This window comes from Luteibacter pinisoli (assembly GCF_006385595.1).
Taxonomy (GTDB): Bacteria; Pseudomonadota; Gammaproteobacteria; order Xanthomonadales; family Rhodanobacteraceae; genus Luteibacter; species Luteibacter pinisoli.
The window spans coordinates 1,257,191-1,311,602 of the sequence record NZ_CP041046.1 but is presented as its reverse complement, the minus strand read 5'-3'; the positions used below and the strand labels follow the sequence as shown (position 1 = coordinate 1,311,602).

Genomic DNA, 54,412 nt, shown 5'->3' with positions numbered 1-54,412 from the left:
GTGGATGCCGGCATCACGGTCTATGAGGCCGTCGGCTGCGACAGCTGCAACGAGGGCTACAAGGGGCGCCTAGGTATCTACCAGGTCATGCCTATGCTCGAAGACATCCAGAAGATCGTCCTGGAGGGGGGCAACGCCATGCAGATCGCGGAAGTGGCGAAGAAGGCGGGGGTCAACGACCTTCGCGCGTCGGCCCTGCTCAAGGTCAGGAACGGGGTCACCAGCCTCGCCGAAATCAACCGAGTCACCAAGGACTGACGCCGCCTGGCGGCCTTCGGCGCACGAATCCTGTGCGCCATCCGGCAGAAAGGCGCTCACCGAAGCTTCACACTAGAATAAGAGACAGGGGGCCCGCGGGGCGGGGCTCCTCAGCAATTTACCCGGGGGGAACACCGCGTCATGGCTACCGCCACCGCTACGAAGAACGCGCGCGCCGTCGGCGCCGCTCGTGCTGCCGTCAACCAGTTGACGATGTACGACTGGACCGCGCTGGACAAGCGCGGCAAGCGCATGAAGGGCGAGATGCAGGCAAAGAATGCCTCGCTCGTCAAGGCCGAACTGCGCCGCCAGGGGATGAACCCGCAGCAGGTGCGTGAACGCGCGAAGCCGCTTTTCGGCGCGGCGGGCAGCACGGTCAAACCGCGTGACGTCGCCATCTTCAGCCGCCAGATCGCCACCATGATGGCCTCGGGTGTGCCCATGGTGCAGGCGTTTGACATCATCGCCCAGGGCCAGAAGAACGTCCGGTTCAAGAACATCCTCGTCGATGTGAGAACCAGCATCGAGGGTGGCGCCGCACTCCACGAGGCGCTGGCCCAGTATCCGGTCCAGTTCGACGAGCTCTACCGTAACCTCGTCCATGCGGGCGAGTCCGCCGGTGTGCTCGATACGGTGCTCGATACTGTCGCGACCTATAAAGAGCGCATGGAGAGCATCAAGTCCAAGATCAAGAAGGCCTTGTTCTACCCAATCATGGTGCTCGTCGTTGCCCTGCTCGTCTCGATGATCCTGCTGCTGTTCGTGGTCCCGGTGTTCCAGCAGACCTTCGCCGAAGCCAAGGCCGAGCTGCCGGCGCCCACCCAGGTTGTCGTGGCCGCGTCGCAGTTCATGCAGTCGTACTGGTGGCTGGTCATTGGCATTATTGTCGGCTCGGTATTCGCCCTGATCTTCTTCAAGAAACGCTCGCAGAAGTTCGCCCACTTCCTCGATCGTTTCTCGCTGAAAATCCCGGTGATCGGTGACCTCCTGCACAAGTCGGCCATCGCCCGCTTCGCCCGTACCCTCGGTGTCACCTTCCACGCGGGCGTGCCCCTCGTCGAAGCGCTGGATGCGGTCGCGGGCGCCACCGGCAGCATCGTCTACGGCGAAGCCGTGAAGCAGATGCGCGACGATATCTCCGTCGGCCACCAGCTCCAGCTCTCCATGCGCCAGGTGAACCTGTTCCCCAACATGGTGGTGCAGATGACCGCCATCGGCGAGGAATCCGGCTCGCTCGACCACATGCTGTTCAAGGTGGCCGAGTTCTACGAGGAAGAGGTCAACACCGCGGTGGACACGCTGAGCAGCCTGCTCGAGCCGTTCATCATGGTAATCCTCGGCGTCCTCGTCGGCGGCATGGTGATCTCGCTGTACCTGCCGATCTTCAAGCTGGCCGGCACGGTCTGACCGTACCGCCCTGCCCCAAGGCACAATAGGAACCCTTCGCCTTCGCAGGCGAAGGGTTTTTTCTTGGAATCACGGATTTTCCATGTCTGATTTGCCCCTCGCCCTCTGGGTGGCCGTCGCCGGCGTCCTCGGCCTCCTCGTCGGCAGCTTCCTCAACGTGGTGATCCTGCGCGTGCCCGCACGCATGCAGGCCGACTGGCGCCGCCAGGCGCGCGAGGTGCTGGACCTGCCGGAGGTCGACGAAGTCCGGCCGCCGGGCGTGGTGGTCGAAGGCTCGCATTGCCCGAAGTGCAAGCATCCGCTGGCGGCGCACGACAACATCCCGGTGCTGGGCTGGCTGCTGCTGCGCGGCCGCTGCCGCTATTGTCGCGAACCCATTTCGAAGCAGTATCCGCTGGTGGAACTGCTCTCGGGGTTGGCCAGCGCGGCGGTGGTGTGGCGCTTCGGCCCCACCGCGGGCGCCCTCGCGGCGCTGGTGTTCACCTGGTTCCTTATCGCCCTCTCCGGTATCGATGCACGCACGCAGCTGCTCCCGGATGAACTGAACTACCCGCTGCTGTGGATCGGCCTCGGCCTGACCCTGATCCCGGGCTGGCAGCCGCTCCCCGTGTCGCCACCGGCCGCCATCCTCGCCGCACTCATCGGCTACCTCAGCCTCTGGTCGGTGTACCAGGCCTTCCGCCTGCTCACGGGCAAGGAGGGCATGGGCTTTGGCGACTTCAAGCTGCTGGCGGCCCTCGGCGCGTGGATGGGCCCAGTCGCCCTGCTGCCGATCATCATGCTGTCGTCGTTTATCGGCGCCATCGTGGGCGGCTCGATGATGCTGTTCTTCAAGCACCAGCGTGATGTCCCCATCCCGTTCGGCCCGTATATCGCGGCGGCAGGCTGGGTCTGGCTGATGGCGGGTGACCGGATCCTCGGGGCTTACCTGCAGATGACGGGCCTGCGATGAGCCGCTTCGTCGTCGCGCTCACCGGTGGCGTCGCCGCGGGCAAGAGCGCGGTGGAGCGGCAGTTCGAGGGGCTGGGCGTGCGGGCTTACGACGCCGACGTCGCGGCCCGCGCGGTGGTTGAGCCGGGTTCCGATGCGCTGACGGAAGTGGCGCGCGCGTTTGGTGCGGACGCGCTGGATGCCAAGGGCCGCCTGGATCGCGCCGCCATGCGCCAGCGGGTGTTCGCCGACCCGGGGGCACGCACGCGCCTGGAAGGCATCCTCCACCCGCGCATCCGCGCCTGGCTGCGCGATGCCGCGGCGGCCGACACCGGGCCGTATTGCATCCTGTCGATCCCGCTGCTGGTGGAAAACCACGCGCATTACCGCTGGGTGGATCGCGTGCTGGTGGTGGATGCGCCGGAAGAGCTACGTATCGCGCGACTGACGCAGCGTGATGGTATCGACGAGGCGCTGGCGCGAACGATGATCGCGGCGCAGGCCTCGCGCGAGGCGCGCCTGGCGATCGCGGATGACGTGATCGAGAACGCGGGGGATGAGGCGGCGCTGGCGGTGCAGGTGCAACGCATGCACCACCGTTACCTGGCACTCAGCCGCTAACGGCGAGCGAGCGTCAGACCATCGAGGCGGCGGCGAGGCGCTCGGCGACGAATGCTTCGGCCGGCATCGGATGGCCGATGTGGTAGCCCTGGACGATATCGCAGTCCATCTCCACCAGCCGGCGCAGGGTCTCTTCGTTCTCCACGCCTTCGGCCACGGCTTCCAGACCCAGCCGGTGGGCCACTTCCACCATGGCGCGCACCACCTGCTCGGTGCGACGGTCACTGACGATGGCGTCGACGAAGCTGCGGTCGATCTTCAGCTCGGTGGCCGGGAAATGCCGCAGGTACGCGAACGAAGCGTAGCCGGTGCCGAAATCGTCGATGGCCACGCGCACGCCGCAATCACGCAGGCGGCGAAGCACGCGCACGCTCATGTCCATGTCGGTGAGCAGCGCGGTCTCGGTGATCTCGACGATGGTGGCTTCCGGCGGCACGCCCCAGATTTCCAGCGCGCCGAGCAGCTGCTCGGCAAAGCCCTGCTCCGCGAACACGCGCGGTGAAAGGTTGATCGCGACATCGAGGGGGCAGCCGCCGCGATGCAACGCCGCGGCGTGCCGCAGCGAGGCGTTGAGGCTCCAGCGGGTCAGCGGGACGATGAGGTCACTGCGTTCGGCGAAGGGCACGAAATCGGACGGCGGCACCACGCCAAACGCGCTGGTCGTCCAGCGCGCCAGCGATTCCACGCTGACGATCTCGCCGCGGCGGAGGTCGTACAGGGGCTGGAACACCACGTCGAGCTTGTTGGCGGCGATATCGTCGCGCAGCTCGCCGTAGAGGATTTCCACCGGGGTCACTTCCGGCTGGTAGATGGCGAACGGTTCGCCGACGCGCAGGGCCTCATCGTGGGCCAGTTCCGCCCGGCGAAACAGCAGCTCGGCGGCGGTGCCGTGGTCGGGGCACAGGGCGACGCCGACGATGGCGCGGCCGTGCCAGTTACGGTCACCGTGGATCAGTGGCGTGTCGTCGAACGAGCCGACGATGCGGGTGGCGGCCAGCAGTGCGTGCGTGCGGTTACGGATGCTCGGAAGCACCACCACGAAGCTGTCGTCGCCCGCCAGATAGACGGTATCGAAATGGCGCAGCACCGAGGCGATGCGTTCGCGCGCCGCCAGCATGATGTCGTCACCGAAGGCGTAGCCGTAGCGCAGCTGCGCCTCGCGCATCCCGCGCAGGCGCACCACCAACAACGCGCACAGGCCGGATTCGTTCCGGGCGCGGTCGAGGCTGCCCTGCAACGCAGGCAGGATGTGGGCGCGCTCACTCATGCCAGGAAGTACTCGGAAGGGTCGATGTCGTAGCTGCCCGCGGGGAGCGTGCGCTGGATCTCGCGATGCACGCCCTCGGCCTGGCGCATCAGGTCGATGATGCGGAAGTCGTCGAGATGGCTCTTCTCGGCGTTGGTCATGATCGCCACGCGCGGCTGCAGGCGCCGCGACTGGTTCTGCACCATGACCACGGCCACCTCGCCGGTGTTCAGCTCCACCAGGGTACCGGTGGGGTAAACGCCGAGGCAGGCCTGGAACTGTTCAACCAGCTCGCCCTGGAACTCACGGTCGCGGCCCTGGTACAGCTGGCGCAGGGCGAGGTGTTGGGAGACCGCCGGCCGGTACGGGCGCGGCGTGCACATCGCGTGGTAGGTGTCGATGATGGCGGCCATGCGTCCCGCCAGCGGAATGGCGGTGCCGGCCAGCCCGGAGGGGTAGCCCGTGCCGTCGTAGCGCTCGTGATGGGTGAGCACCATGTCGCGCACTTCCTGGTCCGTCACCCCGGCGGTATCGAGGATGGCGCCGCCCTCCTCCACATGGTGCCGGGCGAGATCCCATTCGGCGTCATTCAATGGGCCCTGGCGCTCAAGCATCTCCTTGGGCAGCTGGGCCTTGCCCACGTCCATCAGCAGGCCGCCGGCCGCCAGGCTGACGATGGCCTCACCGTTGAAGCCCATGTGCCGGCCGAACGAGGCCGCCAGGGTGCTGCAGCCAACGGCATGCCGGAAGCTGTAACTGTCGTGGCGGCGCAGGCTTTCAATCCAGAAAAACGCATCGCCGCTGCGCAGGACGCTGGCGACCATCGGCCGCACGGCCGCTTCGAGCGCCTGCGGATCAATCGTCTTGCCCGCTTCGATGTCGGCCACCATCTGCTCGGCGAAGTGCGACACGGTGTCGAAGGCTTCGCGCGCACGGGGCATTTCGTCGTCGAACGAGGCGGTATCGGTGTAGGCGTGCTGGGTGACCAGGCGGGTGTTCACGGCGGGACGCGCGGGTGCCGGGCGCGCGCTGCCGCCCGTGACCACGGACGCCGGCGCCAGCCGCGACGCCGCCACCTGGCGCTGCGTGTCCACGAACACGTGCTTGCAGAATTTGGCGAGGTTGTCGATGTCCTCGCGCGACGTGACCGGCACTCCCTGCAACGGGAACGGCGTATCGGACCACTCGCAATCCAGGCGACTGACGAACATGCCGATCTGCAGATCGATCACGGCCACACGTCGCTCTACCAGGTCGTACGCCACCTTCCCGTGCCTCCTCTCGCTGGGAACCCCACCGTCGTTCGGAATGTATCGGCCGCGGGGCGGCGTACTGTAGGGCGGGCGCTGTAATAAAACCATGCCGCCCCCGGTCTACTGGCACGTACCCTTCGGAGAACCGCCATGCGCCGCCCGATCCTGTTCCCGCTTGTGTTCACCGCCCTTGCCGCCTGCTCGTCCGCCTCCGCCCGCGACGAAGGCCTGAAGCTGCCAGCCCCCGCCGTGGACGCCACCCGGGCGCCCGGCGAAGCCACCGCCGTGTTCGCGGGCGGATGCTTCTGGGGCGTGGAGGGTGTCTTCCAGCATGTGAAGGGCGTGAAAAGCGTGCGCGCCGGCTATACCGGCGGCGACGCGGCCCATGCCAACTACGATGACGTCAGCGATGGCGACACCGGCCACGCCGAGTCCGTGCGGGTCACGTACGACCCAGGCCAGGTGAGCTACGGCCAGCTGCTGCAGGTGTTCTTCTCGGTGGCCATGGACCCGACGACCCTGAACCGCCAGGGCCCGGACATGGGCACCCAGTACCGCTCGGCGGTGTTCTACGCCACGCCGGAGCAGGAGAAGGTCGCGAAGGCCTACGTGGCCCAGCTGAGCGCGGCCCACGCCTTCAGCAGCCCGATCGTGACCCAGGTGGTGCCGCTGAAGGGCTTCTGGCAGGCCGAGGGCGAGCACCAGGACTACATGCACCTGAACCCGGACGCCATGTACATCGTCTTCAACGACCGCCCGAAGGTGCTGGCCCTCGAGCGGATCTATCCCGACATGTACACGGCGACCTGGGCCAACGGCCGCTAAGGCCGCTTAGCGGAGCATGGGCAGGTCAAGGCCCTGCTCCTTCGCGCAGGCAATGGCGTCGTCGTAGCCGGCGTCGGCATGGCGCATGACGCCGGTGCCCGGGTCGTTCCACAGCACGCGGCCCAGGCGCTTGTCGGCTTCATCGGTGCCGTCGGCCACGATCACCACGCCGCTGTGCTGGCTGTAACCCATGCCGACGCCACCGCCGTGGTGCAGGCTGACCCACGTGGCGCCACCGGCCACGTTGAGCATGGCGTTGAGCAGCGGCCAGTCGCTGACGGCGTCGCTACCGTCGCGCATGGCTTCGGTTTCGCGATTGGGGCTAGCCACGGAGCCGGAGTCCAGGTGGTCGCGGCCGATGACGATGGGCGCCTTCAGCTCCCCGTTGCGGACCATCTCGTTGAACGCCAGCGCCAGGCGATGGCGCTGGCCGAGGCCCACCCAGCAGATGCGCGCCGGCAGGCCCTGGAAGCTGATCCGCTCGCGGGCCATGTCCAGCCAGCGGTGCAGGTGCGGGTCGTCGGGGATCAGCTCCTTCACCTTGGCGTCCGTCTTGTAGATGTCTTCGGGGTCGCCGGAGAGCGCCACCCAACGGAACGGGCCCACGCCACGGCAGAACAGCGGGCGGACGAAGGCGGGTACGAATCCGGGGAAGGCAAATGCCTCGGCCAGGCCTTCGTCCTTGGCCATCTGGCGGATGTTGTTGCCATAGTCGAAGGTCGGCACGCCCTGGGCGTGGAAGGCCAGCATGGCCTCCACGTGGCGGCGCATGGAGGCCTTGGCCGCCTTCGAGGTACCGGCCGGATCGCTCTTGCGACGCTCGAACCACTCGTCCACCGTCCAGCCGGACGGCAGGTAGCCGTTCACCGGGTCGTGGGCGCTGGTCTGGTCGGTCACCGCATCCGGGCGAACGCCGCGGCGGACCAGCTCGGGCAGGACATCGGCCGCGTTGCCGAGCAGGGCCACGGAGACGGCACGACCTTCCTTGCCGTAGCGCTCCAGGCGGGCCAGCGCGTCGTCCAGGTCAGTCGCCTGTTCGTCGACGTAGCGGGTTTTCAGGCGGAAATCGATGCGGCTCTGCTGGCACTCGATGGTCAGCGAGCTGGCCCCGGCGAGGCTGGCGGCCAGCGGCTGGGCGCCGCCCATGCCACCCAGGCCCGCGGTGAGAATCCAGCGGCCGGCCAGGCTGCCGCCGTAATGCTGACGGCCCATTTCCACGAAGGTTTCGTACGTACCCTGCACGATGCCCTGCGAGCCGATGTAAATCCACGAGCCGGCCGTCATCTGGCCGTACATCATCAGGCCCTTGCGATCGAGCTCGTTGAAGTGCTCCCAGTTGGCCCAAGCCGGGACCAGGTTGGAGTTGGCCAGCAGCACGCGCGGCGCGTCCGGGTGCGAGGGGAACACGCCCACGGGCTTGCCGGACTGGATGAGCAGGGTCTGGTCGTCGCGCAACTCGCGCAGGCTGCGCAGGATGGCGTCGAAGCACTCCCAGTTACGCGCGGCGCGGCCGATGCCGCCATAGACCACGAGCTCGGCCGGGTTTTCAGCCACTTCCGGGTCGAGGTTGTTCTGCAGCATGCGGAAGGGGGCTTCCGTCAGCCAGCTCTTGCAGGTGAGTTCGGCACCGCGCGGGGCGCGAACAAGGCGAGTGGTGTCGATGCGCGTGGCGGCCGTCATCGGAAGCTCCGTAGGGGTGTGGAAGCGAATCCCCGATTATGAGCCGCCCGGCCCTTGCGGGCCATGTGCGTCGCAACACGTTGGTACACCTTGCCCTTATCGGGTGGTGGCCGGCGCCGGCTGGACCGTCTGCTTGTCCTGGTACTGCCGGGCGGCGGCGTCCTGGCGCGCGCGGTACTGCTGTTGCTGCGACTGGTTGGCGTTATTCAGCTGTGTGCGCATGGCCGGGTCCGTCGCACTGTTCGCCTGGTTATTCAGGTTGTTCTGGCGCAGCTGCTCCTGCACCGCGTTCTGGTTCTGCCGATTGATCAGCTGCTGCTGGCTGGACTGCTGCTGCCAGCGCTGGCTGGGGCTCTGCACCGGCGTGTACACCTTGGGGCGCGGCGCGGGCTTCGGCGCGGCGGCCGGCTGCGGCGCGGCCTGCGCGAACGCAAGGACGGGTACGACGGCAAGAAGGGAGAGCATGAACTTGCGTGATGCGTTGGTCATGTGACTCGTCCATCATGGGCGGATTGCTTAGTACCAGAGCCTACGCGTCCGCCCATGAATGCCACGTTTCCCCGCCTGCCACGCCTTTTCACGGCGTTTTTCCTCCTCGTCCTTGCCGGGTGTGCCACCCACCCCGCACAGACCACCACCAAAGCGCCCGACCCGGTACTGCTGGTGTCGATTGACGCGTTCCGCGCCGACTACGTCGAGCGCCACCTGACCCCGACCCTGCAGGCGATGTCGGATGAGGGCGCGCATGCGCCGTACATGTGGCCGTCGTTCCCCTCGCTCACCTTCCCCAACCACTACACGCTGGTGACCGGCCGCGTGCCGGACCGCAACGGCATCGTGAACAACACGATGCGCGACCCGGCACTGGGCCGCTTCAGCCTGGCAACCACGCGGCGACCAGCGATGGCCGCTGGTGGGCCGAGGCCGAACCGATCTGGGTGACGGCGCAGAAGCATGGCCTGCATACGGCCACGATGTTCTGGCCGGGTACCGAGGCCGAGATCCACGGCGTGCGCCCGGATCGCTGGATCCCGTTCGACGATTCGCTGAGCTCGAAGGCACGCGTGGACAAGCTGCTGTCGTGGATCGACGAGCCGGGCCTGAAGCCGTCGTTCGAAACGCTGTACTTCGACGCGGTGGACCACGCCGGCCACGAATTCGGGCCGGATTCCCCGGAAGTGGACGCCGCCCTGCGTGAAGTGGACGACGCCCTGGCCTACCTGGTGGCACAGCTGCGCCAGCGCGGCCTGTACGAGCACATGAACATCGTGGTGGTGTCCGACCACGGCATGGCCGACGTGCCAAAGGGCAACATCGTGTTCTCCGACGAGGCCACCGACCTGGACGCCCTGGATACCGTCTCGTACGGCGTGATGGCCTCGTTCGCGCCGCGCGAGGGCCACGACGCGACCCAGGCCATCGCCCGCCTGCTCGCGCCCCACGAGCACATGCACTGCTACCGCAAGGAGCAGCTCCCGGCCCGCCTGGATTACGGCAGGAACGCGCGCGTGCCGCCTTACCTGTGCATGGCCGACGTGGGCTGGTCGATCATCAGCCACGCCGACCTGGCCAGGCGCAAGGACCCGATGTCGCGCGGCGAGCACGGCTACGACAACCAGGACCCGACCATGCGTGCCCTGTTCGTAGCCCACGGCCCGGCCTTCGCCCGCGGCGCGACGGTAGCGCCTTTCCAGAACGTGGACATCTACCCGCTGCTGGCCCACCTGCTGGGCCTGGCGCCGCTGCCCAACGACGGGCACCTGGATGATGTGAAGGCGGCGCTGATCTCGCCCTGAGCGTCACCGGCAAGGGGGGATTGACGTAGAATCGGGCCATGCGCCAGATCTATACATCCCCCCGCCAGGACAACATCGACCGGGTCGTCGCGATGCTCGCCGAGCACGCGATCGAAACGACGGTGACCAACCGGTCGACGTTCAACCGCCCGACCTACCAGCGTTTCAGCTACTCGGAGCGCAACAGCGACCGCAGTGCGTGGCCGCAGGTGTGGGTGAAGCACGCGGACGATTTCACCAAGGCCCGCACGCTGCTGAAGGACATCGGCGTCGAGCCGGTGGTGCGCTTTCAGGAAGAATTGCGCATCCACCGCACGCCAGACCGCCGCCCGCCCGCCCAGCGAACCGCCGCGCGTTACCGGCTGATGATCCTGGCGATCGTCGCCGGGGTGATGCTGATGGTGGTGCTGAAGGCCACCCAGGTGCTCTGAATGGATGGCGACGCCGCGATCGCACCGGCCCACCGCCTCCTTCGCGAACACACCCGCGACGCCCACGATGCGGCCGAAGCCACGGCCGGCATGCGTGCGCTGCTGTCAGGGGCGATGAACGAGGCGGGCTACCACGGCTTGCTGGCGGCGCAGCTGCGGCTGTTCGTTGCATGGGAACATGAGCGCGCAGGCGAGATCACCGCCGCCGCGGATGCCTGGGCGTACCAGTCGCGCATCCCCCTGCTCGAAACCGACCTGTCGCTCCACGGGAACCTCCCGGCGCGCGTTATTTCCCATGTCGACGTACCTCCCGAATTCTGGGGAGAGCTCTACGTCATCGAAGGCTCGACCCTCGGCGGGCAGGTGATCGTGCGCCAGCTGCGCACTCAATTCCCTGCCCTGCCCCACGCCTATTACGCCATGGGCGAAAGCGCCCCGGGCCAGTGGCGGCGTTTCCAGCAGGTGCTGGACCGCATGCTTCCCGATCGCACCGCGCAATCCCTTGCCATCGTCGGCGCGCAACGCATGTTCGCGCGCTTCCAACGCACGCTCCAGGATCCCGGCCACCATGTCTGACCTGCCCGACCTTACTGCCTGCGACCGCGAACCCATCCATATCCCCGGCTCCGTGCAGCCGCACGGGGTGTTGATCGTTGCCGACGCGGCGACGAAGACCATCCTGCAGGTCAGCGAGAACGCGGTGGACCTGCTCGGCGTCGACACCGACGCGCTGCTTGGCACATCGCTGCATGATGTGGTGACGCTACCGGCCAACCTGTTCACCGACGACGAACGTCCGGCGCATAGCGCCTGGGCGGCGGTTTCGCTGCCGCAGGGTCACAAGGCCGGCGAGTGGCACGCCTCCGTGCATGCCTACGACACCCGCTGGATGGTGGAGATTGAGCCGCGCGAAGCGTATTTCGAAGACGACCCCATCCGCGTCGCCTACGACCTCTCGCACAAGCTCGACCTCGACCCCAGCGTGGAGCGCGCCTCGCAGCGGCTCGCGCGCACGGTGCGCAACCTGCTCGGCTACGACCGTGTCATGGTGTATCGCTTCGACCACGACTGGCATGGCGAAGTGGTGGGCGAGGCGCGCGCCGACGAGCTCGAGGCTTACCTCGGCCTGCACTACCCCGCGACGGATATCCCGGTGCAGGCGCGTGCGCTGTACCTGCGCAACCGCGTGCGCCAGATCAGCGACTGCAAATATGTACCGGCACGCATCGTGCCCGCGATGGATCCGCTCACCGGCGACGCGACGGACCTCTCCGACGTCTCGCTGCGCAGCGTATCGCCGGTGCATCTGGAGTACCTGGGTTACATGGGCGTCACCGGCACCCTGGTCGTCTCCATCATCACCAACGGACGCCTGTGGGGCCTGATCTCCTGCCACCATTACAGCCCGTTCTTCGCCGACAACCAGATGCGCCAGGTGGCCGATGCGATGGCGCGCAGTTTCGCTTCGCGCGTGTCGGCGATCGAGGAACTGGCCAAGATCGAGGTGGAGTCCACGCTGCTCACGGTGCGCGAGAAGCTGATCACCGCCTTTAACGAAAGCGAACGCATCGACGCGGACCTGCTCGCCTCGCTGGCGCCCGAATTGCTCGAAGTCGTCGATGCCGACGGCGTCGCCGTGTTCGCGGGCGATCGCGTGATGCGCCACGGCAACCTGCCGGATGCGGAACAGTTGCTGCGCATCCGCGACGTGGTCGCCGCGCATGAAGCCATCCCGTCCGCCGAGGGCATCGCGGGCGTCGTGCAGACGGACCAGATCAGCGAGGACTTCCCGGATCTCGCCGACCCGGCGTACAGCACCCTGGCGGCGGGCGTGATCTTCATGCCGCTGCAGGCCGGGGCGCATAACGCGGTGATCTGGACGCGTGCCGAGCAGGTGCGCCACGTGCGCTGGGCGGGCAACCCGGCGCTGGCCAAGCTGGAGAACATTCCCGGCGCGCGCCTTTCGCCGCGGCAGAGCTTTGCCTCGTGGCAGGAAACCGTGCGTGGCCGCTCACGGCCGTGGTCGCGCCAGCACCTGGAATCCGCCCGCGGGCTTCGCGTGCTGATCGAAATGATGGAGCGCAAGCACTACCAGCAGGAACTGGAAAACCTGCGGGGTGCCGGGGAGCAGTCGTCGCGTCCGTGAGCTATAACATGGTTCCATGACCGACCGCGTCCGCCTGTTCCAGACCCTGCCGCATGCCTGCGGCTATTTCGCCGAGCGGACGGCGCAAAACCTCGTGGTCGATCCGGGCGCGCCCAACCTCGACAAGCTCTATGGGCCCGCGCTGGCGAAGGGCTTCCGCCGCGCCGGCGGCCACCTGTACCTGCCGCAGTGCGCGGCGTGCCAGGCCTGCGTGCCCTGCCGCATCGTCGCGGACCGCTTCGCGCCGGACCGGACGCAGCGCCGCTGCCTGGCCCGCAACGCGGACCTCACCGTCAGCGAAGCCATGCCGGGCTTCACCCATGAGCGGCACGCGCTGTACAAGCGCTACCTGCACGCCCGGCACAGCGGCGGCGGCATGGACGCCGCGGACGCCGACGACTTCCAGCGCTTCCTCGCGGCGCCCTGGAGCCCCACCCTGTTCCTGGAATTCCGCAAGGACGACCGGCTGCTCGGCGTCGCGGTCACCGATGTGGCGCTGGCCGGCGTCTCGGCCGTCTATACGTTTTACGACCCGGACGAAAAGGCACGCAGCCTGGGCACCTGGGCGATCATGCAGCAGGTGGAGCTGGCCCGTCGCCGGGGCATTCCGTACGTGTACCTGGGCTTCTGGATCGCCGGCCACGCGAAGATGGACTACAAGCGACGCTTCCACCCGCTGGAAGTGCGCCGGCACGGCCGTTGGATCGAAATGCCCTGAGCGGCGACAATCGACGGCTTCCCCGCCCTCGCTGGAAAACCCATGGGTCCGCGCCGCATCGTCTGCCTCACTGAAGAGCCCACGGAAACCCTGTACCTGCTCGGCGAAGAGGCGCGCATCGTCGGCATCAGCGGGTTCACCGTGCGCCCGCCTGCCGCGCGCCGGGACAAGCCCAAGGTCAGCGCCTTCACCAGCGCCAAGGTGGATCGCATCCTGGCGCTGGAGCCCGACATCGCCATCGGCTTCTCCGATATCCAGGCCGACATCGCCCAGGCGCTGATCAAGGCCGGCGTGGAGGTGTGGATCTCCAATCACCGCAGCGTGGAAGGCATCCTCGACTACATCCGCCGGCTCGGCGCACTGGTAGGCGTGGCCGCCAAAGCCGATGCCCTGGCCGACAGCCTCGCCCGCGGGCTGGACGAGGTACGCGACGCCTCGTCACGGCTTTCGCGCCGGCCCACGGTGTATTTCGAGGAATGGGACGAGCCGCTGATCTCGGGCATCCGCTGGGTTTCCGAGCTGATCGGCATCGCCGGCGGCAACGAGGCGCTGCCCCATCGGGCGACTCAGTCGCTGGCGAAGCACCGGATCATCGCCGACCCGGCCGAGGTGATCGCCACGGCGCCGGACATCATCATCGGTTCGTGGTGCGGCAAGCGGTTCCGCCCCGAGCACGTAGCGGCGCGCACCGGCTGGGAGGCCGTGCCGGCCATTCGCGACGGTGAACTGCACGAGGTGAAATCGCCCCTGATCCTCCAGCCTGGCCCGGCTGCGCTGACCGATGGCGTAAGCGAACTGCGCAGAATCATTCACGGATGGGCTTCCCGCCACGCGTAATCGGCAACTTGCGCGTTCACTTTTGTGAAAGTGTGATAGGAATCACACTTGTCGGCCGTGGCGAGCAGGCAGCGCACCGTATAGTCATCGCGGGATGCCGAGGGGGCAGTCCCCGGCGCGATGACAGGCCGTCGTGGCATGCGCGCTTCGGCGTCGCGGGAGGAGCGGTGGCGGACATTCCGGCGGTCTCGACACGGAGCCTCACCGTGTGGTGCGGCGGCGTGTTCGCGGGCGTCTCCCTGGCCCAGGTGCTCTCCGCGGCCTTGTGGAACCATCAGAACGGCACGCACATCGTGTGGTTTCCCGGCGCCGTGCTGCTGGGTGCCATGGTCGCCAATGCCTGGCAACGCTGGGCCGCCCTGTTCTTCAGTGCCTTCGTGGGCCTGGTCGCGACCGGCGTCGCCTTCGGGCTGCCCCTGGTCGATACCGCCCTGGTGATCATCGCGGCCCTGCTGCTCGTTCCCGTCGCGGCCGCCCTGTTGCGGCAGATGCCCGACGCCCTGACCCGCCTGGACGACTTCACCCGGCTGGGCGGACTGGTCCTGGTGGCCGTCGTCATCCTGCCTGCGGTCAGCGCCATGCTGGTCGAGCACGCCAGCCTCTACACCGCGTTCCGCGGGACGGTACTCAGCGACTGGGCGAACATCGCCATGGCCCATTCCCTGGGCTATGTGCTCTACCTGCCGGTGTGGCTCAGCCTGCGCAACCCGGAAGCCGCCGTGCGCCATGCGGGCCCGCTTTCGCCGCTGTACGTCGGCTTCATGGGAACCTGCCTCATCGTGCTGGGCCTGGTCTGGTATGCGCTGGGCGGCCGCCCTGCCCTGATGCCGGTGATGTGCCTCGCACCCGCACCCGTCGTGATCTTCGCCATCGTGCGCGCGCAGATGACCGGCAGCTCGATCACCATCTTCATCATCGCCCTGATGGCGGCCCACCTGAGCGTGCATGGGTATGGCCCGTTCCTCGCCGACACCCCGCCGAACAGCACGCTGGCGGTGCAGTTGTGGAGCCTGCTGGCGGCACTGTGCGCGATGATCCTTTCCGTGGTCGTGGAGCAGCGCTATTCGAGCCGCCGTGCCCTGGGTCGCGCGCACGAAGACCTGCGCGAACTGGCCGGGCGGCTCATCGCCACCCAGGAACAGGAACGCGCCCGCCTGGCGCGCGACCTGCACGACGATATCAACCAGCGCCTCGCGGCGTCGTCGATCGGTCTTTCCGCCTTGCGCCGGCGGGTGGATCCCACCCTGCATGCTGACGTGAACCACCTGCGTGAACTGCTCGTGTCGATCTCCGAGGACGTCCGCCAGCTATCCCGCCAGTTGCACCCGAGCGTGCTGGAGCATGCCGGCCTGCGCGATGCGCTCGAGGCCCTGTGCCACGCACCGCGGCGTGCCTGCGCGCTGGAAATCGTGCTCATCGCCGACCGCGGCGTGGATCGCCTGGCCAACGACATCGCCCTGTGTTTTTACCGCGTGACGCAGGAGGCCATCGCCAACGCGCTGCGCCACGCGGCGGCCACGCGACTTACCGTCAAGGCCTCGGTCGATGCCGACGGCGCCTCGCTGTGGATCTTCGACAACGGCCGTGGATTCGATCCGGTCGAGGGCGCACACGCGCGCCCCGGGCTGGGCTTGATCAGCATGAACGAACGCGCCAAGCTCCTCGGCGGCCGGTTCGAGCTTCGCAGCGCACCCGGCAAGGGCGTGGACTTATGGATGCATATACCGCTGGAGCCGTCGTGACGACCTCCGAAACCCTTCCCCGCGTCGTCTACGCCGACGACCACCGCATGGTGGCCGAGGGCATTGAACGCCTGCTCGACGGCATCTGCGAACTGGTCGCCATTACCCAGGACGGACCGGGCCTGCTCGATTCGATTCGCGAAAAGCGCCCCGACCTGATTCTCTCCGACGTGAACATGCCCGGCGGCAGCGGGCTGGATGTGCTGAAGACCCTGCGTGCCGAAGGCGACCGCACGCCGTTCGTTTTCCTGACCATGCACGCGGAGCCGGCACTGGCCGCCACGGCGATGCGCGCCGGGGCGAATGGCTATGTGCTGAAGGTGTCGGCGGGCGAAGAACTGCTCACGGCACTGCGCCACGTCTTTGCCGGATCCACGTATGTCACGCCGTCACTCGGCACGCATTACCTGCATGCGGATACGCTGGGCATGCAGGAGCTGACGCCCAAGCAACTGGAAGTGCTGCGCCTCGTGGGCGCCGGCATGCGCTCACGGCACATCGCGGACCGGCTCGGCCTGTCGGTGCGCACGGTGGAGGCGCACAAGTACACGATCATGCAGATTCTTGACGTGCACACCACGCTGGAACTGGTCCGCCGCGCGGAAGACCTCGGCCTGCTCTTCTAGGCGGATTAACGGCCTTGCCATCCCGTAGATGTACTGATGCGCGGCGTGCGCCATGGCGCGAGCATGGTGGCGAGCGTTTAACCCCGCCCGCCGCGCTATGGATGACCCTGGCCCACCACCACCCCCGGTGGCCACCACGGCGGGCGGGCTTCTTTTTTGACTGCGCTCAGTGACCGGTCACGGTCACGGTGATCTTCCGCTGGTGCGCTTCGTGGCGGTGTTCGTAGAGGAACACCCCTTGCCACGTGCCGAGCAACGGCCGGCCGTTATGCACGGGCACCGACAGCGACACGCCGGTGAGTACCGAGCGCACGTGCGCCGGCATGTCGTCCGGGCCTTCGTCCTGGTGCCGGAACAGCGGATCGCCGTCGGGCACGAGGCGGGCGAAGAATCGTTCGAGATCGGCCACCACGGTGGGATCGGCGTTCTCGCCAATCAGCAGCGACGCACTGGTGTGCTGCACGAACACGTTGGCCAGCCCGGTACCCACGCCGCTGGCCGTGATGGCCTCGGCGATGCGCTGGGTCACCTCGCTGAGCGAACGACCGCGCGTGTGCACGGTGAAGGTCGTCTGGGCAATGTGCTGCACAGGCTGGGCACGGCTCATGGCAACCTCACGGATAGAGCAGGCGGGTGCTCCAGCTTGTACCGTGGCCGGTGTGCACGATGCGTTCGTGCAGGCGGAAGGTGGCGCCGTACCAGAACTCGATGCGGTCCGGCGACACCAGGTAGCCGCCCCAGTGGGCCGGGCGCGGCACGTCGCGGCCCTCGAACTCCTTCTCGAAATGGGCCACGCGGTCTTCAAAGGTCTGCCGGTCCGGCAGTTCCTGGCTCTGCTTCGAGGCCCACGCGCCGATCTGGCTGCCGCGCGGGCGCGTGGCGAAGTACGCGTCCGACACTTCGGACGAGGTCTTCCGCGCACGGCCTTCGAAGCGCACCTGGATGCCTTCGCGCAGGGTCTTCCAGTGGAAGCACAGGGCAACCTGGTCATGCCCGGCGATCTGCGCGGCCTTGTCGCTTTCGTAGTTGGTGAAGAACTGCAGGCCGTGTTCGTCGACGGCCTTGAGCAGAACGATGCGCGAGTGCACGCGGCCGTTACCGTCCACCGTGGCAAGATTCATCGCCGTCGGTTCGAGTTCGCCGCCGGTCTTTGCTTCGTCGAGCAAGCCGCGGAAGGTCTGGAGGATGTCTTGGCTCAGCATGATGATGGGGTAGGCTCGTGCACCATGGAATCGACGGATGCTAGCACGCTGGCCGAGGGGGTCCTTGGACGTTTCGCCGCAGCCATCGCGCAGGCGGGGCGGCCGTTTATCCTCGGCATCTCCGGGCTCCAGGGCAGCGGCAAGAGCACGCTGGGCGCCGGGCTGATCCAGGCCGCCGCCGCGCGTGGCCTCGGTGCGGTCACCCTCTCGCTGGATGACGCCTACCTCACCCACGCCGAGCGCCAGGCCCTCGGCCGCCAGGTGCACCCGTTGCTGCGCACGCGCGGGGTCCCGGGCACCCACGATCTCGCCTTGCTCGCCTCGACACTCAGCGCGCTGGAAAAGGCCTCGCCCGAGCGCCCGGTACCGATCCCGCGCTTCGACAAGGGCGCGGACGATCGCTACGACACCCGCCTCTGGCCGGCCGAGCCCGAGGTTCCTGCGCTGGTGGTGCTGGAAGGCTGGTGCCTGGGCGTCGGTCCGCAGGACGAGGCGGCGCTGGCGGCGCCGGTGAACGCGCTGGAGCGCGACGAGGATCCCGACGGCACGTGGCGCCGGTGGGTGAATGCGCAGCTGCCGGCGTACCAGCCGTTATGGAGCGCGATCGACGCCCTGGTGCTGCTGGAAGCGCCCTCGTGGGACGTGGTGGCGCGCTGGCGGGATGAGGCGGAGCAGCCCCTGCGCGATCGCGGCGAACCCCGGGCCATGGACGCCTCGGCGCTAGCCCGCTTCCTCCAGCACTACGAGCGGCTCAGCCGCCACGCGCTCGCTACGCTGCCGGCCAAAGCCGACCTGCTCATCCGCCTCGATGCGCAGCGCGGCACCTCACGGTAAGAGGGCGGCGTAACCCTCGCGGGCATCGGGCCAGGTGCAGCGAAACCCACTCGCGCGCAGCAGCGCGTTGCTCAGTCGCTTGCTGCCTACCCCGGCGGGCGGGGGGCCGTCCGGCGGCGTCGGTGCGCCGACCAGCGAGGCCAGGTGGTCGTACAGCACATCGATCGGCAGGGGCGTGTCGTCCACGCCGAGGTAAACCGGTGCCGGCGCATCCAGCCATGCCACGTGGACCAGCGCGGCCGCCGCATCGTCGACATGGATGCGGTTGGCATACACGCCCTGCCCGCGTGGCACGGCGGCCTTGCCCTCGCGCAGGCGATCCAGCAGCTGGGTGCGGCCCGGGCCGTAGAGGCCCGCCAGGCGCACCGAGACGCCGCCCACGCCGGCGTGGGCCAGCCAGTCCTCGGCCTCGAGCAACACCCGCCCATTGAAGCCTGGCGGGGCCGGTGGCGTGGCCTCGTCCACCCAGGCGCCGCCGTGCTCGCCGTGCACGGCGCTGGACGACACGAACACGGTGCGTGCCGGCGCCACCGGCAAGGCGGCGATCAGGTGGCGCAGGCCGTCCACGAAGACCGCGCGATAGGCCGCCTCCTCCCGCGCGTCGGGCGTGGCCGCGAACACGACGATGCCCACGGTTGGCAAGGCGGCCAGCGACGACGGATCGGTGAGGTCACCGCGCACCCAGGTGACGCCCGGCGGCGCCTCCGCGGGCGGGTGCCGGCGCAGGGCGAACACGGCGTGGCCGCGCGCCGCGAACAGGCGCGCGGCGCGCATGCCGACGTCGCCGGCGCCGGCAATGAGCACGCCGGCATGCATGGGTGTCTGGCTTGTTGCTAGCATGGGAGCGATGAATCCTTCGCCCAACCTGTTCCTGGTCGGCCCCACGGGCGCCGGCAAGACCACGATCGGCCAGCGCCTCGCGGCGCACTACGGCCTGCCCTTCGTCGATCTGGACGTGGAGATCGAAAAACGCCACGGCATGTCGATCGCCAGCATGTTCGAACGCGAGGGCGAGGCCACGTTCCGCGCGCGGGAAAGCGCGCACCTGGACGAGTTTAGCCTTCGCCAGGGCATCGTGCTCGCCACCGGCGCTGGCGCGGTGATGGCTGGCGCGAACCGGGAAATCCTGATGACCCGCGGCGCGGTGCTGATGCTGGCGGTGGAAGTGGACGAACAGCTCGATCGCCTGCAGCACGATACGGCCCGCCCGATGATCGCCGGCGGTGATCGCCGCGGCCGTCTCGAGGCGCTGGCCGATGCACGCAACCACGTCTACGAAGAAGTGGCCGACCTGATCTTCCGCGGCCGCCATGAAGGCCCCGATGACGCCCTGCCCCGTGCCGTGGCACTGCTCGATCGCCACTGGAGGCGCGCCTGATGGAAACCGTCGACGTCGAACTGGCCGGCCGCGATTACCCCGTATGGATTGGCCCCGGCCTGATCGGTGACAGCGCGCGCTGGCGCGCGCGCATCCGCGGCCGCCACGTGCTGGTCGTCAGCAACACCACGGTCGCCCCGCTGTACCTCGGCGCGCTGGAAAAAGGCCTGGAAGGGCTGCACTGGTCCGTGCACCTGCTTGGCGATGGCGAAACACACAAGACCTTCGCCAACGTCGGCAAGGTGCTCGATGCCCTGGCCGCGCTGGGTGCCACCCGCGATGCCTGCGTCATCGCCCTGGGCGGCGGCGTCGTGGGCGATCTTGCCGGCTTTGCCGCGGCCTGCTGGATGCGCGGCATCGACTTCATCCAGATGCCCACCACGCTGCTGGCGATGGTGGATTCGTCGGTCGGCGGCAAAACGGGCGTGAACCTGCCGGCGGGCAAGAACCTCGTTGGCGCGTTCCACCAGCCGCGCGCGGTGGTGGCCGATATCGACGTGCTGCGCTCGCTGCCGCAGCGCGAATTCCTCGCCGGCGTCGCGGAAATCGTCAAGGGCGCCGCCATTGGTGACGAACCGTTCTTCGCCTGGCTGGAAGCAAACGCCGATGCACTCGCCGCGCGCGAGCCCGGCGTGCTGGTGGAAGCCATCGCCCGCAAGTGCCGCTACAAGGCCGGCGTGGTCGCGCGCGATGAAACCGAACAGGGCGAACGTGCCCTGCTCAACCTGGGCCACACCTTCGGCCACGCGCTGGAAACCGCAGGCAACTACAGCGAGATCCTGCACGGCGAAGGCGTCGCCATCGGCATGGTGCTGGCGGCGCGCCTCTCCGCGAACCTGGGCATGGCACCGGCGGCGGATACGGACCGGCTGGTGGCGCTGTTGCAGCGCCTTGGCCTGCCCACCGAGCCGTCGCGCCTGCATGCGGCCAGCCGCCTGCTTGACCTGATGCGGCTGGACAAGAAAAACACCGCGGGCACGCTGCGACTGATTTTGTGGCGCGGCGTCGGCCGGGCCGAGATCGTCGCGGGCGTGGCCGATGCGGACGTGCTTGGGGTGCTGGGCTAAACATCCCCTACAATGGTCGGTTCTTGCGTCATCCCAGGTCGGTGCCATGCGGATCTACATGCAAACCATGCCGGCGACGGGCGCTGAAGCGCCCCGCTACGTCCAGATCACCCTCGAGCAGGACCTGCTCGGCGGCTGGACCCTGTACCGTGAAAGCGGCACGCAGGGTGGCAAGGCGACGCTGAAGCGCGATGTCTACCTGGAGCGCGATGCCGCGCTCGCCGCGTTCGAAAAGGCGCGCGACGCCCAGATCAAAAAGGGTTTCAAAGTGATGTTCAGCCAGGGCCAGGAGTCAGCGCATGGCCGCTGACGTGCTCCGCAACGACCGTTTCCTGCGCGCACTGCGCCGCGAGGCCACCGACACCACGCCCATCTGGGTGATGCGCCAGGCCGGCCGCTACCTGCCGGAATACCGCGAAACCCGCGGCCGTGCCGGCAGCTTCATGGGCCTGGCCACGAACCCCGAATACGCCTGCGAAGTGACGTTGCAGCCACTGGCGCGCTTCGAGCTGGACGCGGCCATCCTCTTCTCTGACATCCTCACCATCCCTGACGCGATGGGCCTGGGCCTGTCGTTCGAGGCCGGTGAGGGACCGCGTTTCGCCCGTCCGCTGCGTGACGCCGCGTCGATCCACGCCCTTGCCGTGCCCGACATGGACGGCGAGCTGCGCTACGTGATGGACGCCGTGCGCCTGATTCGCAAGGAACTCGACGGCCGCGTGCCGCTGATCGGCTTCTCGGGCAGCCCATGGACGCTGGCCTGCTACATGGTGGAAGGCGAAGGCTCGCGCGATTTCGCACGGGTGAAGGCCATGGCCTGGAACGACCCGGCGCTCGCGCACAAGTTGCTCGACACCGTGGCGCAGTCCGTCGCGGCGTACCTCATCGCGCAGGCGCGCGCGGGCGCCCAGGCGCTGATGGTGTTCGACACCTGGGGTGGCCTGCTAGGCCCTGCCCCGTTCCGTGAGTTCTCGCTGCATTACATGGCCCAGGTCGTGGATGCGGTGAAGGCCGACCCGGCCTGCGACGGCATCCCCGTGATCCTGTTCTCCAAGGGCGCGGGTGGCCAGCTGGAAGCGCTGGCCGACACCGGCTGCGATGCGCTGGGCGTGGACTGGACGCTGGATATCGGCGAAGCCCGCCAGCGCGTCGGCAAGGACGTGGCCCTGCAGGGCAACCTCGACCCGGCCGTGCTGCGCGCCTCGCCCGAAGTCGTGGCCCGCGAAGCCCGTGCGGTGCTGGATGCCTTCGGCAACCACCCCGGCCACGTCTTCAACCTCGGCCACGGCATCACGCCGGAAGTGGACCCGGAAAACGTGAAGGTGCTCGTGGACACCGTCCACGCCCACGGCCGGAAGATCCGCGGGGGCTGAGCCCCCGCGATCACTCAGAAGCGGTTCGGACCGGCGATGTGGCACTTGCCCAGGTCGGTACGGGCCGCCATGGCGCCGTTCTGGTCGCCTGCCTGCATGCGCATTTCGTAAATCGTCTGCTGGTTGCGGGCGCACAGGCTGCCCGACTTCGGGCCCATCTCGAAGGACTGCTTCGCCAGCTTCTCGGCCGCCGGGTAGTCCTGCTTGCGCACGGCGATTTCCGCGCGATCCTGGATCAGTTCCGGTGCCTCGGGCGCCAGCTTCAGCGCCTGCACGAGCTTGGCGTCGGCGTCGTCGTACTTGCCGGCGCGCTCGTCGGATTGCGCGGCGTGTTCAAGGCCCTGGACGCCCGGATCGCGCAGCGGCGCCACTTCGATGGCCGACTTCTCACGCTCACCCGCGGCGCGGATCTGCGCCACGATGTCGTACGTCGGCGGGGTGGGACGGGTGGCCTGCGGCGGGGCAGGCTGGCTGCAGGCGGTGACGAGCACCGCGGCGGCCATGGCGCAATAACGAAGGTAGTGCATGGTCAATCCGTAGGATTACTGGGAACGGGCGACGGGGCCGGCGGCTGCTGGCCATCGTCACCGCCGCCGAACATACCCTTGAATCGCTGCCAGAAACAGCCCTGCTCCTGTTCCGGCACGTAGCCGCTGACAAATGGGAACTGGCGGGCGCCCTCGCAGGTGGGATCGGTGCGCTTGCCGCTCTGCGGGTTCACCCAGGCCATTTCGAGCCCGTCACCCACTTGCGTGGACAACGGCGAGGTGGGCAGCTTGCGGAACAGCTCCTGCCACACGCGCATGCTGCCCGTGGCGCCGTAGAGGCCGGTGGGCTTGTTGTCGTCGCGGCCCATCCACACCACCGCCAGGTGTTCGCCGGTGAAGCCGGCAAACCAGCTGTCGCGCTGGCTGTCGCTGGTACCGGTCTTGCCGGCGGCATGCAGCGAGCCCAGGCTGGAATTGCCGATGGCCGCCGCCGTGCCGCTGGTGACCACCTGCTGCATGGCGTAGCGGATCAGCCGCGTCGGCTGCTGGTATTCACCCTCGCCCGCCTTGACGTCATAGCGCTTGATCGCCTGGCCCTTGTTGTCCATCACGCCGCGCACGGCGACCAGCGGCAACGCGTGGCCATCCGCCGCGATGTACTCATACATCTGCGCCACCTGCAGCGGCGAGAGGTCCACCGCGCCCAGCAGTAACGACGGGCTCGGGTTCACGTCTTCCAGGCCAAACGATTCAAGGAAGCCCTTGATGCGAGGCAAGCCCACCTGCATGCCCAGGTTCACCGTGGCAAGGTTCCACGAGTGCACCAGCGCATCCATCATCGGCACCTCGCCGTGGATCTCGTGGTCGTCATTCTGTGGCGTCCACATCGTGCCATCCGGCTGGCGCATGCTGATCGGCGTGTCGCTCAGCGTGGAGGCCAGCGACCACTTCGACGGCTGCGACAGCGCCACCAGGTAAACGAACGGCTTGACCAGCGAGCCGATGGAACGACGCGCATCGAGCGCGCGGTTGAAGCCCTGCTCGCCCGGCTCACGCGAACCGACCACGGCAAGGACGCTGCCATCGGTGGTGTCGGTGACCACGGCGGCGGCCTGCGCGGCGGCGCCACGCTTACCCAATGCCTTGGTGGTGGTGATGATCGCCTGCTCGGTATACAGCTGCGCGGCCGGGTCCAGCGTGGTGAAAATGCTGAGGCTGCCGTTGCGCAGGGCGTCTTCGTCGAAGTCGGCGAGGATCTGCGAGCGCACCAGCTGCATGAACGCCGGGAAGCGGTTGTGCGGCAGCTGCGCGTTGGTGGCGATGCCCAGCGGCGTGGCCTGGGCGGCCTTCATCGCGGCCTCGTCAAGCAGGCCGGTGTCGTTGAACTGCTGCAGCACCAGGTTGCGTCGCGACAGCGCGCGGTCCGGGTAACGGCGCGGGTCGTAGTAACTCGGGCCCTTCACCAGGCCGATCAGCAGGGCGATTTCCTGCGGACGCAGTTCTTCCAGGCGCCGGCCGAAGAAGAACTCGGCGCCGGCGGCGAAGCCGTGCACGGCCTGGTTGCCCTGCTGGCCGAGGAACACCTCGTTGACATACGCCTCGAGGATCCGGTGCTTCGGGTAATGCGCTTCCATCAGCAGCGAGAGGATGGCCTCGTTCACCTTGCGCAGGTAGTTCTGGCTGCGATCGAGGAACAGGTTGCGCACGAGCTGCTGGGTAAGCGTGGAACCACCCTGCACCGTGTGGCCCGCGCGCAGGTTGGCGAACATGGCGCGCGCGATGGCGGTGAAATCCAGGCCGATGTGGTGGTTGAAGTCGCGGTCTTCGACGGCCTGCAGGCCCTGCACCAGCAGCGGCGGCACGTTCTCCAGGCGCACGATCCGGCGCTCTTCCTGGTCTGCGCCGTAGAGCGTGGCAATACGCGCGGGATCCAGGTGGATCGCCTTGATCGGCTTGCCGCTGGCATCGTCGACCACCGAGGCCACCTGCCCGTCGGACAGGCCGACGCGCAGGCGATGCGCGAGCTCGCCGCCGTCCGGGCCCGCATAGCCGCGCGAGTTGATGATGAAGCGCGAACCATTCTTCGAGTAGCTGCCCTGGACCTTGCCCGCGCCATCCGGCGTATAGCCGGCGAAGGTCAGCTCCAGCTCCAGCGCGGCCGGCGACATCGCCCGGCCCGGCTCGATCAGCAGCGGGCGCGCGTAGACGCGCGTCGGCACCGCGAACACCAGGTCACTGAAGCGCTCCTGCAACCGGGCGTTGAGGATCAACGTGTACGGCAGCAGGAAGCCGAAGAGCAGGCCCATGACAAGCCAGAAGGGAATGCGAAGCCAGGGCCAGCTGGCGCGCAGGAGGGAACCGAGACGGTGCAGGAAAGCCAACGCGGGGAGATCCTGGGGAAAGAGGTGTTCCCGGATGATAGGGGCATGTGCCCGGCGGACATCTGAACGGGAGGTGGCGGGCGAAGGGCTAGACCCGGACCGCCCAGGTGGCGGGGTCCGGCCGGAACGGCCGCGGATGGATCCCGAGAATCGCCTCCAGCTCGCTATTGTCGGCGATCAGGTCGCTATCAAGCCGCCGCAGGGGCCCGATCAGGCCCGGATAGGCAAGCCCCGCCAGCGCCAGCGCCGCCCGCGGGAGCGGCACCGGAAGGGTGAAGACACCCGCGCTACGCCGGGCGCGACGGAACATCTCGGCCGCGGAAAGACGTTCGCCACCGCCGATGGGGAACGTTTTGCCACGGGCGCGGGCCGTGACCAGGGCGGCCACGAAGGCCGCGGCGATGTCGTCGGCATGCACCGGCTGCCGCTGGCCCCGCGCCGCGGGAAGCGGGAACACGCGACGGCGCTGGGCGGCGTGGACGATCGGGCTGATGCTCTTGTCCATGCCGGCCCCGTAGACCAGCGTGGGACGGAACAGGGTCCACGGCATCCCGCGCGATGCACAGGTGGCGATGAGCTTGGTTTCGGCATCGCGCAGGCGCAGCGACAGCTCGCGCTCGGTCGGCACGTCGGAATCGCGCTTGGTTTCGGCACTCATCGATGAGGTAGCGATGATGTGCGGCGTGCCTTCGAGGCGGGTGCCGGTCAGCCAGTACGCCAGGCCGTCGAGCGGGCCCGAGGACAGGATCGCGGTGACCGGCGGCAGCGTCGGCATGGCGTCAGGCAGGTGCCCCCGAAGCCAGCGGGGATCGTCCGCCGGAGCTTGCCGGCTAAGGCCAATCCAGTCGCATTCCAGGGCATCGAGGCGGGGAAGCAGGAAGCGCCCGACCTGGCTGGACGCGCCAATCACCAATACCGTCATGCGTTCTCAGCGGCCCGTGGCAATGCGTTCGTAGGTGCTTTGCAGGCGCGGATCGTCCGGCGCATAGCGACGTGCGCGATCCAGCGCCTGGAAGGCGCCCTGGCGATCGCCCTGCGCGGCACGCTGCACGGCGTTGTCGATCCACGCGCTACCCAGCTTGTGGCGCAGGTCGCCCTGCGACGCATCGCCCGGCGCCAGGTCCGAGAGGGTGGCGTAGAGATCTTCGGCCCGCTTGACGTTGCCGTTGGCCACGGCCTGCTGCATCTGGGTCTCGACCTGCGACGGCAGCGCCTGGAGGCCTGCGCGGGCACTCGCATCGTTGCCATCAATCGACAGTGCATTGCGATAGAGGTCGTAGGCGCTGTCGCCGGGCGGATCCATGATGTCGCCACGTGCCGCCGCCTGTTGCGCACGGCGCACGAGGGCGGTGACCCGCGCCTTCTGCTCGGGGCTCACTTCCAGCGAGGCCTGGGCGGTAGCGTCGTCGCCGGCCACGGGCAGCTTGCCGGCACCGGCGGCCGACGGCGATGCCGGCTTGCCCGCACCGCCGATGCGCGCGCGGGCGGCAGCCAGTTCGGCCGACTTCGGCGCCAGCTTCGCGGCCTGGTCGAGCAGCCGCGTGGCCTGGTCGTCGTCTTCGCTGTCGATCGCGGCGTTGGCCTGCACGATCAGCGCCTGCGCCACCTGGCCGAGGCCGGCCTTCGCGTCGGCGTTGTCCGGGTCGGCGGCGAGTGCCGCGCGGAAACGGGCCAGCGCGTTGTCGTCGCCATCACCCGTGAAGCGGCCGGCGCGCATGGCGTCGTTACCCTGCTGGATCAGGGCGGATACCGCCTGGTCATCCTGCTTGCGGGTTTCTGCCAGCGCGGCGCGCAGCGACGGCAGGTCGCCGTAGCCGGGCACGAGGATGGCGATGCGGTCGACGATGGCGTTGGCCTTCGCGCGGTCGTTGTCGGCGATGGCCTGGCGTGCCTGCGCGGCCAGGCCGTCACCCACTTTGTCGAGCCCGCGCGCGGCCACGGCGTTGTTCTTGTCGGCATCGAGCACGCGGCGATACAGCGGGCCGGCACCATCGTCGCCATCGAGCTTGCCGGCGGCCAGTGCCTGCTGGGCCTGGTCAACCAGGGATTCGGTCTGCTTCTGCGGATTGCGCGCCTGCGAGAGGCGCTGCGACAACTGCTCCACGTCGTTGCCGCCACCGAGCAGTTCACGGGCGACGTTGAGCGCCGCCTCGGCTTCGTCCAGGTGGCCCGCACCCAGCGCGGCATCGGCACGGCTGATTTCAGCCTGGCCGACGCGGCGCAGGCCATCACGGGCCTGGTCGCTGTCAGGCTGCTGGTCGCGGGCCTTCTCAAAAAGCTCGCGCGCGCTGTCGCCGTTGCTGCCGTCGAGCCTGCCCGCGTCCAACGCGGCGTTGGCCTGGGACAGGGTGTCGTTGAGCTCGGTGCTGGGCACCAGGTTACGCAGGCGGTCCTGCTGCAGGTACAGCGCGGTCGCCACGCCGATCAGCAGCAACACCAGCAGCGGGATGAGCCAGCCGCGCTTGCGTGGCGGCTGCGGCCGGCGCGAGCGCGGCGGAGGCACGGCCCCGCCACGGCCACGACGCGGCTCGTCCACCACGATGTGGGGCAAGCCGTCGTCAACCGGCGGCGCGGGCTTGTCCAGGTCGTCGAGGCGACCCAGCGTGGGCTCGGTGCGTTCGTGGGGGTCTCGGCGTCCGCTCATGGCCATGCATCGTCCCTAGGAGCTGGGCAGCTTAACATTCGGGCGTGAACGGACGTTGTAGGGCTAGAGCTCCACGCGGATCCGGCTGGCCGCCCGCTTGGCCTTTTCCAGCGCTTCCCCGACGGTAGCGGCCCGGGCCAGCGTCACCGCCATGCGCCGGCGACCGCGCACTTCCGGCTTGCCGAAGATGCGAAGCATGGTGCCCGTCTCGGCCAGCGCGTCGGCGATGCCGTGGTACGTGGGCGCATGGCCCTCCCCCTCCACCAGCACCGCGCATGAGGCGGCCGGGGCGAACTGATGGATCTCCGGCACCGGCAGGCCGAGGATGGCGCGGGCGTGCAAGGCAAATTCGGACAGGTCCTGCGAGATCAGCGTGACCAGGCCGGTGTCGTGCGGGCGCGGGCTCACCTCGGAGAAGATTACCTCGTCACCGCGAACGAAGAACTCCACGCCGAAGACGCCCCAGCCACCCAGCGCCTGGGTGATCGCATCGGCCTGCTGCTCGGCGGCGGCACGCGCGGCGTCGCTCATCGGCTGCGGCTGCCACGATTCACGGTAATCGCCATCTTCCTGGCGATGGCCGATGGGCGCGCAGAACGACACGCCGTCGCGATGGCGCACCGTCAGCAGGGTGATCTCGTAGTCGAAATCGATGAAGCCTTCGACGATGACCCGGCCCTTGCCGGCGCGACCACCGGACTGTGCGTAGTCCCACGCGTCGCCCGCATCGGCGGGCGTGCGCACCACGCTCTGGCCCTTGCCCGACGAGCTCATCACCGGCTTGACGACGCAGGGCGTGCCCAGCGCGGCGATAGCCTCGTCAAAGGCTTCGCGCGTATCGCAGAAACGGTACGGCGAGGTCGGCAGGCCGAGTTCTTCCGCCGCGAGCCGGCGGATGCCTTCGCGATCCATCGTGAGCCACGCCGCCTTCGCGGTGGGGATCACCTTCAGGCCTTCCTTCTCCATCGCGATCAGCGTGGGCGTGTGGATGGCCTCGATTTCCGGCACGACCAGGTGCGGCTTTTCTTCTTCGATCACGGCGCGCAGCGCGTCGCCATCGAGCATGTCGATGACATGGCTGCGGTGCGCCACCTGCATGGCCGGCGCATTGGCGTAGCGGTCCACCGCGATCACCTCGACGGCGAAGCGCTGCAGCTCGATCGCCACTTCCTTGCCCAGCTCACCGGAGCCCAGCAGGAGCACTTTCAGGGCGGTGTGTGAGTGGGGGGTGCCAAAGGTTTTCATGGGCGCGGGGTCCAGGCGGGAAACCCCTATTCTACCGGGCGGGACCCCCAACGAATGGGGGACTTGACTCGGCCGATGAACGTGGTGTTATGCAGACGTCCCCGACAATCCGGAAGTACGCCCATGAGACGCTCACGCGCAGTTCTCGCCGTACTGTTGTGCCTGGCCCCGGCGTACGCGCTGGCGACGGAAACATGGATGACCGTGATGCTCGACGGTCGCAAGGTCGGCAAGCTCAAGATCGACCGCGAGGCCACCGACAAGCAGGTCACCACCGCCCAGGTGCTGGACTTCCGACTCACGCGGATCAAGACCCCGCTCGCCCTGCGCACGGAGCTGCGTTCGGTGGAGTCCACCCACGGCCAGCCGCTGGGCTTCTATGCGAAGTCGTCCATGTCCTCGCAGGAGAACCTGGTAGAAGGCCAGGTGCGCGACGACGGCGCCTTCCAGGTGGCCAATACGGTGGGGGGCCAGTCGCGGGTGAACCTGCTGATCTGGCCCACCGGCGCCGCCCTCGTCGAAGGCCAGCGGCTGAACATGGTGCGCATGGGCTTCCGCCCGGGCACCACCTACCAGACGCGCAACTTCGACCCGGTGAAGCAGCAGGTCGCCACCGTGGATGTACTGGTGGTTGGCGACGAGGTCGTGGACCTGCCGCAGAGCCGCGAAACGCTGCATCACATCCGCCAGACCCTGGCGGGATCGAACAACACCCAGTTCGTCGATATGTGGGTGAACGACCAGGGCGATGTCCGCCGCGGCATCGCGCCGCTGCTCGGGTTCCGCATGGAAATGGCTGCGTGCGATGCGGCCTGCGCCAATGCGCCCGACCAGGATGTCGACCTGCTACGCGCCGCCATGGTGGATGCGCCGCGGCCGATGACACCCAGCCTGCGCGCCGCCCCGGTGCGTTACATGATCAGCATCCACGGCAACCACCCCAGCCCCTTCATCGAAACCGACGAACAGCATGTGCACGTGATGGGCGACGGCCTCTACCAGGTGGACGTCGGCTGGGCCGTGCCGCGCAGCGGCGAACCGGGCCCGACCACCGACGACACGGCACCCAATCCCTGGGTGCAGTCGGAATCGCCCGAGGTCATCGCCCTGGCCAGGCGCGTCGTGGGTGATGCCCCGAACGACCTGCAGCGCATGCGCCGCCTGCGCTCGTTCCTCTCCGATTACATCAACGAAAAAGGCCTCGATGTCGGTTATGCCTCCGCGCTGGAAACCATCCACAGCCGCAAGGGCGATTGCACCGAACACGCGGTGCTGCTTACCGCGCTGGCCCGGGCCCTGGGCATCCCGGCCCGGGTGGTCACCGGCATCGTCTACGTGGACCGCTTTGGCGGCGCATCCCGCGTGTTCGTGCCGCACGCCTGGACCCAGGCATGGCTCGGCAACCGCTGGGTGAGCTTCGATTCGGCCCAGCGCCGCTTCGACGCCACCCACATCGCGCTGGGCACCGGCAGCGGCGACCCGTGGCGCTTCTTCCAGGCCATGAGCGTGCTCGGCAACATCCGCATCGAGCGGGCCACGGCGGCCTCGTCGCTCATGGATATGCCGGCGCCAAGCATGAGCGACAGCTTCGTGGGCGGTGGCGGCAGCGGCAAGGGCGCGGCGGGAGGCATTGAATAACTGATATCATTTAGATATCATCCGCCCCACATCCCCAGGGGCCTGCCACCATGAACGAACGTCCTGCCGCGTCACTGCCCGGTATTCCGTCGCTTGTCGTCCTGTTTTTCATCGGACTCATCGCTGTCGGCACCGTCCTGAAGGGCGCGGACATGCATGGCCAGCCCCTGATGCCGTTCGCCGGCGCCATCCTGCTCGGCTTCCTCGCGTTCCTGGCCAAGGGCTTCTTCCAGGTCCAGCCCAACCAGGGCCAGGTGATGCAGCTGTTCGGCCGCTATAGCGGCACGGAGCGCCGCGAAGGCCTGCGCTGGACCAACCCGTTCTACTCGCGCCGCCCGGTGAGCCTGCGCGTGCGCAACTTCGAAAGCAGCCGGCTGAAGGTCAACGACAACGACGGCAACCCTATCGAGATCGCCGCCATCGTCGTGTGGCAGGTGGTGGACACCGCCGAAGCCGTGTTCTGCGTCAACGACTACGAGAACTTCGTGCAGATCCAGAGCGAATCGGCGTTGCGCCAGATGGCGCAGAGCTACGCGTACGACACGCATGACGACGGCCGCCCTTCCCTGCGCAGCCACGGCGATGAAGTGAACAATCATCTCGGCCGCGAAATCGAAGCGCGCCTGGTGAAGGCCGGCGTGCAGGTGGTCGAGGCGCGCATCAGCCACCTCGCGTATGCGCAGGAAATCGCCCAGGCCATGCTGCAGCGCCAGCAGGCCAGCGCCATCGTCGCGGCGCGTACCCGCATCGTGGAAGGCGCGGTCGGCATGGTGGCCCTGGCGCTGGAACAGCTGCGCGAGCAGGGCGTGGTGGAACTGGACGAAGAGCGCAAGGCGGCGATGGTATCCAACCTGCTGGTCGTGCTCTGCGGCGACCGCTCCACGCAGCCGGTGGTGAACACCGGGTCGTTGTATAGCTGACGCGTGGCAGAGAAAAAAGCCTATCCGCTGCGCATCAGCGCGGCCGTTCTCGAGGCCATGCAAAAGTGGTCCGAGGACGAGCTGCGCTCGGTGAACGCGCAGATTGAATACGTCCTTCGCGATGCGCTGCGCCGCGCGGGGCGCCTGAAATCGGGCGCTCCGGATGACACGGACGACGCCTAGGGCGTGCGGCGCAGCGACAGTGCCGCGGCGATCCACCCAGCGATGAAGGCGACGCCGCCCAGGGGCGTGATCGCGCCCGTCCAGCGCGGTGCGCCCAGGGCCAGCGCGTAGAGGCTCCCGGAGAACAACACGATGCCTGCGCCGAACAGCAGCAGCGTAGCCTGCCGCGCCCGTCCCGCAGGCAGACCGAGCACCGCGGCGAACAGCGCCAGCGCATGCCAGAAGTGGTACTCCACACCCGTGTGCCACACGGAGAGGCCGGCGGCATCCAGCGTGCCGCGCAAGGCGTGGGCGCCGAACGCACCGAAGGCCACGGCACTGGCGCCTGCCAGGCCCACCGATACCGCGGCGGCGGTGCTGACAGGTTGTCGCATTCAGGTACTTCCCGGGGTGGGCCATGCCGTGAGGCGCACGGCGGTGGCGTATGCTTCGGCGGATTGTTCACGGAGTGTCGCATGAAGCCGTCCCTGTGCCGCCGGGTGTGCCTGGCCCTGCTTGCCCTCGCCATCCTGCTCCCGCTTGCCGCCTGCCAGCGCGAGGCGAAGCCGGCATGGCGGCTCAACGACGTGGCCGGCCACCTGCCCGACCTCGACTTCAAGCTCACCGACGACAACGGCAAGGCCGTGACCGCCGCGGACTATCGCGGCAAGGTCGCGATCATGTATTTCGGCTACACGCATTGTCCGGATGTCTGCCCGCTTACCCTCACCCAGCTGCACGTGGTGCTTGACCGCCTCGGCGCGCCCGCCGACCAGGTCCGCATCCTCTTCGTCAGCGTGGACCCGGCACGCGATACGCCGGCGGTGATGCACGCCTACGTCAATGCCTTCGACAAGCGCGCCGTGGGCCTCGTCGGCTCGCAGGCCGATGTCGAGGCGCTGGCCAAGCGCTACCGCTCGGCCTTCACCCGCGAACCGGACCGCGGTGACGGCAATTACGACGTCAGCCATAGCTCGGCCATCTATCTTTTCGACGGCAAGGGCAAGGCTCGCCTCCTCGCCACGCCGTCCGCGTCGCAGGACGATATCGTCCATGACCTGCACCTGCTCACCGCCCTGGAGCCCTGATCCGTGATGATGCGCTCGCTCTTCCTCGCCGCCCTGCTCGCCACCGGCGCCGCGCAGGCGGCTGACACGACCACCGTGACGGCCAGCGGTGCATGGATCCGCGTGCTGCCGGGCAGCCTGCCCGCGGGCGGCTACGTCACGCTGCAGAACACCTCGGACAAGGCCGTGGCCGTGACCGGCGCCGCCAGCCCGGATTACGGCGACGCCATGATCCACCGCAGCAGCACGGAAACCGGCATGGGCCGGATGGAAATGGTGGACAAGGTGCCGGTGCCCGCGAAGGGCAGCGTCGCCTTCGCGCCGGGTGGTTACCACGTGATGCTGATGCAGGCAAAGCACCCGGTGAACCCGGGCGACAAGGTACGGGTGACCTTTACCCTTTCGGACGGCAGCACCCTGCCGGTGACCTTCCTGGCCCGTCCGGCAAACGCGAACGGGCCCGCCGACTGAGCCAGCCTAGAGCGTGCGGAAATCGGCGGGCACGTCGTGCGCGCCGATGTCCTCGCGATAGAACTCCGTGACCTCGGCCGTGGGCGGTCCGTCGCGCAGCCACGTTTCCAGGTGATTGAGTGCCGCGGCGTCGCCATAGGCCACCACTTCAACGCTGCCATCCAGCAGGTTGCGCGCGTGCCCGGTGAGCTTCAGCTGCACCGCCTGTTCGCGGGCCGAGGCACGGAAGAACACGCCCTGCACCCTTCCCCTGACGACGAATCGCGCGGCATTCATCTCATTTCCCCTTGGCGATAGCCTCGTTGAGTTTCGCGGCATCCACCGGGCCCACGAAGCGCTTGGCCACGTGGCCGTCCGGTGCGATGAGGTACGTGGTGGGCAGGCCCTTCGGCGTATCAAAGTCCTTCGGCGGCGCCATCACATCCACCTGGGCGATGGCATACGTCACCGGGTGCTTGGCGACGAACGCGCGGATGTCGTTCGGATCCGAGTCCTCGAAGGCCAGGCCGATGGCGACCACGTCCTTGCGCGACGTCACGAACGCCGAGATATCCGGCATCTCCTTGATGCACGGCACGCACCAGGTGGCCCAGTAGTTCACGACGACCCACTTGCCGCGCTGCGCGGCGAGGTCGAACGGCTTGCCGTCGAGCGTCTTGACCTTCAGCTCGGGCGTGGTGGTGGAGGCCATGGCGGGCACGGCGACGGCGAGCGCCAGGGCGGCGATGAAGCGGGAAATCATGCGGTGGCATCCTCGTGGGGGACGGTGGGCGGAGGAAAAAGCTGGTCGAGCCGGGCACCCAGCGTGGCATCGAGCGCCACGGCGAGCTGGTCCAGCAGCACCAGCAGGTCGGCCGGCAGGCGGATGCCCAGCCGCGCGACCTGCTCGCGTGGGTGCAGCGGAAGGCGGTAATGGGTGCAACGGTACACGCGAAGCAGTTCCGTGGCGTCCAGGCTGCGGCTGAGCATCCAGCCGCCGGTTTCGCAGCGCTGGATCATGTCGGCCTTCTGCAGGTCTTCGAAATAACACGCGATGGCGTTGGACGGCAGGTACGGGTCGCTGAGCCGGACGGTGGCCGGGTCCACGCTTTCGCCCGTGCGTTGCGCGGTGACGAAATGCTGCAACACCACCAGCAGGCCGATGAACTCCGCGCCTTCGGGCAGCGCATCGTGCGGGCGGGTGTATTCAAACGCGGAAATGGACGCGGCGATGGAGGCGCCGAGGATCACGATGATCCACGACAGGTAGATCCACAGAAGGAAGATCGGGATGGCCGCCAGCGCACCGTAGATTTCTTCATACGTCGGCGCGTTGCGGATGAACTCGGTGAACCCCCAGCGGGCGATTTCGAACAGCAGCGCGCCGAGCAAGGCGCCGATGGCCGCGTGCCGCCACGATATGCGCCGGTTCGGCACCATCGTGTACATGAGCACCAGCGTCACGAAGGTGATCACGAAGGGCAACAGGTTGAGCAGGCCGCCCTGGCTGACAAGCTGGTCCGCCGCCGCATGCAGCATCGGCAGCGCGGTGAGGTACGACGACAGCACCAGGCCGCCGACGACGAGGATGGGCCCGAGCGTGAGGGCCGCCCAGTACAGAAGCAGGCGCGACGTCCAGCCCCGTGGCTTGCGTACGCGCCAGATGCGGTTGAGACGATCCTCAATGCTGACCATCATCGATACCGCACTGAACAGCATCACGAGGATGGAAATGCCAGTGAGCTGGCTGGCCTTGTCAGCGAACGCCAGCATGTATTCCTGGATCTTGATGCCGGTGGCCGGCACGAAATTCTGGAAGGCGTAGTTGGCCAGGCTGCCCCGCCACTCGGCGAATACGGGGAACGCGGAGAGGATGGCGAACACCGCGACCGTCAGCGGCACCAGCGATACCAGGGTGGTGTAGGACAGCGCGCCGGCCGTCTCGAAGCACTTGTCGTCGACAAAGCGCAGCCAGGTAAAACGGGTAAAGCTCAGGGCGCGGTCGCGGTCGAAGCGCGGCATGGGCATCCTTCGTGTGTCCCGGACCATTGGGAACGTCCTCGTAGTTCTGCGAGACTAGCGCCTTCTTAAAGGCGCCCCTCCATGTCTCACGACATCCTCGTACTCTACTACAGCCGCAGTGGCCACACGGCCCAGCTCGCCCGCTTCGTCGCCCGCGGCATCGAGGAAGTACCCGGCATGCGCGCCCGCCTGCGCCAGGTGCCGCCCGTGGCACCGGTGACCGAGGTTGCCGCCCCGCCGGAGCCCGAGGATGGCGCGCCCTACGTCACCCGCGCCGACCTGGTCGAATGCGTGGGCCTGGCGCTGGGCAGCCCTACCCGCTTTGGCAACATGGCCGCGCCGCTGAAGTATTTCCTCGACAGCACCGGTGCCGAATGGGCGTCGGGCGCCCTCGCCGGCAAGCCGGCCGCGATGTTCACCTCGACGAGCACCATGCACGGTGGCCAGGAAGCCACGCTGATTTCCATGGCCCTGCCCCTGCTTCACCACGGCATGGTGATTGTCGGCATCCCGTACACCGAGCCCCTGTTGAGCACCACGACCACCGGCGGCACGCCTTACGGAGCAAGCCACGTGGCCGGACACCGTGGCGATAACGCCATCTCGGCGGACGAGCGCGAACTGGCCCGCAGCCTGGGCAAGCGCCTGGCGGACATCGCCCGCCGCCTGGGCACGCCCGCGTGAGGGCACCGGCCACCGGCCTGCAGAAGGCCGGCCTGGGGGCGTGGGCGGGGCTGCTCGCCGTGCAGCTGCTCTGGTACACGCTGTACCCGCCGGTTTCCATGCCGGCATGGGTCGCCCTGCTGATCACCGTCCCGCCCCTGCTGCTGCCGGCGCTGGCCCTGCGCAACATCACCCGCGCGCTGCTTTGGGTGGGCACGCTGGCGCTGTTCTATTTTTGCCACGGGGTATCCGAGGCATGGAGCTCCACCGGCGATCGCTGGCTGGCGTGGATCGAGCTCGTGCTGTGCCTGGTGTTGATCGGCACGCTGGGCGCGGGTGTGCGGCGCCGCTAACCCGCGCACGCGCCAGATGGTGCACCCTATACGCGACTGCCAACGGAGAGGGATGTCTCATGGGCTTTCTGCAGGACGCGCCACGCCTGGCGCATCCGTTCCGCGACGACCGCGTGCTCGACGCGTGGCTGGGCCACACCTTGCCGGTAGACCGGCTGGCGGCCTGCGCTCCTGACCTCGACGCGCTGGGCGAATACGCGCTCGAAGCCTACGAGCGGCACCAGCTCACGCCACGCACGGAGCCTGTCCTCACCCAATGGGATGCCTGGGGCGCGCGCGTCGACCGTATCGCGCTGACGCCTGCGTGGGAGGAAGGCCCGCAGATCACCACGCGGCATGCCGTGCTCGCGGCCGGCCATGGCGAATCGCCGTGGTCACGCGTGGAAGAGTTCGCCCGCGTTTACCTCTATCACCCGGCCAGCGAGTTTTATTGCTGCCCGCTGGCGATGACCGACGGTGCCGCGACCGCCTTGAAAGCCTCGGGCAACCAGGCCCTGATCGACCGCGCGCTGCCGCACTTCCTCAGCCGCGACCCTGCCACGCTATGGCTCTCCGGGCAGTGGATGACGGAGACCCCCGGCGGCTCCGACGTCGGCCGCACCGAAACGACGGCGCGACAGGACGAGACAGGCCAGTGGCGACTGTATGGGCGCAAGTGGTTCAGCTCGGCCGTGGTGGGTGAAGCGGCGCTGGCCCTGGCACGCCCCGAAGGCGCCGGCCCGGGCACCTCGGCGCTCGCCCTGTTCTATGTCGAGACCCGGGACGACGAAGGCCGGTGGCAAGGGCTCACCATCGACCGCCTGAAGAAGAAACTCGGCACGCATGAGCTGCCCACGGCGGAAGTCCACCTCGATGGCGTGCCCGCCACGCCGGTCGGCGCGCTGGAGCATGGCGTGCGCCAGGTGGCGCCGATGCTCAATGTCACGCGCACGTGGAATGCCGTCTGTGCCGTGGCGACCATGTCCCGCGCCATCGCGCTGGCCCGTGACTACGCCACGCGGCGCAGTGCGTTCGGCGCGCGCCTGGTCGACCAGCCGCTGCACGCGCGCACCCTGGCCAACATGCAGGCCGAATTCGAAGGCGCGTTCTCGCTCGCGTTCTACGTGGCCGAACTGCTCGGCCGCACCGAGCACGGCATGGGCGATGCCCACGACGCTGCCTTGCTGCGCCTGCTGACGCCCCTGGCGAAGCTGTGGACGGCGAAAGTCTCGATCCGCGTAGCCTCCGAGGCGCTGGAGTGCTTCGGTGGTGCCGGCTACATCGAAGACACGGGCCTGCCCCAGCTCCTGCGCGATGCGCAGGTGTATGCGATCTGGGAAGGCACCACCAACGTCCTGTCGCTCGACATGCTGCGCGCCCTCGGCAGTAGCGGCCTCGCACCGATCCGTGCCGCGGTGGCATCGCTGGTGCCGGCCGACGCACCGGAGCGGGCCGGCATCGAGGCCACGCTGGATACCACCGAGGCCCTGCTCGGCGACGTGGTGGGCGACCGGACCTCGCTGGAGGCCTCGGCCCGCGGTATCGCCTTCACCCTGGCCCGCTGCATGGCCGGGGCGCTGCTCGTCCGCTCGGCGGGATGGGGCGCGGCCGCGGGCGATGCGCGCGCGGCGGCGGCCTGTCGCCGTTTCATGGCGCGCGGCCTGGACCGCCTGGCGCTGCCCGCCAACGACGACGATGCCCTGCTGGCCGCACAGCGCTAGAATGGGCGCCCCGCTTCACTCGCGCACCAGGCCAGTCCATGCAGCATCTCACCATCGTCACCACCGGCGGCACCATCGACAAGATCTACTTCGACGACAAGTCGGATTACCAGATCGGCGCGCCGCAGATCGGTGAGATCCTCGGCCAGCTGGGCGTCGCGTTCCGTTTCGACGTGATCCCCATCCTGCGCAAGGACAGCCTGCACGTCACCGACGAAGACCGCGCCCTGGTCCGCAGCACCATCGAAGCCCAGCCCCACCGCCACGTGCTGGTCACGCACGGCACGGACACGATGGTCGAGACCGCGGCCATCCTCGCAGGCATTCCGGGCAAGGTCATCGTCCTCACCGGCGCGCTGAACCCGGCGCGCTTCCAGGGTTCCGACGCCGTGTTCAACGTCGGCTGCGCCGTGGGCGCGGTGCAGACGCTGGACGATGGCGTGTATATCGCGATGAATGGCCGCGTGTGGGATCCGAAGAGCGTCCGCAAGAACCGCGACGCCAACCGCTTCGAAGCGGTCTAAAGCGCTTCACCCCCGCGCTCCTGGACGACGGCGTCGAGCGTGGCGCCGGCATCAAGCAAGCCCGCGCCGCAGCCGCGCGGGCAGCGCGCCGGGCGTGCGTTGTCCACGAGATGCCGCGTGACGTCATCCGCGCTCAGGCGCGGATCGGCCGAGCGCATCAGCGCGACGACGCCGCTGACCAGCGGCGCCGCCATCGATGTACCCGCCAGGTAGCCGAAGACACTGCGCCAGCGAATACGCGCGCCCTGGTCAACGGCAGACAACATGTCATCCGTGCGCAGGCCGGACAGCGAGCCTCCCGGTGCCGCCAGCGTCACGCCACCACCGTGGTTGCTGTACCACGCCTGCCATCCCTGCCGGTCCAGCGCCCCCACGCTGATGACGCCCGCGCAATTCGCGGGCGCCATGCCTGACGCGGCCACGCCTTCGTTACCTGCCGCCGCCACCACCACGACCCCGCGTGAACGCGCCTGCGCCACGGCATCGCCCAGCGCGGCGCCGCAGCTGCCAGCAACGCCGAGACTCAGGTTGATGACGTCGGCCCGGCGCGCGACCGGCGGCACCCCTTGCACCTCACCGCCCGAGGCCCACGCCACGGCATCGATGACGTCCGACAGATACCCACCGCACGTCGCCAACACCCGCACGGGGAGCAGTTTGGCCGCCGGCGCCGTGCCGACCACGCCCAACCGGTTTCCACGCCGCGCGGCAGCCAGCGCCATCACGTGCGTCCCATGCCACGAGGAACGCGAACCGGTACGACGACCGCAATCACCCGGATCCTCCCAGTCGCCTTCGTCGGTCGGATCCGGGTCACGGCCGTCACCATCGCGTGCACGCGACGCGTCGCTGACGAAGTCGTAGCCCGGCAGCAACTGGCCATCCAGCTCGGGATGCGGCGTGCTGCCCGAATCGAGCACCGCGATCACCGCGCCCTCGCCTTGCGTGTAGGGCCATGCCTTCTCGGCGTCGATGCCCGCCCGCGCGTCGTGCAGGTGCCACTGCCTGCCGTACAGCGGATCAGGCAGGGCAAGCGGCCGCACGAGGCGATCTTCCTCCACGCTGACGACTCCCGGGAAGCGCACGAAGTGCGCGGGATTACCGTCGTCGACGTCGAACACCGAAGCGCCGGTAGCCAGCGTGGCCACATGGCGTGGCTGGCCGGGGTCGACGTCGCGCTTGCGCCGGGATGGCGCCGGGTCGGGTTGCGTCGCCGCGTGCGCGGAGGCGGCGTCGGCGAAGCGGACGATGAAGCGGGTGGCGGCCTGCGTGGGGAGGGTGATGAGCAGGGCGAGGCAGGCGAAAACGTAGCGTCGATGCATGGTGCGCGTCCTTCCGGTAGGGAGAAGTCCACGCTAGGGGCGCATGCGAATCGGGTGTAGTGGGTCACGCCCGCTTTGGGATGTCATCGCGAACGGCGTCGCGCGCAGGGTCCGCCCTACAAAAGAAAGTCATCGCGGAATATCGGAGGCCAGGCAATAGATCATGTTCATTCGCAGGGCGAATGCGTGTCTCATGCGGCTTCGCCGCCACACGCCCGATGGGTTCAGGAAGTCGCGGGTGGTCAGGCCCTTGGGGCCGACATAAGCGGAGGGCCGCGTAACGTAATGATCTCTGCGACACGGGCACCTACGGCCCGGTCCGAAGGTCCGCGTCTGGCGGACACAAGGGTCTTCCCGCTCCCGACGCCGATGTCCCGCTCGGCGCGAAAGGCGTGCGGCGGCGCAAGTAATGCGCGAAGAACCAAAAGAAAGGGCCAGGTGTTGGCCTGGCCCTTTCTCTGGGAGTGACACGATGCAGCGAGGTTTACGGCGTCCAGGTGGCCTTGAGCGAAACGCCCGAGAACGTGGAGTAACCGCGCACCTTCACGTAGTACGTACCGGCCTGGGTCGTCGCGAAGCTGCACGACTCGGCGTTGCCGGTCTTGTACGGGCGGCAGTTGTAGCTGGAGGTGGTCGGCGCGGAACCGAACTTCACGTACAGGTCCGCATCACCGGTGCCACCGCTGGTAGCGATGACAAGGTTCTTCGCCCCAGCCGCCACCGTGACGGTGTAGCTCAGCTCCTGGCCCGAGGTGCCGGCGAGGCCGGTCTTGGCCGTGCCGTTCTGCAGCGCAGTACCACCGGTGCCGCCACCGCCGCCGGTGGAGCAGGTCACGCCCACCTGGCTAAACGCAGCCGCGACATCCGTGGCCGAGTAGCCGAGGTCCGTTGCCGCGCTGGCCACACCGCACGAACCGGTGTTGAACGTCGACGTCGCGGTCCAGTAGATGGCATCGGCGCGGGAGAACGCCTTGAACGCCTTCACCGTGTCCCATCCGCTGGTTTTCGCCAGCAGGCAGAACGCCTTGTTGTACACACCGGAGGAGTAATGCACGTCGAGGCCGTTGTAGTAGTCCGACGCGTTACCGATCGAACCACCATCCTGCGGCGGGTTGCACATGTAGCGCAGCGCGGTACCGATGCCGGCACTCGCCTTGACGATATCCGCACCCACGAGGAAATCGTTGGTGCCGCGGTCGTAGTACTCGGCCGCTTCACCGGCGATATCCGAATAGGCTTCGTTCATGCCGCCCGACTGGCCGTCGTACTCCAGGTTGGAGTGCTGTTCGGTAAAGCCGTGGCTGATTTCGTGCGAGGTGACGTCCAGTGCGACCAGCGGATAGAAGGTGCTCGCACCGTCACCGAAGGTCATCGAGGTGCCGTCCCAGAAGGCGTTCTCGTAGCTGGAACCGTAATGCACCTTCATCACCAGCACCTGGTTCAGCGGCGGCGCACCGGTGTAGGCGTTGTACATGTCATGCACGACGCCACCGAAGTGGTGCGCATCGTTGATCGGGCCAAAGCCGCCATTCACCGCATCACCGGTGGAGTTGAAGCAGGTGAACGTCCACAGCGTGCCGCTGCCGGAGGTCGCCTTCTTCATGTTGTAGGTTTTGACGTTGGCGTTCTGCATCGAACACGAGGTGCCCGACTGGGTGACGTTCAACGCCGGCAGGCCGTTGGCACCCCAGGTGTACTGGCCGGTCTTGCCGTTGCCGCCGGGGCCGGTGGCATCGACGTGGGTCAGGCCTTCCCACTGCTTGATCACTTCGCCGGTGTTGGCGTCGATGATCGCCGTCGGGCGCGTCGGCTGGTCACCGCCGTTGAAGAACGAGGTGAGGTAGACCAGGCGCGCAGGCGCACCGTCCACCGGGTACACGTAGAGATCGGCCTTGGGGTTTTCCGGCTTCACCGCCGCACTGCGCAGGGTAGTGCCCTGGCGTACGAGCAGGGCGACCGCCGCGGCCTGGTCGAGCTTCGGCGTCACCGACGCCAGGTCAACCTGGAGGTCTGATGAGACGACACCGTTGGCGACCAGCGCATTGCCCTGCGCATCCTGCTCCACGGCGAGGCTGCGGCCGTACACCGGCACGCCCTTGAAGGTCTGCTGCATGCGTACGGTTTGCGTGCCCGTGACGGTGGGCAGCGCGTTTTTCGCGACAAACGCGTTGTCGGCTGAAAGGCCCAGCTTCGTGGCCAGCTGGCTGGCCGGCGCGGCCCCCAGGTTCTGTGCGCGCAAGGCCTGCTCGGTGGCCGCCGAGGCAACCGAGGTGGCGGCGATACCGACAGCGGCCGCCAGGAGTTTCAGGTGAACATGATGTGCCATTACGTTCCTCCTCCGGGAATGGGCAACACGAAGCCATTGCGGCCGTGGTGGACCACATTCCGAACGATGATGATTTCGCGCCGTGGCGCGAATGCCCGTGTGACTCGCGGCCCCCTGAAGCCGAAAGTCCTTGTCAACCTATCGCAAGAATTCACGGTCGACTACCTAGGGGTTTCCCTAGGTCGTGAAAAAACGCGATGCTATGCACGAAACGGCAAAGGGGAACGGAATGGCCACCAGCATGCTCGACATCGACGCCGACCTGGCCCAGCGCACCCCGCTGGTAAGCGCGTCATTCCGGCTTACTTCCGAACGCCACCTGCTCGACCATTTCATCGGCGACTTCGGCATCGAGGGGGCACAGAGCTGGCAGAAGGGCGACGCCGAAGAAGGCCAGGCGCAGACCCGCCGCGCCTACGGCTGGAGCGTCACGCTGCCAGCGCAGCGGAGTTACTCGGTGGATACGGCGATCAGCGAATTGCTGCTGCGCCTGGCGCCGCAGCGCGATGCCATCATCGAGGCGATCCGCGCGCTGGAGCTCGATGCGCATGTGTGCCTGGACGTGCGCGTGGCGCCGGGCCACCTGCCGGTGCTGCACGCGGCGCCAGCCACCATCGCGGCGATGGCGTCCTACAACGCGGCGTGCAGCGTGGAACTGCGTGAGTTCTGAGCGATCAGGGCACGCCCGTTCAGAGCATGCCCGTTTCGAGCTTCGCCGCGTCCGACATCATCGACTGGTTCCAGGGCGGATCGAACACCAGGTCGACATCGGCTTCCATCACCGTGGGAATGAGCTCCAGCTTGGTGCGGACATCGTCCACCAGGATGTCGCCCATGCCGCAACCCGGCGCGGTCAGGGTCATTTTCACGTAGGCCTTGCGGCTGCCTTCGTCGCTGTGTTCCAGGCTCACGTCGTAGACGAGGCCGAGCTCCACCACGTTGATCGGGATTTCCGGATCGAAGCAGGTACGCAGCTGCTGCCACACGAGCTTTTCGACGTCGTCGTCCGACGCGTCGTCGGGCAGTTCGATCGGGCGCGGCGGCTCCTTGCCGAGCGCGTCGGCGTCGTTGCCGGCGATGCGGAACAGGTTGCCTTCCACGTAAACGGTGAAGCTGCCACCCAGGGCCTGGGTGATGTAACCGACCTGGCCGGCCGGGAGCGTCACCGTTTCGCCCTGCGGGACCATGACGGCCGCGCAGTCGCGCTCGAGGGTGAAGGGCTCGCTGCTGAGGCTGAAACCGCTCATGGGTGTCCTGTGGAGGCGGCCCGCGGGCCGCAAAGTAGTCAATTATGCGCCCGTCGGGTCCCGACGGTCAGCATCCACCCCGGAAGGTTTGGGCAACCGGGCCAACCCTCAAGAGCGCGTAGGCGCACGGCCCGCTATCATGCAGGCGTTCCCCACACCCCGGCTCCCATGCGTCTTCCGAATCCGTGCCATGGCGGCTAGCCCCTTGCGCCGCCTCACCAACCTCTTCATCGGCCTGCTTGGCGCCCTGCTGTTCGGCTTTGCCGCCGGCGCCACCTGGATGGTGCCCTCGATGATGTTTGGCCGGGCCCTGCCCGCCCTGGCCCTGCCCGTGGGCTGGGGCCTGGGCTACGTCGTCCGCCGCTGGCTGCGCTTCGAGGGCGTGCCGGGTGCCCTGCTGGCCGCGGGCGCCACCCTGCTGGCCTCCGTCTACGTCGGCTGCCTGGTGGCGGCCGCCACCATCGCCGGGATGATGGGCGTGGGCTTCGCCCAGTCGCTTGCCGACGCCGGCCCCGCCATGCTGCTGTCCCTGGCCCACCTGGCGCTGGGCCCGGCGGACCTCGCCCTGTACCTCGCCGGCGCCGTGCTGGCCGCCCTCGTGGCCTGGCCGCTGGGCCGCCGCCGTGGGTAACTTCACACCGGGTAAAGGCCCCGGCGGGAAGATACGCAACGGCAGCGAGTCAACCAGCGGTCGCCGACCGCGTTTACCGGGGTGAAACCAGGCCGTATGGAGCACGAGGATGGCAAGACCGACGACGCGGAGAAAGCCGTGAGCGGCTCGCTCGCGCTCGACAGTGCCTCCCTTGAGGACCTGCGCGACGTCCCTGCCAGCATGGATGCCTTCCTCGCGGCGATCGAGCGCCGGGCGTGGCGGATGGCCGAGATCCACCTCGGCAACCGCGACGACGCGCTGGACGCGGTGCAGGACGCGATGATGCGCCTGGTCCGGCATTACGGCGACAAACCCGCCCAGGAATGGACCCCGCTGTTCTGGGGCATCCTGCGCCGGCGCATCGTCGATCTGCAGCGCCGCCGCAAGGTGCGCTCGATCGTGGTGGGCTGGATTGGCGGTGGACACGACGACGACGGCGCGGAACTGCCGGCGTGGGAACCCGCGGACGACGCACCCGACCCGTCGGCGCGCCTGCAGGATTCCCAGGCATTCACGGACATCGTGCAGGCGGTACGCAACCTTCCCCGGCGCCAGCGTGAAGCGTTCACCTTCCGCATCATGGAAGGCCTGGACGTGGCGGAAACAGCGGCAGCGATGGGCTGCTCCGACGGTAGCGTCAAGACACATCTTTCGCGCGCGATGCATGCGCTGCGCGGGCAACTGGAGGCATGGCGATGAGCCATCACGATCATGAACTCGAACGCCGGGCGCGGGAGCTTTACCTGCGCGCCAGCCGCGACGTGGACCCGGTGACCGCCGGCCGCCTGCGTGCGGCCCGCCGTACCGCGCTGGCCGGCCCGACCCCGCATTCCGCTGCCCGCCGGATCCTGATCCCGGCCAGCGCCTTCGCCGTGGTGGCCCTGGCCTCGCTGATGGTATGGCAGCCCCTGGGCGGGCCCACCGCCGAAGCGCCGGCCACGGTGCAGACCGTCGACGTCAGCGACCCGAACGATCTTCCGCCGGATGCGGACGTCACCGATCCGTCGCTCTACCAGGACCTGCAGTTCTACAGCTGGCTCGCGTACAACGACGGCCAGGCACGGGACAACAAGTGACCTCCATGCGCCGCCTCGCTTTCCATCTTGCTACCGCACTGATCCTGGCCGCCCCGCTCGCCGCGCTGGCCCAGTCCGCGCCACCGCCGCCGTCGTCCGCCGGCCACGGCCCGGACGGCCGCGATGACCGCCCGCTGCCGCCGCCGCGTCCGTGGCGCCAGCTCACGCCAGACGAGCAGGACATCCTGTCGCCGCTGGCAAAGGACTGGGACACGTTCCCGCCGCAGCGCCAGTCGCGGATGCTGGAAAAGGCCGCGCGCTGGCAGAAACTGCCGGCTGACCGCCGCGCGGAGATCCGTGCGCGGATCATCCACTGGCAGCAGATGACGCCGGAAGAGCGCGCCGAGGCGCGCCGTAACCAGCAGAAATTCAACGACCTGACCCCGGACCAGCGGCAGAAGCTGCACGACGCCTTCGAGCGCTTCCGCCAGCTGCCGCCGGACCAGCGCCGCGCGCTGGTGGAGCAGTGGCGCAACCAGACGCCGGAGCAGCGCAAACAGGCGCTGGACCACCTGGGCCCCAACGACGCGCTGCCGCCGCCCCCGCCGCCGCACGACCGCTAACCAGCGGTCGGCTAGAATGGTGGGCATGAAGCACCCCACCCTGGATGTCCTGAACGCCCGCCGCTCCGTGCCTTCGCGCCAGCTCGGCGAACCCGGCCCCGACCCCGCCACGCTGCGCCACCTCATCGAGGCGGCCCTACGCGTGCCCGACCACGGCAAGCTCGAACCCTTCCGCATCCGCATCCTGCAGGGCAACGCCAAGCAGGCGTTTGGCCGCGAACTGGCCCGCATGGCGGTGGAAGCCAACCCCGACCTTTCCGAGGCCAAGCGCGAGAAAGAGCAGCGCCGCTACGAGCACGCGCCCCTGGTGCTGGTGGTCTCCGCCCGGATCGACGGCGACAGCAAGGTGCCCGAGCTGGAGCAGAACCTCACCGCCGGCTGCGTGGCCTACAACCTGCTGCTCGGCGCGCAGGCACTCGGCTTCGGCGCGCAGTGGCTCACCGGCTGGGCCGCGTACGACCGCGACGTGGCGAAGCTGCTGGGCATGAAGAAGCACGAACACGTCATCGGTTTCATCCACATCGGCACACCGTCGATGGACGCGCCGGAACGCGACCGTCCGTCGTACGACGACATCGTGAGTGCGTGGGCCCCGTGAGTAACGCCGATCTCGTCCACCTGGTGGACGGCAGCCTGTACGTGTTCCGCGCCTGGCATTCCATGCCTGACGAGTTCCACGACCACGACGGCGAGCCGGTGAACGCCGTGCACGGCTTCACCCGCTTCCTGTGCGAGCTGCTGGAACGCAGCCGCGCGGAGCATATCGCCGTGGCGTTCGACGCGTCGCTCACCACGTCGTTCCGCAACACGATCTACCCGGCCTACAAGGCGAATCGCGAGCTGCCCCCACCGCAGCTGGTGCGCCAGTTCGGCCTGTGCCGCGAGATTTCGGCGGCGCTGGGCCTGACGGTGCTGAACGACCACCAGTACGAAGCCGACGACCTGATCGGCAGCGCGCTGTGGGGCCTGCGTGCCCATGGCTTCCGTGGCGTCATCGTCTCGGCGGACAAGGATTTCGGCCAGCTGCTCGGCGAACACGACGAGCAGTGGGATTTTGCCAAGGGCGTGCGCTGGGGGCCGGCCGGTGTGTTCGACAAGCTCGGCGTGCATCCGCACCAGGTGGCCGACTACCTGGCGTTGTGCGGTGACGCCGTCGACAACATCCCGGGCGTGCCCGGCATCGGCGCGAAAACCGCGGCCGCCCTGCTCGCCCACTTCGGCAGCCTGGATAACCTGCTCGAGCGCGTGGACGAAGTGCCGTACCTGCGCATCCGCGGCGCGGCGGCCTGCGCGGCACGCCTGCGCGAGCACGCGGAGCTGGCCCTGCTTTACCGCCGCCTGACCCGTATCGCGCTGGACGTGGCCGTGGCCGAAACCGCCGACGCCCTCGCCCGCCGCCAGGGCGATGTCAGCGCCGTGGATGAACTGTGCGAACGCATCCGGTTCGGCCCGATGACGCGCAGCCGGCTTCGCGCCCTGCTGTAAACGTCACACGGGTGCGATGCCAATCGGCGATACTCGGCGGATCGTCCAAGGAGCCCGCCATGCAGACCAGCCCGCTGCCCCACGCCTCGCCCATCCCCGATGACGCCAGCGCGCCCGAGGAGACGCTGTTCCAGGGCAAGTGGCTGACGCTGAAGAAGCGCGGCCGCTGGGAGTACGTCGCACGCAACAACCCCGGTGGCGCGGTGATCATCCTGGCGGTGACCCCGGACGACAAGGTGATCTTCGTTGAGCAGTACCGGGTGTCGATCCTGGCCAACACCATCGAGATGCCCGCGGGCCTCGTCGGTGACCTGGAAGGCGCCGAGGACGAAGACGTCCTGCTCGCGGCCGAACGCGAGCTCGAGGAAGAAACCGGCTACGCCTGCGGCCGCATCGAATTCGTCCACGAGGGGCCGTCCTCCTCGGGCATGAGCACCGAGATGATCGCCTTCGCCCGCGCCTGGGACCTGACCAAGGTCGGCAAGGGCGGCGGCGACGAGACCGAGAACATCATCGTCCACGAAGTACCGCGCACCGAGGCCGGCAAATGGCTGTTCGACCGGGCTGCCGAAGGGTTCTCGATCGATGCCAAGCTCTTCGCCGGCCTGTGGTTCATCGACCACCCCGAAGCCCACATGCGCTAACCCGCTGCTGGCGGGGCAATTTCGCAAGTCAATTCTTGCCCCGCCACCCGCCCCCGGTTAGCCTTTCCCATGGCCTGAACCGGCACCCTCCATGTCCGTCCGTTTTACCCACCTCCACCTGCACAGCGAATACTCGCTGGTCGATTCGACGATCCGCATCAAGCAGCTGATCGCCGCGTGCGTGCGCGCCGGTATGCCGGCCGTCGCACTCACCGACGAGAACAACATGTTCGGGCTGGTGAAGTTCTACAAGCAGTGCACGGCGGCGGGCATCAAGCCCATCGGCGGCTGCGATATCTGGGTGTCCAGCCCGGATGATCCGCGCCCCTGGCGGCTCACCCTGATCTGCCAGGACCGCGACGGTTACCTGAATCTCTCGCGCCTGGTGTCGCGCGCGTGGCGCGAAGGCCAGGGCACCGGCCGTGCGCTGGTCGACGCCAGCTGGCTCACCCCGGGCACCGTCTCGGGCCTGATCGCGATTGCCGGCCGCGAGAGCGAGACGGCACGCATCGCGCTGGGCTCAGGCTTGCCGGCCGCCTCGACGAAGCTGGCCTTCCTGCGCCACCTGTTCCCGCAGCGCCTGTACCTCGAACTCACCCGCACCGGCCGTGAGAACGAAGAGGCCTGGGTGCGCGCCGCCATGGCGCTGGCCGGCGAACACGGCCTGCCGGTGATCGCGAGCAACGACGTCCGCTTCCTCGAGCGCTCCGGGTACGACGCGCACGAGGCGCGCACCTGCATCAACCAGGGCCGCGTGCTCGCCGATCCCAAGCGTCCGCGCTATTACAGCGAAGAGCAGTACTTCAAATCGGCCGACGACATGGCCGAACTGTTCGCCGATATCCCCGAGGCGCTGGAAAACACGGTTGAGCTGGCCAAGCGCTGCAACCTCGAGCTCTCCTTTGGCACGTACTACCTGCCCGACTTCCCGGTGCCCGAGGGCCACACCCTCGACACCTACATCCGCGAACAGGCCCAGAAGGGCCTGGACGAACGCCTCGCCCACCATCCGCTGGCGCCCGGCAAGACACTGGCCGACTACCAGGCGCGCCTCGATCGCGAGGTGGACGTCATCATCGGCATGGGCTTCCCCGGTTACTTCCTGATCGTGGCCGACTTCATCGGCTGGGGTAAGGACAACGGCATCCCGGTGGGTCCGGGCCGTGGTTCGGGTGCCGGCTCGCTGGTGGCGTGGGTGCTGAAGATCACCGACCTGGATCCGCTCCAGTTCGAGCTGCTGTTTGAGCGCTTCCTCAATCCCGAACGCGTGTCGATGCCCGACTTCGACATCGACTTCTGCATGGATCGCCGCGACGAAGTGATCGACTACGTCGCGCGCAAATACGGCCGCGACCACGTCAGCCAGATCATCACCTACGGCTCCATGGCCGCGAAGGCGGTGCTGCGCGATTCCGGCCGCGTGCTTGGCATGGGCTACGGCCAGGTCGACCGCCTCGCCAAGCTCATCCCGAACCGTCCGCTCGACCTCACGCTGGGCGACGCGCTCGGCCGCACCGAAAAGTCGAAGAAAGAGACGGACCGCGTCGTCAAGGAATTCTGTGACGTCTACGAGACCGAGGAAGAGCCGCGCGCGCTGATCGACCTGGCGCTGAGCCTCGAAGGCCTCACCCGTAACGCCGGCAAGCATGCCGGTGGCGTCGTCATCGCGCCCACGCCGCTCACCGATTTCGCCCCGCTCTACTGCGAACCCAGCGGCGAAGGCGTCGTCACCCAGTACGACAAGGACGACGTCGAAGCGGTAGGCCTGGTGAAGTTCGACTTCCTCGGCCTGCGCACGCTCACCATCATCGACTGGGCGGTGAAGGCGATCAATGCGCGCCGGGCGAAGGAAGGCACCGAGCCGCTGGTGATCGAATCGCTGCCGCTGGACGATCCGAAAGTCTACGAGCTGCTGAAGAAAGCGCAGACCGTCGCGGTGTTCCAGCTGGAATCGCGCGGCATGCAGGGCATGTTGAAAGACGCCCAGGCCGACCGCTTCGAAGACATCATCGCGCTGGTGGCACTGTACCGCCCCGGCCCGATGGACCTGATCCCGAGCTTCTGCGCGCGTAAGCACGGCAAGGAAGCCGTCGAGTATCCCGACCCGCGCGTCGAACCCATCCTGAAAGAGACCTACGGCATCATGGTCTACCAGGAGCAGGTGATGCAGATGGCGCAGATCGTCGGGGGTTACACCCTCGGCGGCGCCGATCTGCTTCGCCGCGCCATGGGTAAGAAAAAAGCGGAGGAGATGGTCAAGCACCGCGCGACCTTCCGCGAGGGTGCCGCGAAGGATGGCATCGAAGGCGACAAGGCCGACGCGATCTTCGACCTCATGGAGAAGTTCGCCGGCTACGGCTTCAACAAATCCCACGCGGCCGCGTATGCCCTGGTCTCGTACCAGACGGCGTGGCTGAAGGCGCATTACCCGGCGGAGTTCATGGCCGCGACGATTTCGTCGGACATGGACAACACCGAGAAGGCGGTGACCTTCCTCGACGAGACGCGGGCCATCGGCATCAAGGTGCTGCCGCCGGATGTCAACGCGTCCGCGTACATGTTCGAGGCGGTGGAGCCGCGCGTGGTCCGCTACGGCCTGGGCGCGATCAAGGGCGTGGGCCAGGGCATCTGCGAGGAAATCGCCGCCGACCGCGCCGCACGTGGCCCGTTCAAGGGCTTGGTCGACTTCTGCCAGCGCATCGGTTCGAACAAGCTCAACAAGCGGGTGATGGAAGCCCTGGTGCAGTCGGGTGCGCTCGACGGCCTGGGCGAAAACCGCGCGACGCTGGTGATGCATATCCCCGAGGCCATGCGTGCCGCCGACCAGGAAGCGAAGAACCGCGCCTCCGGGCAGGTCGACATCTTCGGCAACGCGTTCGGTAATGCCGAAGCACCCAGCATCATCGAGCTCTCCGGCTCGGTGCCCGAGTGGCCGCTGGAACAGCTGCTGCAGGGCGAGCACGACACCCTCGGCCATTATCTCTCGGGCCATCCGACGGACCCGTGGACAACCGAACTGGCGCAGCTCTCCAGCTGCCCCATCGGCGAGATTCCGCAGCGTTACCAGCCGCCGAAGCCGCGGCGCAACGACGACGAGGACAACAGTCGCTTCCGTCGTGGTCCTGAAACGCCGTGGACGGTGGCGGGCATGGTGGTCGGCATGCGCAAGCGTGGCGAGAGCGATGCCTTCGTGCAGATCGAAGACGCCACCGGCCTGCTGGAAACCAGCTTCTTCCGCGATGTGTTCACCGATGCCGCACCGCTGCTCACGCGCGGGAACATCATCGTCGTGGAAGGCGGCCTGCGCATCGACGATTTCGCCGGCGGCTACCAGTTGCGCGCGCGCAAGGCGTATTCGCTTTCCGACGCGATGGAACACTTTGGCCGCCTGCTCACGCTGAAGCTCAACGGCGTGGACGGCGATTTCCCGCGCCACCTCAAGCACGCACTGATGGGTTTTCGCGGGGGCCGCACCCCGTTGCTGCTGTCGGGCTATCGCAACGGCGTCGGCCAGGCCAGCCTCGAACTCGGCGACGACTGGCGCGTGCGCGCCCTGCCCGACCTGATGCGCACCCTGCGCACCCTGCCCGGCGTGCTCGGCACGGAACTGCGCATGGTGCGCCCGGCGGACTGACCGCCGGGCGCACCCGTCGCCTAGCGCTGGCGAATGACCTGCACGTCGTCGACGTACACGGTGGCACCTGCGTTGCTGTCCTTGCGGGTGATCCCGATGATCATCGACGTCGCCTGTCCGCGCGACGCGTCGAAACCGCCGGAAGGCCGCGACCAGGCATCGCCCGCCGCATAGACGTGCGAAAACGCCTCGTAGCTACCTTGACGACCCACCAGTTGCACGGATAGCTCGACCTCCGCGTCGCCACCTGTTGCGCGTACGAACATCGATGGAACGAAATACGGGGCACCATCAACGGCCTCCGACGACGCCGGCAGCGAGACCACCTGGCTCACCGAGCCGCCCGGGGCGAGCACGAGTTTCGCGTTGCCGTCGTCTTCGATGCGCACCGTCTTCGGCCGGAACGGATGGGGCATCCAGTTCACCAGGGAACCTTCGCCGTCGAAGCCGGCATTCTCGATGGCCAGCCGGCACTCCACCGGCTGGCTGCCCCTCACGGGACAGAGGGGTGCCTCGTCGCCATGGGCGGTAACGGCGGACACGGGCAGCGCGAGCACGGCGGCGGCAGCGGCCGCCGCGATGGCGATAGTGCGATTCATGGGTGACTCCTTGTCATGGTTGGGGGGCGGTCAGAACGCGCCGGCGTTGACGTTTTCCAGCAGGTAGACGTCGTCGACCTGCACACGGGTACCGCCGAGGCTGTCGTTGGCCAGCGTCACTTCGACGTGCGCCGGGTTGGCAAAGGGCTGGCCGGCGACGACCAGCTCACCCACCGACCATTGGCCGCGGCGCGCATGGACGGTGGTGCGGCCCAGCTCGACACGATGCTTGCCCGTGTCGTCGCGCAGGGCCAGGCGCGCGTCGATACTGCCGTCGCCGCTTTCGGCCAGCACGCGGAAGTGCAGGATGAAGGTGGAGTCGGCCGTCAGGTTGAGGGTGTTCACGGCCACGGTCTGGCGAATCGCGGAACCCGGCGGGGTCACGGCATAGGCATTGCCGTCGATGTCTCGGCCCACGCCCGGCACGGACACGGACTCCCATCCCTCCAGGGTCCCCGTGGAGAAATGGCCGTTGCGGACAGGGAGCCGGCAGACATCGTCGTTTCCGGCAGACGTACAGGCCGGGATCCCGCGCGGGTTCAGGTTGTTGCTGGCCGTGGCCGTGGCGGCCGCAGCGAGGGACAGGGCCAGGAGGCCCAGGGAGATGCATGCTTTCATGGAACGGTCCTTGTTCGGTGGAGAAGTCGGACGACTGGCCGTCGTCCGACTCTCGTTCTACAGGCTGACGCACGGCGTTTGGGCGGGGCCTACAAACGAGCCGGCGGATGCCTACAGGCTTTGCAGGGTAGCCTGACCCGAGGCAAAGGCTTTTCATTCAGCAGGTTAGACGAGGTCGCCCGACCGTACGTCAGCGCACGCCACCCACCGCGCAGCCCAGCTATAATGCTCAGTCTTGCCCGGATGCTCTGTATTCCATGAATCCCAACTTCCTCGATTTCGAACAACCCATCGCCGAACTGGAAGCGAAGATCGAAGAACTCCGCCATGCCAGCAGTGGCCAGGCGTTCAACATCGATGAAGAAGTGGCGCGCCTGCGCGAGAAGCTGAAGGTCAAGACGGCCGAGATCTTCCGCAACCTCACGCCGTGGCAGGTCAGCCAGGTGTCGCGCCACCCGGCGCGCCCGTACACGCTCGACTACATCCAGGGCATGTGCGAGGAATTCCACGAGCTGAAGGGCGACCGCATGTTCGCGGACGACCAGGCCATCGTCGGTGGCCTGGCCCGCATCAACGGCCGGTCCATCATGATCGTGGGCCACCAGAAGGGCCGCGACACCAAGACCAAGGTGAAGCGTAACTTCGGCATGCCGCGTCCTGAGGGTTATCGTAAGGCGCTGCGCCTGTTCAAGCTGGCCGAGCGCTTCAAGATCCCGGTGTTCACCTTCATCGACACCGCCGGCGCCTGGCCGGGCATCAACGCCGAAGAACGCGGCCAGTCCGAAGCCATCGCCCGCAACCTGCTGGAGATGGCCGAGCTGCGCGTGCCGATCATCTGCACCGTCACCGGCGAAGGCGGCTCGGGCGGCGCCCTGGCCATCGGCGTGGGCGACCGCACGATCATGCTGCAGTATTCGACCTATTCGGTGATCACGCCCGAGGGCTGCGCCTCCATCCTGTGGAAGAGCGCGGACAAGGCGAAGGACGCCGCGGAAGTCATGGGCCTCACCGCCCCGCGCATCCTCGAAAACGGCCTGATCGACAAGATCGTCCGCGAGCCGCTGGGCGGCGCACACCGCAATCCGCAGTCGATGGCAACGCGCCTCAAGGCCGTGCTGCTGAACGAACTCGACGCGCTGGAAAAGCTCTCGGTCGACCAGCTGCTGGAAAAACGCTACCAGCGCCTGCGCGGCTACGGCGCCTTCACCGAGTAACACCCCCGCGTTACCATGGCCGCTCGCGACTAAGGAGCCGGCCATGGCCAACGACGTCACCGACAAGCTCGCCGTGCTGATCGATGCGGACAATGCCCGCCCGGCCATCGTGGACGGGCTCCTCGCGGAAGTGGCCAAGTACGGCACGGCGCACGTCAAGCGCATCTACGGCGACTGGACCGGGCCCAACCTCAACGGCTGGAAGAGCGCCCTGCTCGATCACTCCATCCAGCCGATCCAGCAGTTCGCCTACACGTCGGGCAAGAACGCCACCGACTCGGCCATGATCATCGACGCGATGGACCTGCTGTATTCCGAGCGCTTCGACGGCTTCTGCATCGTATCCAGCGACAGCGATTTCACGCGCCTCGCCTCGCGCATCCGCGAAGCGGGACTCATCGTCTA

Annotated in this window: 58 protein-coding genes and 1 pseudogene (2 of these 59 cut by a window edge); 38 read left to right on the top strand and 21 right to left on the bottom strand. The window is 67.9% G+C overall.

Going from position 1 to position 54,412, the window contains the following annotated elements:
- The 4 genes from pilB to coaE form a co-directional block, all read left to right on the top strand.
- Positions 1-258, top strand: the 3' portion of a protein-coding gene (gene pilB, locus FIV34_RS05995; protein ID WP_139980638.1) for a type IV-A pilus assembly ATPase PilB. 1,470 nt of this gene lie to the left of the window's left edge; 258 of the gene's 1,728 nt are visible here — the last part of the coding sequence; its start codon lies beyond the left edge, outside the window; it ends in the stop codon at positions 256-258.
- Positions 259-399: 141 nt separating this feature from the next.
- The gene (locus FIV34_RS05990) at positions 400-1,665 is read left to right on the top strand and encodes a type II secretion system F family protein (protein WP_139980636.1); all 1,266 of its coding nucleotides are present in this window, start codon (positions 400-402) and stop codon (positions 1,663-1,665) included.
- A gap of 82 nt (positions 1,666-1,747) precedes the next feature.
- Positions 1,748-2,617, top strand: a complete 870-nt coding sequence (locus tag FIV34_RS05985; RefSeq protein ID WP_139980634.1) for a prepilin peptidase — start codon at positions 1,748-1,750, stop codon at positions 2,615-2,617.
- Positions 2,614-3,216 (top strand): dephospho-CoA kinase, encoded by a 603-nt coding sequence (coaE, locus tag FIV34_RS05980; RefSeq protein ID WP_139980632.1) that lies wholly within the window; start codon positions 2,614-2,616, stop codon positions 3,214-3,216. Before FIV34_RS05985 ends, coaE begins: the two co-directional genes overlap by 4 nt.
- Positions 3,217-3,229: 13 nt before the next feature.
- Here the strand turns inward: coaE and FIV34_RS05975 are convergent, their stop codons facing one another.
- Together FIV34_RS05975 and FIV34_RS05970 are read right to left on the bottom strand one after the other, a co-directional pair.
- The gene (locus tag FIV34_RS05975; RefSeq protein ID WP_139980630.1) at positions 3,230-4,483 is read right to left on the bottom strand and encodes a putative bifunctional diguanylate cyclase/phosphodiesterase; all 1,254 of its coding nucleotides are present in this window, start codon (positions 4,481-4,483) and stop codon (positions 3,230-3,232) included.
- Positions 4,480-5,727 carry a cyclic di-GMP phosphodiesterase gene (locus tag FIV34_RS05970; RefSeq protein ID WP_139980628.1) on the bottom strand — a complete coding sequence of 416 codons (1,248 nt, stop codon included), beginning with the start codon at positions 5,725-5,727 and terminating at the stop codon, positions 4,480-4,482. Before FIV34_RS05970 ends, FIV34_RS05975 begins: the two co-directional genes overlap by 4 nt.
- Positions 5,728-5,865: 138 nt before the next feature.
- Between FIV34_RS05970 and msrA the strand changes: the two genes are divergently transcribed.
- On the top strand, positions 5,866-6,540 hold the full coding sequence (gene msrA / locus FIV34_RS05965) for a peptide-methionine (S)-S-oxide reductase MsrA (RefSeq protein ID WP_139980626.1): 675 nt from the start codon (positions 5,866-5,868) through the stop codon (positions 6,538-6,540).
- 6 nt (positions 6,541-6,546) lie between these two features.
- Here the strand turns inward: msrA and hutU are convergent, their stop codons facing one another.
- Together hutU and FIV34_RS05955 are read right to left on the bottom strand one after the other, a co-directional pair.
- Entirely contained in the window at positions 6,547-8,220 is a 1,674-nt protein-coding gene (gene hutU, locus FIV34_RS05960) for a urocanate hydratase (RefSeq protein ID WP_139980624.1), read from the bottom strand.
- A 96-nt stretch (positions 8,221-8,316) separates the two neighbouring features.
- Complete coding sequence (locus FIV34_RS05955; protein WP_139980622.1) at positions 8,317-8,709, bottom strand: hypothetical protein; 393 nt, start codon at positions 8,707-8,709, stop codon at positions 8,317-8,319.
- Between the two features lie 54 nt (positions 8,710-8,763).
- On the opposite strand from FIV34_RS05955, the pseudogene FIV34_RS05950 reads away from it, so the two are divergent.
- The 8 genes and pseudogenes from FIV34_RS05950 (at position 8,764) to FIV34_RS05915 (ending at position 16,516) form a co-directional block, all read left to right on the top strand.
- Positions 8,764-10,016, top strand: a pseudogene (locus FIV34_RS05950) (alkaline phosphatase family protein).
- A 38-nt stretch (positions 10,017-10,054) separates the two neighbouring features.
- Positions 10,055-10,447, top strand: a complete 393-nt coding sequence (locus tag FIV34_RS05945; protein ID WP_139980620.1) for a hypothetical protein — start codon at positions 10,055-10,057, stop codon at positions 10,445-10,447.
- Positions 10,448-11,023, top strand: a complete 576-nt coding sequence (locus FIV34_RS05940) for a biliverdin-producing heme oxygenase (RefSeq protein WP_139980618.1) — start codon at positions 10,448-10,450, stop codon at positions 11,021-11,023.
- Positions 11,016-12,593, top strand: coding sequence for a GAF domain-containing protein (locus FIV34_RS05935; protein WP_139980616.1), 1,578 nt, complete (start codon positions 11,016-11,018; stop codon positions 12,591-12,593). The genes FIV34_RS05940 and FIV34_RS05935 overlap by 8 nt, the downstream gene beginning before the upstream one ends.
- A 16-nt stretch (positions 12,594-12,609) precedes the next feature.
- Complete coding sequence (locus FIV34_RS05930) at positions 12,610-13,311, top strand: arginyltransferase (RefSeq protein WP_139980614.1); 702 nt, start codon at positions 12,610-12,612, stop codon at positions 13,309-13,311.
- A 42-nt stretch (positions 13,312-13,353) separates the two neighbouring features.
- The gene (locus FIV34_RS05925; RefSeq protein WP_139980612.1) at positions 13,354-14,148 is read left to right on the top strand and encodes an ABC transporter substrate-binding protein; all 795 of its coding nucleotides are present in this window, start codon (positions 13,354-13,356) and stop codon (positions 14,146-14,148) included.
- A gap of 167 nt (positions 14,149-14,315) precedes the next feature.
- Positions 14,316-15,890, top strand: a complete 1,575-nt coding sequence (locus FIV34_RS05920) for a sensor histidine kinase (RefSeq protein ID WP_170207521.1) — start codon at positions 14,316-14,318, stop codon at positions 15,888-15,890.
- A complete protein-coding gene (locus tag FIV34_RS05915; RefSeq protein WP_246058762.1) occupies positions 15,887-16,516 on the top strand; it encodes a response regulator in 630 nt (209 codons plus the stop codon). The genes FIV34_RS05920 and FIV34_RS05915 overlap by 4 nt, the downstream gene beginning before the upstream one ends.
- A 166-nt stretch (positions 16,517-16,682) precedes the next feature.
- Here FIV34_RS05915 and FIV34_RS05910 read toward each other — a convergent pair whose 3' ends face one another.
- On the bottom strand, positions 16,683-17,123 hold the full coding sequence (locus FIV34_RS05910; RefSeq protein WP_139980605.1) for a secondary thiamine-phosphate synthase enzyme YjbQ: 441 nt from the start codon (positions 17,121-17,123) through the stop codon (positions 16,683-16,685).
- Positions 17,124-17,130: 7 nt separating this feature from the next.
- Positions 17,131-17,718 carry a pyridoxamine 5'-phosphate oxidase gene (gene pdxH / locus FIV34_RS05905; protein ID WP_139980603.1) on the bottom strand — a complete coding sequence of 196 codons (588 nt, stop codon included), beginning with the start codon at positions 17,716-17,718 and terminating at the stop codon, positions 17,131-17,133.
- Positions 17,719-17,742: 24 nt separating this feature from the next.
- Here pdxH and FIV34_RS05900 point away from each other — a divergent pair, with 24 nt between their 5' ends.
- A complete protein-coding gene (locus tag FIV34_RS05900) occupies positions 17,743-18,552 on the top strand; it encodes a kinase (protein WP_139980601.1) in 810 nt (269 codons plus the stop codon).
- Here the strand turns inward: FIV34_RS05900 and FIV34_RS05895 are convergent.
- Entirely contained in the window at positions 18,544-19,368 is an 825-nt protein-coding gene (locus FIV34_RS05895; protein ID WP_139985732.1) for an NAD-dependent epimerase/dehydratase family protein, read from the bottom strand. The two genes, FIV34_RS05900 and FIV34_RS05895, sit on opposite strands and share 9 nt — an antisense overlap.
- 31 nt (positions 19,369-19,399) lie before the next feature.
- On the opposite strand from FIV34_RS05895, the gene FIV34_RS05890 reads away from it, so the two are divergent.
- From FIV34_RS05890 to hemE, 4 genes are read left to right on the top strand one after another with little or no spacing between them, the layout of a single operon-like run.
- On the top strand, positions 19,400-19,930 hold the full coding sequence (locus FIV34_RS05890) for a shikimate kinase (RefSeq protein ID WP_139980599.1): 531 nt from the start codon (positions 19,400-19,402) through the stop codon (positions 19,928-19,930).
- Positions 19,930-20,997 (top strand): 3-dehydroquinate synthase, encoded by a 1,068-nt coding sequence (gene aroB, locus FIV34_RS05885; RefSeq protein ID WP_139980597.1) that lies wholly within the window; start codon positions 19,930-19,932, stop codon positions 20,995-20,997. The genes FIV34_RS05890 and aroB overlap by 1 nt, the downstream gene beginning before the upstream one ends.
- A 46-nt stretch (positions 20,998-21,043) precedes the next feature.
- Positions 21,044-21,307 (top strand): WGR domain-containing protein, encoded by a 264-nt coding sequence (locus FIV34_RS05880; RefSeq protein WP_139980595.1) that lies wholly within the window; start codon positions 21,044-21,046, stop codon positions 21,305-21,307.
- On the top strand, positions 21,297-22,370 hold the full coding sequence (gene hemE, locus FIV34_RS05875) for a uroporphyrinogen decarboxylase (protein WP_139980580.1): 1,074 nt from the start codon (positions 21,297-21,299) through the stop codon (positions 22,368-22,370). Before FIV34_RS05880 ends, hemE begins: the two co-directional genes overlap by 11 nt.
- A 14-nt stretch (positions 22,371-22,384) precedes the next feature.
- On the opposite strand, the gene FIV34_RS05870 is transcribed toward hemE, so the two are convergent.
- The 5 genes from FIV34_RS05870 to purT all read right to left on the bottom strand — a co-directional run bounded on the left by FIV34_RS05870 (position 22,385) and on the right by purT (position 29,128).
- On the bottom strand, positions 22,385-22,897 hold the full coding sequence (locus FIV34_RS05870; protein WP_139980578.1) for a tetratricopeptide repeat protein: 513 nt from the start codon (positions 22,895-22,897) through the stop codon (positions 22,385-22,387).
- A gap of 2 nt (positions 22,898-22,899) precedes the next feature.
- Positions 22,900-25,239, bottom strand: coding sequence for a penicillin-binding protein 1B (mrcB, locus tag FIV34_RS05865; RefSeq protein WP_139980576.1), 2,340 nt, complete (start codon positions 25,237-25,239; stop codon positions 22,900-22,902).
- Positions 25,240-25,327: 88 nt separating this feature from the next.
- Positions 25,328-26,161, bottom strand: coding sequence for an SDR family oxidoreductase (locus tag FIV34_RS05860; RefSeq protein ID WP_139980574.1), 834 nt, complete (start codon positions 26,159-26,161; stop codon positions 25,328-25,330).
- A gap of 6 nt (positions 26,162-26,167) precedes the next feature.
- On the bottom strand, positions 26,168-27,883 hold the full coding sequence (locus FIV34_RS05855; RefSeq protein WP_139980572.1) for a hypothetical protein: 1,716 nt from the start codon (positions 27,881-27,883) through the stop codon (positions 26,168-26,170).
- 63 nt (positions 27,884-27,946) lie between these two features.
- Positions 27,947-29,128, bottom strand: coding sequence for a formate-dependent phosphoribosylglycinamide formyltransferase (gene purT / locus FIV34_RS05850; RefSeq protein WP_139980570.1), 1,182 nt, complete (start codon positions 29,126-29,128; stop codon positions 27,947-27,949).
- Positions 29,129-29,251: 123 nt separating this feature from the next.
- On the opposite strand from purT, the gene FIV34_RS05845 reads away from it, so the two are divergent.
- The 3 genes from FIV34_RS05845 to FIV34_RS05835 are packed head-to-tail and all read left to right on the top strand — an operon-like array spanning position 29,252 to position 31,869.
- Positions 29,252-30,766 (top strand): transglutaminase-like domain-containing protein, encoded by a 1,515-nt coding sequence (locus FIV34_RS05845; RefSeq protein ID WP_139980568.1) that lies wholly within the window; start codon positions 29,252-29,254, stop codon positions 30,764-30,766.
- Positions 30,767-30,816: 50 nt separating this feature from the next.
- A complete protein-coding gene (locus tag FIV34_RS05840) occupies positions 30,817-31,686 on the top strand; it encodes an SPFH domain-containing protein (protein ID WP_139980566.1) in 870 nt (289 codons plus the stop codon).
- Between the two features lie 3 nt (positions 31,687-31,689).
- Positions 31,690-31,869 (top strand): type II toxin-antitoxin system antitoxin, encoded by a 180-nt coding sequence (locus FIV34_RS05835; protein WP_139980564.1) that lies wholly within the window; start codon positions 31,690-31,692, stop codon positions 31,867-31,869.
- Here FIV34_RS05835 and FIV34_RS05830 read toward each other — a convergent pair.
- Positions 31,866-32,243, bottom strand: coding sequence for a DUF423 domain-containing protein (locus FIV34_RS05830; RefSeq protein ID WP_139980562.1), 378 nt, complete (start codon positions 32,241-32,243; stop codon positions 31,866-31,868). The two genes, FIV34_RS05835 and FIV34_RS05830, sit on opposite strands and share 4 nt — an antisense overlap.
- An 81-nt stretch (positions 32,244-32,324) precedes the next feature.
- Here FIV34_RS05830 and FIV34_RS05825 point away from each other — a divergent pair, with 81 nt between their 5' ends.
- Both FIV34_RS05825 and FIV34_RS05820 read left to right on the top strand, forming a co-directional pair.
- Entirely contained in the window at positions 32,325-32,936 is a 612-nt protein-coding gene (locus tag FIV34_RS05825) for an SCO family protein (protein ID WP_139980560.1), read from the top strand.
- A gap of 6 nt (positions 32,937-32,942) precedes the next feature.
- Positions 32,943-33,386 (top strand): copper chaperone PCu(A)C, encoded by a 444-nt coding sequence (locus FIV34_RS05820; protein WP_139980558.1) that lies wholly within the window; start codon positions 32,943-32,945, stop codon positions 33,384-33,386.
- Positions 33,387-33,392: 6 nt separating this feature from the next.
- Here FIV34_RS05820 and FIV34_RS05815 read toward each other — a convergent pair whose 3' ends face one another.
- Genes FIV34_RS05815 through FIV34_RS05805 form a run of 3 tightly spaced genes read right to left on the bottom strand, consistent with a single transcriptional unit; the run spans position 33,393 to position 35,387 of the window.
- Complete coding sequence (locus FIV34_RS05815; protein ID WP_139980556.1) at positions 33,393-33,662, bottom strand: acylphosphatase; 270 nt, start codon at positions 33,660-33,662, stop codon at positions 33,393-33,395.
- Position 33,663: 1 nt separating this feature from the next.
- Positions 33,664-34,128, bottom strand: a complete 465-nt coding sequence (locus FIV34_RS05810) for a TlpA family protein disulfide reductase (RefSeq protein WP_246058761.1) — start codon at positions 34,126-34,128, stop codon at positions 33,664-33,666.
- Positions 34,125-35,387, bottom strand: coding sequence for a YihY family inner membrane protein (locus FIV34_RS05805; RefSeq protein WP_425462908.1), 1,263 nt, complete (start codon positions 35,385-35,387; stop codon positions 34,125-34,127). Before FIV34_RS05805 ends, FIV34_RS05810 begins: the two co-directional genes overlap by 4 nt.
- Before the next feature lie 81 nt (positions 35,388-35,468).
- On the opposite strand from FIV34_RS05805, the gene wrbA reads away from it, so the two are divergent.
- Genes wrbA through FIV34_RS05785 form a run of 4 tightly spaced genes read left to right on the top strand, consistent with a single transcriptional unit; the run spans position 35,469 to position 38,627 of the window.
- On the top strand, positions 35,469-36,071 hold the full coding sequence (gene wrbA / locus FIV34_RS05800) for an NAD(P)H:quinone oxidoreductase (RefSeq protein ID WP_139980552.1): 603 nt from the start codon (positions 35,469-35,471) through the stop codon (positions 36,069-36,071).
- Positions 36,068-36,403 (top strand): DUF2069 domain-containing protein, encoded by a 336-nt coding sequence (locus tag FIV34_RS05795; RefSeq protein WP_139980550.1) that lies wholly within the window; start codon positions 36,068-36,070, stop codon positions 36,401-36,403. Before wrbA ends, FIV34_RS05795 begins: the two co-directional genes overlap by 4 nt.
- Before the next feature lie 59 nt (positions 36,404-36,462).
- The gene (locus FIV34_RS05790) at positions 36,463-38,103 is read left to right on the top strand and encodes an acyl-CoA dehydrogenase family protein (RefSeq protein ID WP_139980548.1); all 1,641 of its coding nucleotides are present in this window, start codon (positions 36,463-36,465) and stop codon (positions 38,101-38,103) included.
- 38 nt (positions 38,104-38,141) lie between these two features.
- Entirely contained in the window at positions 38,142-38,627 is a 486-nt protein-coding gene (locus FIV34_RS05785) for an asparaginase domain-containing protein (RefSeq protein ID WP_139980546.1), read from the top strand.
- Here the strand turns inward: FIV34_RS05785 and FIV34_RS05780 are convergent.
- Positions 38,624-39,949: a S8 family peptidase gene (locus tag FIV34_RS05780; protein WP_139980544.1), complete on the bottom strand. Its 1,326-nt coding sequence runs from the start codon at positions 39,947-39,949 to the stop codon at positions 38,624-38,626. The two genes, FIV34_RS05785 and FIV34_RS05780, sit on opposite strands and share 4 nt — an antisense overlap.
- A gap of 484 nt (positions 39,950-40,433) precedes the next feature.
- On the bottom strand, positions 40,434-42,275 hold the full coding sequence (locus FIV34_RS05775) for a M4 family metallopeptidase (protein WP_139980542.1): 1,842 nt from the start codon (positions 42,273-42,275) through the stop codon (positions 40,434-40,436).
- 229 nt (positions 42,276-42,504) lie between these two features.
- Between FIV34_RS05775 and FIV34_RS05770 the strand changes: the two genes are divergently transcribed.
- Complete coding sequence (locus tag FIV34_RS05770) at positions 42,505-42,945, top strand: DUF4279 domain-containing protein (RefSeq protein WP_170207520.1); 441 nt, start codon at positions 42,505-42,507, stop codon at positions 42,943-42,945.
- A 19-nt stretch (positions 42,946-42,964) separates the two neighbouring features.
- Here the strand turns inward: FIV34_RS05770 and sufT are convergent, their stop codons facing one another.
- The gene (gene sufT / locus FIV34_RS05765) at positions 42,965-43,522 is read right to left on the bottom strand and encodes a putative Fe-S cluster assembly protein SufT (protein WP_139980538.1); all 558 of its coding nucleotides are present in this window, start codon (positions 43,520-43,522) and stop codon (positions 42,965-42,967) included.
- Positions 43,523-43,712: 190 nt separating this feature from the next.
- Between sufT and FIV34_RS05760 the strand changes: the two genes are divergently transcribed.
- The 8 genes from FIV34_RS05760 (at position 43,713) to dnaE (ending at position 51,576) form a co-directional block, all read left to right on the top strand.
- Positions 43,713-44,153, top strand: coding sequence for a hypothetical protein (locus FIV34_RS05760; protein WP_139980536.1), 441 nt, complete (start codon positions 43,713-43,715; stop codon positions 44,151-44,153).
- A gap of 96 nt (positions 44,154-44,249) precedes the next feature.
- Positions 44,250-44,873 carry an RNA polymerase sigma factor gene (locus tag FIV34_RS05755; RefSeq protein ID WP_139980534.1) on the top strand — a complete coding sequence of 208 codons (624 nt, stop codon included), beginning with the start codon at positions 44,250-44,252 and terminating at the stop codon, positions 44,871-44,873.
- On the top strand, positions 44,870-45,250 hold the full coding sequence (locus FIV34_RS05750) for a hypothetical protein (protein ID WP_139980532.1): 381 nt from the start codon (positions 44,870-44,872) through the stop codon (positions 45,248-45,250). The genes FIV34_RS05755 and FIV34_RS05750 overlap by 4 nt, the downstream gene beginning before the upstream one ends.
- 5 nt (positions 45,251-45,255) lie before the next feature.
- On the top strand, positions 45,256-45,813 hold the full coding sequence (locus FIV34_RS05745) for a DUF3106 domain-containing protein (protein WP_139980530.1): 558 nt from the start codon (positions 45,256-45,258) through the stop codon (positions 45,811-45,813).
- A gap of 25 nt (positions 45,814-45,838) precedes the next feature.
- On the top strand, positions 45,839-46,411 hold the full coding sequence (locus tag FIV34_RS05740; RefSeq protein WP_139980528.1) for a nitroreductase family protein: 573 nt from the start codon (positions 45,839-45,841) through the stop codon (positions 46,409-46,411).
- Positions 46,412-46,473: 62 nt separating this feature from the next.
- Positions 46,474-47,298 carry a 5'-3' exonuclease gene (locus FIV34_RS05735; RefSeq protein WP_246058807.1) on the top strand — a complete coding sequence of 275 codons (825 nt, stop codon included), beginning with the start codon at positions 46,474-46,476 and terminating at the stop codon, positions 47,296-47,298.
- 59 nt (positions 47,299-47,357) lie between these two features.
- Positions 47,358-47,942, top strand: a complete 585-nt coding sequence (locus FIV34_RS05730; RefSeq protein WP_139980526.1) for an NUDIX hydrolase — start codon at positions 47,358-47,360, stop codon at positions 47,940-47,942.
- Positions 47,943-48,033: 91 nt separating this feature from the next.
- Positions 48,034-51,576: a DNA polymerase III subunit alpha gene (gene dnaE / locus FIV34_RS05725; RefSeq protein WP_139980524.1), complete on the top strand. Its 3,543-nt coding sequence runs from the start codon at positions 48,034-48,036 to the stop codon at positions 51,574-51,576.
- A gap of 20 nt (positions 51,577-51,596) precedes the next feature.
- Here the strand turns inward: dnaE and FIV34_RS05720 are convergent, their stop codons facing one another.
- The gene (locus FIV34_RS05720) at positions 51,597-52,175 is read right to left on the bottom strand and encodes a hypothetical protein (protein WP_139980522.1); all 579 of its coding nucleotides are present in this window, start codon (positions 52,173-52,175) and stop codon (positions 51,597-51,599) included.
- Positions 52,176-52,205: 30 nt separating this feature from the next.
- The gene (locus tag FIV34_RS05715; RefSeq protein WP_139980520.1) at positions 52,206-52,793 is read right to left on the bottom strand and encodes a hypothetical protein; all 588 of its coding nucleotides are present in this window, start codon (positions 52,791-52,793) and stop codon (positions 52,206-52,208) included.
- 257 nt (positions 52,794-53,050) lie between these two features.
- On the opposite strand from FIV34_RS05715, the gene FIV34_RS05710 reads away from it, so the two are divergent.
- On the top strand, positions 53,051-54,007 hold the full coding sequence (locus tag FIV34_RS05710; RefSeq protein WP_139980518.1) for an acetyl-CoA carboxylase carboxyltransferase subunit alpha: 957 nt from the start codon (positions 53,051-53,053) through the stop codon (positions 54,005-54,007).
- Positions 54,008-54,050: 43 nt separating this feature from the next.
- A protein-coding gene (locus FIV34_RS05705; protein ID WP_139980516.1) for an NYN domain-containing protein crosses the window boundary here: on the top strand, positions 54,051-54,412 show its 5' portion. 382 nt of this gene lie beyond the right edge of the window; only the first 362 of its 744 coding nucleotides appear in the window; its start codon is at positions 54,051-54,053; the stop codon falls past the right edge of the window.

What these genes read in the sequence shown, in the direction of transcription:
- FIV34_RS05990 (WP_139980636.1), top strand. Translation starts at nt 400, where the DNA reads ATGGCTACCGCCACCGCTACGAAGAACGCGCGCGCCGTCGGCGCCGCT.
- FIV34_RS05985 (WP_139980634.1), top strand. Translation starts at nt 1,748, where the DNA reads ATGTCTGATTTGCCCCTCGCCCTCTGGGTGGCCGTCGCCGGCGTCCTC.
- coaE (WP_139980632.1), top strand. Translation starts at nt 2,614, where the DNA reads ATGAGCCGCTTCGTCGTCGCGCTCACCGGTGGCGTCGCCGCGGGCAAG.
- FIV34_RS05975 (WP_139980630.1), bottom strand. Translation starts at nt 4,483, where the DNA reads ATGAGTGAGCGCGCCCACATCCTGCCTGCGTTGCAGGGCAGCCTCGAC.
- msrA (WP_139980626.1), top strand. Translation starts at nt 5,866, where the DNA reads ATGCGCCGCCCGATCCTGTTCCCGCTTGTGTTCACCGCCCTTGCCGCC.
- hutU (WP_139980624.1), bottom strand. Translation starts at nt 8,220, where the DNA reads ATGACGGCCGCCACGCGCATCGACACCACTCGCCTTGTTCGCGCCCCG.
- FIV34_RS05955 (WP_139980622.1), bottom strand. Translation starts at nt 8,709, where the DNA reads ATGACCAACGCATCACGCAAGTTCATGCTCTCCCTTCTTGCCGTCGTA.
- FIV34_RS05945 (WP_139980620.1), top strand. Translation starts at nt 10,055, where the DNA reads ATGCGCCAGATCTATACATCCCCCCGCCAGGACAACATCGACCGGGTC.
- FIV34_RS05940 (WP_139980618.1), top strand. Translation starts at nt 10,448, where the DNA reads ATGGATGGCGACGCCGCGATCGCACCGGCCCACCGCCTCCTTCGCGAA.
- FIV34_RS05935 (WP_139980616.1), top strand. Translation starts at nt 11,016, where the DNA reads ATGTCTGACCTGCCCGACCTTACTGCCTGCGACCGCGAACCCATCCAT.
- FIV34_RS05930 (WP_139980614.1), top strand. Translation starts at nt 12,610, where the DNA reads ATGACCGACCGCGTCCGCCTGTTCCAGACCCTGCCGCATGCCTGCGGC.
- FIV34_RS05925 (WP_139980612.1), top strand. Translation starts at nt 13,354, where the DNA reads ATGGGTCCGCGCCGCATCGTCTGCCTCACTGAAGAGCCCACGGAAACC.
- FIV34_RS05910 (WP_139980605.1), bottom strand. Translation starts at nt 17,123, where the DNA reads ATGAGCCGTGCCCAGCCTGTGCAGCACATTGCCCAGACGACCTTCACC.
- pdxH (WP_139980603.1), bottom strand. Translation starts at nt 17,718, where the DNA reads ATGCTGAGCCAAGACATCCTCCAGACCTTCCGCGGCTTGCTCGACGAA.
- FIV34_RS05900 (WP_139980601.1), top strand. Translation starts at nt 17,743, where the DNA reads ATGGAATCGACGGATGCTAGCACGCTGGCCGAGGGGGTCCTTGGACGT.
- FIV34_RS05895 (WP_139985732.1), bottom strand. Translation starts at nt 19,368, where the DNA reads ATGCATGCCGGCGTGCTCATTGCCGGCGCCGGCGACGTCGGCATGCGC.
- FIV34_RS05890 (WP_139980599.1), top strand. Translation starts at nt 19,400, where the DNA reads ATGAATCCTTCGCCCAACCTGTTCCTGGTCGGCCCCACGGGCGCCGGC.
- aroB (WP_139980597.1), top strand. Translation starts at nt 19,930, where the DNA reads ATGGAAACCGTCGACGTCGAACTGGCCGGCCGCGATTACCCCGTATGG.
- FIV34_RS05880 (WP_139980595.1), top strand. Translation starts at nt 21,044, where the DNA reads ATGCGGATCTACATGCAAACCATGCCGGCGACGGGCGCTGAAGCGCCC.
- hemE (WP_139980580.1), top strand. Translation starts at nt 21,297, where the DNA reads ATGGCCGCTGACGTGCTCCGCAACGACCGTTTCCTGCGCGCACTGCGC.
- FIV34_RS05870 (WP_139980578.1), bottom strand. Translation starts at nt 22,897, where the DNA reads ATGCACTACCTTCGTTATTGCGCCATGGCCGCCGCGGTGCTCGTCACC.
- FIV34_RS05860 (WP_139980574.1), bottom strand. Translation starts at nt 26,161, where the DNA reads ATGACGGTATTGGTGATTGGCGCGTCCAGCCAGGTCGGGCGCTTCCTG.
- FIV34_RS05855 (WP_139980572.1), bottom strand. Translation starts at nt 27,883, where the DNA reads ATGAGCGGACGCCGAGACCCCCACGAACGCACCGAGCCCACGCTGGGT.
- purT (WP_139980570.1), bottom strand. Translation starts at nt 29,128, where the DNA reads ATGAAAACCTTTGGCACCCCCCACTCACACACCGCCCTGAAAGTGCTC.
- FIV34_RS05845 (WP_139980568.1), top strand. Translation starts at nt 29,252, where the DNA reads ATGAGACGCTCACGCGCAGTTCTCGCCGTACTGTTGTGCCTGGCCCCG.
- FIV34_RS05840 (WP_139980566.1), top strand. Translation starts at nt 30,817, where the DNA reads ATGAACGAACGTCCTGCCGCGTCACTGCCCGGTATTCCGTCGCTTGTC.
- FIV34_RS05830 (WP_139980562.1), bottom strand. Translation starts at nt 32,243, where the DNA reads ATGCGACAACCTGTCAGCACCGCCGCCGCGGTATCGGTGGGCCTGGCA.
- FIV34_RS05825 (WP_139980560.1), top strand. Translation starts at nt 32,325, where the DNA reads ATGAAGCCGTCCCTGTGCCGCCGGGTGTGCCTGGCCCTGCTTGCCCTC.
- FIV34_RS05820 (WP_139980558.1), top strand. Translation starts at nt 32,943, where the DNA reads ATGATGCGCTCGCTCTTCCTCGCCGCCCTGCTCGCCACCGGCGCCGCG.
- FIV34_RS05815 (WP_139980556.1), bottom strand. Translation starts at nt 33,662, where the DNA reads ATGAATGCCGCGCGATTCGTCGTCAGGGGAAGGGTGCAGGGCGTGTTC.
- FIV34_RS05810 (WP_246058761.1), bottom strand. Translation starts at nt 34,128, where the DNA reads ATGATTTCCCGCTTCATCGCCGCCCTGGCGCTCGCCGTCGCCGTGCCC.
- FIV34_RS05805 (WP_425462908.1), bottom strand. Translation starts at nt 35,387, where the DNA reads ATGCCGCGCTTCGACCGCGACCGCGCCCTGAGCTTTACCCGTTTTACC.
- wrbA (WP_139980552.1), top strand. Translation starts at nt 35,469, where the DNA reads ATGTCTCACGACATCCTCGTACTCTACTACAGCCGCAGTGGCCACACG.
- FIV34_RS05790 (WP_139980548.1), top strand. Translation starts at nt 36,463, where the DNA reads ATGGGCTTTCTGCAGGACGCGCCACGCCTGGCGCATCCGTTCCGCGAC.
- FIV34_RS05785 (WP_139980546.1), top strand. Translation starts at nt 38,142, where the DNA reads ATGCAGCATCTCACCATCGTCACCACCGGCGGCACCATCGACAAGATC.
- FIV34_RS05780 (WP_139980544.1), bottom strand. Translation starts at nt 39,949, where the DNA reads ATGCATCGACGCTACGTTTTCGCCTGCCTCGCCCTGCTCATCACCCTC.
- FIV34_RS05775 (WP_139980542.1), bottom strand. Translation starts at nt 42,275, where the DNA reads ATGGCACATCATGTTCACCTGAAACTCCTGGCGGCCGCTGTCGGTATC.
- FIV34_RS05770 (WP_170207520.1), top strand. Translation starts at nt 42,505, where the DNA reads ATGGCCACCAGCATGCTCGACATCGACGCCGACCTGGCCCAGCGCACC.
- sufT (WP_139980538.1), bottom strand. Translation starts at nt 43,522, where the DNA reads ATGAGCGGTTTCAGCCTCAGCAGCGAGCCCTTCACCCTCGAGCGCGAC.
- FIV34_RS05760 (WP_139980536.1), top strand. Translation starts at nt 43,713, where the DNA reads ATGGCGGCTAGCCCCTTGCGCCGCCTCACCAACCTCTTCATCGGCCTG.
- FIV34_RS05755 (WP_139980534.1), top strand. Translation starts at nt 44,250, where the DNA reads ATGGAGCACGAGGATGGCAAGACCGACGACGCGGAGAAAGCCGTGAGC.
- FIV34_RS05750 (WP_139980532.1), top strand. Translation starts at nt 44,870, where the DNA reads ATGAGCCATCACGATCATGAACTCGAACGCCGGGCGCGGGAGCTTTAC.
- FIV34_RS05745 (WP_139980530.1), top strand. Translation starts at nt 45,256, where the DNA reads ATGCGCCGCCTCGCTTTCCATCTTGCTACCGCACTGATCCTGGCCGCC.
- FIV34_RS05740 (WP_139980528.1), top strand. Translation starts at nt 45,839, where the DNA reads ATGAAGCACCCCACCCTGGATGTCCTGAACGCCCGCCGCTCCGTGCCT.
- FIV34_RS05735 (WP_246058807.1), top strand. Translation starts at nt 46,474, where the DNA reads ATGCCTGACGAGTTCCACGACCACGACGGCGAGCCGGTGAACGCCGTG.
- FIV34_RS05730 (WP_139980526.1), top strand. Translation starts at nt 47,358, where the DNA reads ATGCAGACCAGCCCGCTGCCCCACGCCTCGCCCATCCCCGATGACGCC.
- dnaE (WP_139980524.1), top strand. Translation starts at nt 48,034, where the DNA reads ATGTCCGTCCGTTTTACCCACCTCCACCTGCACAGCGAATACTCGCTG.
- FIV34_RS05720 (WP_139980522.1), bottom strand. Translation starts at nt 52,175, where the DNA reads ATGAATCGCACTATCGCCATCGCGGCGGCCGCTGCCGCCGCCGTGCTC.
- FIV34_RS05715 (WP_139980520.1), bottom strand. Translation starts at nt 52,793, where the DNA reads ATGAAAGCATGCATCTCCCTGGGCCTCCTGGCCCTGTCCCTCGCTGCG.
- FIV34_RS05710 (WP_139980518.1), top strand. Translation starts at nt 53,051, where the DNA reads ATGAATCCCAACTTCCTCGATTTCGAACAACCCATCGCCGAACTGGAA.